We start from the raw sequence: 57,671 nt of genomic DNA, 5'->3' as shown, positions 1-57,671 counted from the left end.
CTTCTCGATGCAGTACGTGCGAAACGCCTGGGCCTTGGCGACGATGTCCTCGTCACCGGTGCGCCGCGCGGCCTCCAGGTACCAGTCGAACGCCGCGGTGGCGTGCGCGTGCCGCTCGAAGTGCAGCTCGGCGAACGGGCGGAACCCGGCCCGCATGGTCGCGAGGGTGAGGCCGGCGGCGGAGGCGATGAGGTCCTCGATCTCCGCCGCGGTCGGCTCGGGGGGCTCCACGACACGGATCGGCTCGCTCGCGGGGACGGTCCCGCGGATCGCGACGGGCTCCTCGGCGTCCGCGAAGTCGAGGCAGAGCGAGAGCCGTGCGGTGCCCGACGTGCTGCGCGCGGAGTGCGGGTCGGTCGAGTGGATCTTCCACACCTCGCCGCGGCGGATGTGGTACAGGATGTCGTTCTCGGAGTGCAGCGACTCCTCGCTGGTGCGCAGCGGGATCTGCAGCCGCGTGCCCGGCTTCGCCCACTCCAGGAAGTCCACGTGCGGGGCGATGATCCCCTCACGCAGGGCGAAGATGCGCACCCACTGCAGACGGTCCAGCGGGAAATGCCCGGTCACCAGGGACATGATGTTCGGCAGCTTCTTTCCCAGTTCGGTCAGGGAAAGGCTGCCCTCGTGGGGGCGGAAAGCGACGTCGGAATCGGCGCCGCTGCCGTTGGCCAGCACATGGGACGACCAGGACCCGAAGGTGAAGGTGTCGTATTCACCGCCGTACTCGTGCCCGTCCACGATGGACAATTCCGGGGCCAGGTCGTACGAATCGATGGGCAGTACCGCAAGCCGTTCCGACTTCAGCAAGGAAATCTCCTCCAGCTCATGATGGTCCGAGGCGCCCGGAAAACCACTGGGCGTTCCACCCGATCGTCACCATATTTCTTCCCGGTCGGGCAAGGCAACGACGGTGCGGAGCACGCGACGTGGCCGAACCGGACCGGTTCACCCGCCGCCGGAGCGCGCTTTGAGCGGCACCGGAAAGAGCACCGCCGAACGCTTCGGCCGGCACCGTGAAGAGCGCCGTGCTGTCCTGCCGACAGGACAGCGCACACCCGTCACGGCGGTCCGCGCGGTCATCTCTTGCCTGCCGTTTCCCCGGCCATCTACCGTGGCAGCGCGGTGACGTCGGGCACGCCATGTCATAGAGGCGATCCATCACTTTCGGGTCTGTCGGGTCGCTGCGTCGACCTTCCGGCAGCGGCATGGACGGGCATTCCCGTCCGACAGAGGAAGGAAAAGGCTGGAAATGGAATCTTCGCCGAAGGTGATCAACCAGCGGGACGGACAGGACGGGACGACGGAGAACGACACCGCGTCCCCCGGTGCGCCGGTCTCGCTCGTGGAGGAAGTCTCGGCACTGTGGGCGAAACACTTCGGCGACCGTGAAGTCGGTCCGCAGGACGACTTCTTCGTGCTCGGCGGCAATTCACTCACCGGAATCAAAATCATCGAGCAGGTCGCGAAGGACTACGGCGTCCAGCTCTCCGTGCGCGACTTCTACCTGGCGCAGACCCCCACCCGGGTCGCCGAGCTGATCGAGCAGGGGAGGAGCAGGACGTGAGGCTGACGCCCGGTCCCGCACGCGACGTCGACCTCGACACCCTCGACCTGTTCGACCTGGACCTGTACACCTCGGGCGATCCGCACCCTGTCTGGGACGTGATGCGGGCCAAGGCGCCGCTGCACCACCAAGTCCTGCCCGACGGCCGCGAGTTCTGGTCGGTGACCCGCCACGAGGACGTGTGCCGCGTGCTCGGCGACCACCGCGAGTTCACCTCCGAACGCGGCACGACACCCACCCACGTCGGGATCGACGACCCCGCCGCGGGCAAGCTCCTGACCTCCACCGACCCGCCCCGCCACACCGAGGTCCGCCGCCCCCTCGGCTCCAAGCTCACCGCCCGGGCGGTGAAGTCCTGGGAGGACTCGATCCGCGGCACCATCGTGCGCTTCCTGCAACCGGCCCTGGACGGCGAGACCTTCGACCTCGCCGAACAGGCGCTGCTCCTGCCCGCGATGGTCACCGGCCCGCTCCTGGGCATCCCCGCGAAGGACTGGGAAGAACTCGTCCAGCTCACCGCGATGGTGACCGCCCCCTCGGACCCGCACTTCATGGTCGGCCACGAGGCCGCCACACTGGCCATCTCCCACCACGAGCTGGTCAACTACGTCACCGAGTGGGTCAAGCGGCGCCGCACGGCGGGCGGCGAGGACGACACCCTGCTCGCCCACCTGATGAGCGTCAGCGCGGGCGGCGCACCGCTGAGCGACGAGGAGATCGCCCTCGACGGCTACAGCATCCTGCTGGGCGCCAACGTCACCACGCCGCACACCGTCTCGGGCACCGTGCAGGCCCTGATCGAACGGCCCGAACAGTTCGACAAGGCACAGGCCGACCCGACGCTCATCCCGAACCTGGTCGAGGAGGGACTGCGCTGGACCTCGGCCGCCTGCAACTTCATGCGCTACGCGGTCGACGACGTCCACATCGCCGGGGGCACCGTCCCGGCCCGCGCGGCCGTCGTCGCCTGGATCGGCTCCGCCAACCGGGACGCGTCCCTCTTCCCCGACCCGCACACCTTCGACATCACCCGCCAAAACGCCAAACGGCAGGTCGCGTTCGGGTTCGGACCGCACTTCTGCATCGGCGCGCCGCTGGCCCGGCTGACCCTGCGGATCTTCTTCGAGGAACTGCTGCAGCGGTCCGGACCGATCGAGCTCGCCGGCGAACCGCAGCACCTGCGGTCCTACTTCATCGCCGGGATGACCCACCTCCCCATCGTCGCGCAGAAACGAAAGACGCCATGACAACCGGCTCCGCCATCGCCCCGTCGCCGTGGTTCGTCCGGCCGCCCGCCGACCACCCGGCCCGGCTCTTCTGCTTCCCCTTCTCCGGATCGGGCGCCTCCGCCTTCAGCGCCTGGCCCGCCGCCCTGGAGGACATCGAGATCTGCCCGGTGCAGTTCCCCGGCCGCGAGAACCGGCTCGGCCACCCCCACTACGGCACCTACGAGAACCTCGCCGCCGACCTGGTCGAACCCCTCACCCCGCTGCTCGACCGGCCGTTCGCGTTCTTCGCGCACTGCGCGGGCGCCCTGCCCGCCTACGAGACCGTGCTCAGGCTCGCCGAGGCCCGACTGCCCACGCCCCACTGCCTGTTCGTCTCCGGCCAGCCCGCCCCGCACGACGCCTCCCGCGACCCGATGCTCACCATGACCGAGTCCGAACTGCGCGACGAGGTCGAGGCGTTCGTCCGCGGCCGGGGCATCGAACCGCGCCCCGACATGCTCGACCTGGGCCTCATGGTCCTGGCCCGCGACCACGCCGCCGCCAAGGAATACCGGCGCGAGACGCCCGTCGCGGTGGACTGCCCCATCGTCGTCCTGCACTGGCGCGACGACCAGGACGTGACCCTGGCCGACCTCCAGGGCTGGCGCCACTACGCCGACTCCGTCGAGTTCCGGGTCGTCGGCGGCGGCCACTACGACTTCATGAACGCGCCCGACGAACTGGCGCAGCTGCTCACCCGCTGGCTGTGAGCCCCCCGCCCCAGACCCGCAGCGCCCCACCGCCGCGCGTGCCCGCCCCACCGGCACACGCCCCCGCCGCAGCACCGCACGCCCCCGCCGCAGCACCGTTCGCTGCCGCCGTAGCGGCGCGCGGGCCCGCCGTACACCGAAGGAACCGGAAGGAACACTCATGAGTGGCGCAGCCACCGATATTGCCGTGATCGGGATGTCGTGCCGCTTCCCCGGTGTGCACGGCGTGGCCGAGTTCTGGGACCTGCTGCGCGAGGGACGGTCGACCATCGGCACCTTCCCCGCGCAGCGGGCCGCCGACGCACGCTCCGCCTACCGCTCCCACCCGGACGCCGCCACCCTGGACGCGGGCTCCTTCCTGGAGACGGTCGACGGCTTCGACGCCGCCTTCTTCGACATCCCGCCCGGGGAAGCCGCCGCCATGGACCCCGTGCAGCGCCTGGGCCTGGAGCTCGCCTGGGAGGCCGTCGAGGACGCCCGGCTGCCCGCCGCCGCCCTGGCCGGCCGCGAGATCGACGTCGTGGTCGGCGCCGCACCCTCCGGCTACGAACAGCTGCGCAAGCTGTCCGGCAGCGACCGCGACGACCGCTACGCCGCGCTCGGCTCCAGCGGCGCGCTGATCGCCAACCGGATCTCGCACCTGTTCGACGTGCGCGGCATGAGCCTGGCCGCGGACTCGGGCCAGTCCTCCTCCCTGGTGTCGCTGGCGCTTTCCTGCGAGCGGATCCGCGGCGGCGCGGTCGACATGGCGATCGCCGGCGGCGTGCACCTGATCGTCGACCCCGAGGCCGGAGCGGGCCTGGCCAACCTGGGCGCGCTCTCGCCCGACGGCCGCTGCTACCCCTTCGACGCCCGGGCCAACGGCTTCACCCGCGGCGAGGGCGGCGCGTTCGTCGTCCTCAAACGCCTCGACCTCGCCCTCGCCGACGGCGACCCCGTCCACGCGGTGGTGCGCGGCTGGGGCGTCAACAGCGGCGGCGCCACCTCCCGGATACCGGACCCCAGCCCCACCGGACAGGCCCAGGCCGTGCTCTCCGCCGTCCGCCGCGCGGGCATCGCCTTCGACGACGTCGACTACGTCGAGGCCCACGGCACCGGCACCCGGCTCGGCGACCCGGCCGAACTGGCGGGCCTGCGCGAGGTGTTCCGCGCCGGCGGCCGCAGCCGCCGCCTGGCCGTCGGCTCGGTGAAGGCCAACGTCGGCCACCTGGAGCCCGCCGCGGGCATCGTCGGCTTCGTCAAGGCCGCACTGTGCGTGGAACACGCCCACATGGTCCCCACCCCGGGCTTCACCACCCCCAACCCCGCCGTCCCCGCCTTCCACGACGACTTCGAGGTGCCGCGCACCGCACGGCCCTGGCCGGGCGGCGCCGCCCGGCCGCGCCGGGCCGGGGTGTCCTCCATCGGGATGGGCGGCACCAACGCCCACATCGTCCTCGAACAGGCCCCCGCCCCCCGGGCCGAGGCCCCCGCGACCGGCCGCAACACGGCCCCGGCGATCGCCACCAGGACGGTGCCCCTCGTGCTGTCGGCCCGCTCGCAGACGGCCCTGAACCGGCAGGCGGCGCTGCTGCACGACCTCGCCGCCGCCGACCCCGCGCTGCCGGCCGACACGATCGGGCACTCCCTGATCACGACCCGCTCGCTCTTCGAGCACCGCGCCGTCGTCCTCGCCGGGAACCGCGAGGAGATGCTGGCCGGCCTGGAGACGGTCGCGGCCGGCGGCACCGGCCCCCGGACCGTACGCGCCACCGCCACCGCGGTCACGGGCCCCGTCGTCTTCGTCTTCCCCGGCCAGGGCTCGCAGTGGCTGGGCATGGGCCGGCAGCTCTACGCCGAGTCCGAGGTGTTCGCCCGCTCCGTCGACGCCTGCGCCCAGGCCCTCGAACCGTGGCTCGACTGGTCCCTGCTGGACCTGATCGGCCAGGCGGACACGGCCCCTTCACTGGAGCACGGGGACGCCGTCGACGCCGTCATCCAGCCCGCCCTGTGGGCGATGATGGTCTCCCTCGCCGCCCTGTGGCGCTCCCTGGGAGTGGCCCCCGACGTGGTGGTGGGGCACTCCCAGGGCGAGATCGCCGCCGCCTGCGCGGCCGGCGCGCTCTCCCTCAAGGACGGGGCACGGATCGTCGCCCTGCGCAGCCGGGCCCTGACCGCGCTGGCCGGCCTGGGCGGCCTGCACGCCGTCGCCGCACCCCTGGCCCGGGTCGAGGAACTGCTGGAGGGCCGGACCGGACGGCTGTCGGTGGCCGCCGTCAACGGACCGGCCTCCGTGGTGATCGCCGGAGACCTCCCGGCCCTGGAGGAATTCACCGCCCGGGCCGGCCGGGACGGCATCCGGGTCCGCCCCATCAAGGTCAGGTACGCCTCCCACTCCCACCACGTCGAACGCATCCGCGACCAGGTCCTCGAAGCGGCCGCCGGGATCACCCCGCTGGAGACGGCGGTGGAGTTCCACTCCACCGTCACCGCCGCCCCCCTGGACACCCGCCGGCTCGACACCGCGTACTGGTACGACAACCTGCGCTCGACCGTCCGCTTCGGCGAGGTCGTCGAGAACCTGATGCGCGAACGCGGCGGCGTGTACGTGGAGATCAGCCCGCACCCCGTGCTCCAGGTGGCGATGGAGGAGGCCGCCGACGCGCTGGCCGCCCCGCCCCCGGTGGTGGGCACCCTCAGCCGGCACGACGGAAGCGCGGCCAAGGTCCTGGCGCAACTGGCCGAACTGCACGTACGCGGCCTGCCGGTGGACTGGCCGGCGGTGTCCACCCCCGCCCGGCCCGCCCGGATCGCCCTGCCCGCCTACCCCTTCCAGCGCCGGCGGCACTGGCTGACCGCGCCCGACACCCCCGCCGCGGCGGGGGACGGCCCGGGCGCGCGGACGGCGGGCCCCGACTCGCCGGCCGCGGCCCGCGCCCTGGTGTGCGCCCAGACGGCGGGTCTCCTCGCCGCCAAGGGCGTGGAGCTGACACCCGCCGATCTCCAGGCCCGGGCGGGCGAGACGTTCAAGACGTTGGGCTTCGACTCCTCGATGGCCCTGGAGCTGCGCAACCGGCTCAACGCGGCCGCCGCGGTACGGCTCCCGGCGACCGTCGCGTTCAGCCACCCCACCCCGCAGGCGCTCGCCGACCACCTCTTCTCCCTCCTGGAGCCGCCCGCCCCCCGGGCCGCGGAACCGGCGGCCGCCGGGCAGCCGCACGATCCGGCCCCGGACGACCGCAGCGACGACGATCTCTACGCCCTGATCGACCGCGGATACCTGTAGCCGCACCCGTATCTCGAATCAACCGTTGAGGGAGGCCCCTGGTGGAGGAAGTCGACAAGCTCCGCTCCTACTTGCGACGTGCGGTCGGTGACGCGCAGGAACTGCGCGAGCGGGTGCGCGAGCTGGAGGAGTCCGCGCGCGAGCCCATCGCCGTCGTGGGGGCCGGGTGTCGCTTCCCGGGCGGAGTGACATCCCCCGAACAGCTGTGGTCGGTCGTCTCCGGCGAGGTGGACGCCATGGGCGACTTCCCCCAGGACCGCGGCTGGGACCTGGACGCCCTCTACGACCCCGACCCCACGGCGCACGGCAGGACGTACACCCGCACCGGCGGCTTCCTGCCCCAACTCGCCGACTTCGACGCGGAGTTCTTCGGCATCAGCCCGCGCGAGGCACTGGCGATGGACCCGCAGCAGCGGCTGATGCTGGAGACCTCCTGGGAGGCCCTGGAGCGGGCGGGCATCGACCCGGCGACCCTGCGCGGCTCGGCGACCGGCGTGTTCACCGGCCTGTACGGCGTCGACTACGGCCCCCGGATCGGCGGCGGCGCCTCCGGCGAGGTCGAGGGCTTCCAGATCACCGGCACCTACCTCAGCGTGGCCTCGGGCCGCGTCGCCTACGTGCTGGGCCTTCAGGGCCCCGCCCTCTCGACCGACACCGCCTGCTCCGCCTCGCTCGTCGCCGTCCACCAGGCCGTACGGTCCCTGCGCTCCGGGGAGTGCACGCTGGCGCTGGCCGGCGGGGTCTCGACGCTGCCCACCCCGGGCATGTTCGTGGAACTCGCCCGGCAGCGGGGCCTGTCGGCCGACGGCCGGTGCAAGGCGTTCGCCGACGCGGCCGACGGCACCGGCTTCTCCGAGGGCGCGGGCGTCCTGGTCCTGGAACGGCTGTCCGACGCGCGCCGCAACGGCCACCGGATCTGGGCGGTGATCCGCGGCTCGGCGATCAACCAGGACGGCGCGTCCAACGGCCTGACCGCACCCAACACCCTGGCGCAGCGGCGGGTCATCCGGGCGGCCCTGGCCGACGCCGGGCTGTCGTCCGCCGACGTCGACGCGGTCGAGGCGCACGGCACCGGCACCCGGCTCGGCGACCCCATGGAGGCGGAGGCCCTGCTGGCCACCTACGGCCAAGGCCGCGACGGCCACGCGCCCCTGTGGCTGGGATCGCTGAAGTCGAACATCGGCCACACCCAGGCGGCCGCCGGCGTCGGCGGCCTCATCAAGATGATCATGGCGATGCGGCACGGCACGCTGCCCCGCACCCTGCACGTCGACCGCCCCTCCACCCACGTCGACTGGTCGACGGGCGCGGTGCAACTGCTGACCGAGGCCCGGGACTGGACCACACCGGACGGCCGGCCCCGGCGCGCGGGCGTCTCCTCCTTCGGCATCAGCGGCACCAACGCCCACCTGATCCTCGAACAGGCCCCCGCCCAAACCGCAGCCGCCCCGGCCGGCGACGACGCACCGCCCGCCACCGGCACACCGCGGACACTGCCGTGGGTGCTGTCGGCGCGCTCCGAGCAGGCACTGCGCGCGCAGGCCGGGCGGCTGCACGACAGCCTCGCCGCCAACCCCGCCGCCACGCCCGCGGGCGTGGGACGGGCACTGGTGACGACCCGGTCGCTGTTCGAGCACCGCCAGGTCGTCATCGGCGCCGGCCAGGACGAACTCCTGGCCCGCCTGGCCGCCGTCGCCGCCGGCCAGGAGAGCGCAGGCACGGTCTTCGGAACCGCGCGGCCGGTCGGCAAGACGGTCTTCGTCTTCCCCGGCCAGGGCGCCCAGTGGATCGCGATGGGCCGCGAACTCATGCAGGCCTCCCCGGTCTTCGCCGCCGAACTGCACGCCTGCGCCGAGGCACTGGAGCCGTGGATCTCCTGGTCGCTGATCGACACCGTGTGCGGCGGACCGGACTCGGCGGACCTGGAGGACATCGACGTCGTCCAGCCGGTGCTCTTCGCGGTGATGGTGGCGCTCGCCCAGGTGTGGCGCTCGCTGGGGGTGAGCCCGGACGTGGTCATCGGCCACTCCCAGGGCGAGATCGCCGCCGCCTACGTCGCCGGCGCCCTGACCCTGCAGGACGCCGCCAAGATCGTCGCCCTGCGCTCGCGCCTGCTGGCCACCGTCACCGGCCAGGGCAGCATGGCCGGCATCCTGCTGCCCGAGGAGCGCGTGCACGCACTCCTCGCGGGCCAGGAGTCCCGCATCGGCATCGCCGCCGTCAACGGCCCCGCCTCCACGACGGTCTCCGGCGAGAGCGAGGCGGTCGAGAAACTGGTCGCGGCCTGCCAGGCCGAAGGCGCCCGCGCCCGGCTGATCAAGTCCAGCGTCCCCGGCCACTCCCCGCTCATGGACCGCTTCGACGGCCGGCTCCAGCAGGAACTGGGCACCGTCACCCCCAGCGCCACACCGGTGGCGATCTACTCCACCGTCACCGGCGACCTCATCGACCCGCTCGAACTCGACACCGGCTACTGGTACCGCAACCTGCGCCGGCCGGTGCAGTTCGCCGCCGCCATGGGCCGCCTGCTCCAGGCGGAGCCCGACAGCGCCGTCATCGAACTCAGCCCGCACCCGCTGCTCGTGATGACCGTCCAGGAGATGCTCGACGCCACCCCCGGCGCCACCGGCTTCGTCGTCGGCTCACTGCGCCGCGACGAGGGCGGCCTGGACCGGCTCTACCGGTCCGCCGCCGAGGCCTTCGTCCTCGGCCTCACCGTCTCCTGGCAGACCGCCCTCGACGGCGCCCACGGCACGGACGGCACGGACGGCACGGAGGGTGCGGGGGTCGAGCTGCCCACGTACGCCTTCCAGCGCCGCCGCTACTGGCTCAACACCCCCGCCGAGACCACCGCCGCGAGCACCTGCGACCACCCGCTGCTCGACGCCGTGATCGACCTGCCCGCCGACGGCGGCGGGCACGGGGGAGTGGCGGGCAGCGGACGCCTGTCGCTGGAGCGCCACCCCTGGCTCGCCGACCACCTCGTCCACGGCGCCGTCCTGGTGCCCTTCGCGGCCCTGGCGGAACTGGCCCTGTGGGCCGCGCACGAGACGGGCCGCGACAGCGTCGACGAACTCACCCTGCACACCCCGCTGGTCCTCTCCCGCACCGCCGAACGCGAGATCCGCGTCGTCATCGACGCGGACGGCACCATCGGCGTCCACTCACGCGCCGACGGCCAGGACACCTGGACACGCAACGCCACCGGCACCGCCGGATCCGGCACCGCACCGGCCCCCGCCCAGGACCGCCTCACCGCATGGCCGCCCCCGGGCGCGACCGCCGTACCCCTCGACGACACCGCCCCGGCCGCCGCAGGCTTCGGCCTCGGACCCCTGCTGCGCGGCACCCGCGCACTGTGGCGCGCCGGCGACACCCTGTTCGCCGAGGTCGAACTGCCCGCCGCCGACGGCGCGGAGCAGAGCGGCTTCCGTATCCACCCGGCGCTGCTGACCACCGCGCTGCTCCCGGCCTGCCTGGGCACCGCAGCCGGCACCTGCGGGCCCGAGGGCGGGCTGCCCGTCCACTGCACCGGACTGCGCCTGACCGCCGGCCGGCCCACCGCCCTGCGCGTGCGGCTCGCCCCGGCGGGGCAGGACACGCTGTCGGTGACCCTCGCCGACGGCCACGGGACACCACTGGGCTCCATCGCCTCGCTGGGCCTGCGCCCGGTGGACGCCGGGGAACTGGCCGCGCTGGGCTTCGACCACCAGGACGCCCTGTTCCAGGTGGACTGGGCCCCCCTCACCGTCCCCGCCGCACAGCCGGCCGGCCCCCACCCGGTCCTGGGAGCCGCCCCGGGCCCGCATCCGGCAAACGGGCCCGCCTTCGCCGACCCCGCCGAACTCGCCGCGTCCGGCGCGCACATACCCCCCTTCGTCATCGCCCGCCTCGACGCAGACGACGACACCGGCGCCGACACCCCCGCCACCGCCGGACAGCGCCTGCACCGGGCGCTGCGCTGGAGCAAGGACTGGCTCGCCGACGAACGGTTCTCCGCCTCCCGCCTGGTCCTCGTGACACGGGACGCCTTCCACGACGACCACGTCCCCCACCCCGATCCCGCGGCGGCCGCGGTCTGGGGCTTCGTACGCACCGCGCAGACCGAGAACCCGCAGCGCTTCACCCTCCTCGACACCGACGGCCGGCCCGAGTCCCTCGCCCTGCTCCCGGCGGCCGCCGCCACCGCCGAACCCCAGATCAAGATCCGGGCCGGCCACGCGAGCACCCCCCACCTCGCCCACGCCGCCCCCGCACCCCGCGACCCGGCACCGGCCGCCCCGCTCGGCTCCGGCACCGTCCTGATCACCGGCGGCACCAGCGGCCTCGGCGCGCTCCTGGCCCGCCACCTGGTCCAGCGGCACGCCGTGCGCCGACTGGTGCTGACCAGCAGGCGCGGCCCGGCGGCCCCCGCGGCGGCGGCCCTGCGCGAGGAACTGACCGCGGCCGGCGCCCACGTCCGGATCGAGGCCTGCGACATCACCCGCCGCGACGCCGTCGCCGGCCTGATCGCCGCCGTACCGCCCGAGCACCCGCTGACAGCGGTGATCCACTGCGCGGGCGTCCTGGACGACGGCGTCGTCCAGGCCCTCACCGAGGACCGCCTCGACGCGGTCCTCGCACCCAAGACCCACGGCGCCTGGCACCTGCACGAACTGACCGGACACCTGGAGCTGTCCGCGTTCGTGCTGTTCTCCTCGATCGCCGGCGTGCTCGGCACACCCGGACAGGCCAACTACGCCGCGGCCAACGCCTTCCTCGACGGCCTCGCCCAGGCCCGCCGCGCCCGCGGACTGGCCGCGAACGCACTCGCCTGGGGCTTTTGGGCCGAACGCAGCGACATGAGCGCCGACATCAGCGAAGCCGACGTCCAGCGCCTGCAGGGCCGCGGCGTGCGCCCGCTGTCCTCGCAGGAGGGACTCGCGCTCTTCGACGCCGCCCTGGCCGCCGACCGGCCGGTGCTCGTGCCCGCGCTGCTGAACCTGCGGGCCGGCGCGGCCGCGCAGACCGACTCCCCGCTGCTGCGCACCCTCGCCCGAACCACCGCCGGACCCGGCGGACCGGCTAGTCCGCAGAACACCGACGTGCCGCTCGGACAGCAGCTCGGGTCACTGCCCGCCGACGAGGCGCAGAGCGTCCTGCTGGACGCCGTGCGGACCCAGACCGCCCTTGTCCTCGGACACGCCGACACCGGACGGGTCGCCCCCGCGGTGACGTTCAAGACCCTCGGCATCGACTCCCTCACCGCCCTGGAACTGCGCAACAGACTCGCGGCGGCCACCGGCCTGAAACTGCCCGCCACCCTCGTCTTCGACCACCCGACCCCCACCGCCGTCGCCCGCTTCCTGGGCACGCGCATCACCCCGGACCCCGGAGCCGCACAGCAGTCCCCGGCCGATCACCTGGTCAAGGAGATCGAGCACCTGGGCGCCCGGCTCGAGGACGCCTTCCGCACCCTCGCGGAAGCGGACCGGACCACGATTTCCACTCTGCTCGGCGCACTGCAGGGCCGAGTCCGGGCGATGGCCGGCGACGACGGGTCACCGGTCGCCATCGCCGACCAGATCGGTGCGGCCTCGGCGGGAGAACTCCTCGCGCTGCTGGACAAAGAGCTCGGCTAGGGGAAAGCGATGACACACGACAACAACGCCGAGGTTCTCGACTACCTCAAGCGCACCTCGATCGAACTGATCGAGACCCGCAAGCGCCTGCAGGAACTCACCGACGCCGCCGGCGAACCCATCGCCGTCGTCGGCGCCGCCTGCCGCTACCCGGGCGCGGTGACCTCCCCCGAAGACCTGTGGGAACTGGTACGCAACGGCACCGACGCCGTGGACGACTTCCCCGACGACCGCAACTGGGACCTGGACACCCTCTACCACCCCGACCCCGGCCACCCCGGCACCTGCTACACCCGCAAGGGCGGATTCCTCCACGACGCCGGCGACTTCGACGCCGACTTCTTCGGCATCAACCCGCGCGAGGCACTGTCCGCCGACCCCCAGCAGCGCCTGCTGCTGGAGACGTCCTGGGAATGCGTGGAACGCGCCGGCATCGACCCCGAGTCCCTGCGCGACAGCGACACCGGCGTGTTCGCCGGACTCGCCTACTTCGGCTACGGCAACCACTTCACCACCCCCGAGGCCATCGCCGGCTACGCACAGACCGGCTCCCTGCTCAGCGTGGCCTCCGGCCGCATCGCCTACGCGCTCGGCCTCCAGGGCCCGGCCCTGTCCACCGACACCGCCTGCTCCTCCTCGCTGGTCGCCGTCCACCAGGCGGTGCAGTCCCTGCGCCAGGGCGAATGCACCCTGGCCCTGGCCGGCGGGGTCACCGTCATGGCCATGCCGCAGGTGTTCCGCGAGATGTCCAAACAGCGGGGCCTGGCGGCCGACGGCCGCTGCAAGGCGTTCGCGGACGCCGCGGACGGCACCGGCTTCTCCGAGGGCGTCGGCATGCTCGTCCTGGAACGGCTCTCCGACGCGCGCCGCAACAAACGCCGGATCTGGGCGGTCATCCGCGGCACGGCGATCAACCAGGACGGCGCCTCCAACGGCCTGACCGCGCCCAGCGGCCCCGCCCAGCAGCGCGTGATCCGCGCCGCGCTCGCCAACGCCCGCCTGGCGAGCGGCGACATCGACGCGGTCGAGGCCCACGGCACCGGCACCACCCTCGGCGACCCCATCGAAGCCGGCGCCCTGCTGGCCACCTACGGCCAAGGCCGCGACGGCCTCCCGCCCCTGTGGCTCGGATCGCTGAAGTCCAACATCGGCCACACCCAGGCGGCCGCAGGCGTCGGCGGCCTCATCAAGATGATCATGGCGATGCGGCACGGCCTGCTCCCCCCGACCCTGCACGTCGACCGCCCCTCCACCCACATCGACTGGTCCGCCGGAGCCGTCGAACTGCTCACCCGGGCCCGGGACTGGACCACACCGGACGACCGGCCCCGGCGCGCGGGCGTCTCCGCGTTCGGAGTCAGCGGCACCAACGCGCACGTCATCCTCGAACAGGCACCGCCCGAGGAGGACGAGGAAGAGGACGAGCCGCCCCACTGCCAGGCCGGCCCCGTGCCCTGGACACTGTCGGCCCGCTCGGCACAGGCCCTGCGCGCCCAGGCCCGCAGCCTCCACGACCACGCCACCGCCCACCCCGGCCTGGACCTCCTCGACACTGGCCACGCACTGGTGACCGGCCGCACCGCCTTCGAACACCGGGCGGTCGTCCTCGGCCACGACCGGGGCGAACTGCTCACCGCCCTCGACGCGCTGAGCCAGGGCAAGGACAGCGCCGCCCTCGTACGCGGCACGGCCACCGGCGAAACGGGCGCCCCCGTCTACCTGTTCCCCGGCCAGGGCTCCCCCTGGGCAGGAGCGGCCCGCGAGCTGTACGACACCTACCCCGTCTTCGCGCGAAGCCTCGACGAGATCTGCGCCCGCTTCGACGCCCACCTGCCCCACCCGCTCAAGCCCGTCCTGCTCGCCGACGAACCCGAGGGCCGCGACCGCACCGACATCGCCCAGCCCGCCCTGTTCACCCTCCAGGTCAGCCTCTACCGCCTCCTCACCCGCTACGCCCCCGCACCGGCCCGGCTCATCGGCCACTCCGTCGGCGAGATCGCCGCCGCCCACGTCTCCGGCGTCCTCGACCTGGACACCGCCACCCGGCTCGTCGCCGCCCGCGGACGCACCATGCAGACCGTCACCGAACCCGGCGCCATGCTCGCCGTCCGCACCACCCCCACCCACCTGGACACCCTCCTGGGCGCCTACGACCGCGTCGGCGTCGCCGCCGTCAACGGCCCCGAGTCCGTCGTCGTCTCCGGCGCGCGCGAACAGGTCCACGCCCTGCGCGACCGGCTCGCCGCCGACGGCGTCTCGGCCAAGCTCCTCCCGGTCGCCCACGCCTTCCACTCCCCGCTCATGGACCCGGTCCTCGACGCGTTCGCGGCAGCGCTCGGCGACCTGCCCGCGGGCGAGATGACGATCCCGATCGTCTCCACCCGGCTGGGCCGCGAGGCCACGCTCCAGGAACTGACCTCCGCCCGCCACTGGGTCGACCACGTCCGCGACCCCGTCCGCTTCTGGGACGCGGTCCAAGACGCCCGCGCCGCCGGCGCGGGCGTCTTCGTCGAGGTCGGGCCCGGCGCCACCCTCACCGGCCTCACCAAGGACGCCCTCGCCGCCGAGAACATCCACGACACGCTCGTCGTCCCCGCCTCACGCCGCGACCGCACCGCACCCCAGGCACTGCTCGGCGCACTGGCCCACCTGCACGTCAACGGCACCCCGGTCGACCTGCGCGCCCTGTTCGGCCCGCGCCGCGGCGCGGACCTGCCGACCTACGCCTTCCAGCGACAGCGCTACTGGATGGACTTCCTCGCCGGGACACGGACCGCCGACGTCACCTCCGCCGGCCTCACCGCCCCCGCACACCCCCTGCTCGGCGCCCTGGTGGACCACCCCGGCACCGGCGAGCGGGTCTTCACCGACCTGTGGTCCCTGCGCACCCACGGCTGGCTGGGCGACCACACCGTCTTCGGCGCCGCCGTCGTCCCCGCGACCGCCTACCTGGACCTGGCCCTGTCCGCCGGCGCCCACGTCGGCTGCGCCCGGGTCGAGGAACTCACCCTGGCCGTCCCCCTGATCCTGCCCGAGAACGGCACCGTGGGGATCCGCGTCGTCGTCGGCGCCGCCGACGACAGCGGACGCCGCACCCTGGACGTGTACGCGCGAAGCGGCGACGACACCCCCGACGACACCCCCGACCAGGACGCCTGGACCCGCCACGCGAGCGGCGCCCTGACACCCGGCACCCCACCGGCTCCCGCCCCCGCACCCACCGCATGGCCACCGGCCGGGGCACGGCAGCTCGACATCAGCGGCCTCTACGACACGTTCACGGACGCCGGATTCGACTACGGCCCGCTCTTCCGAGGGCTGCGGGAGGTCTGGCGGCACGGCGACGACCTCTACGCCCTGGCCACCCTGCCCGACACCGCCGACCCCACCGCCCACGGCGCCTTCGCCCTGCACCCGGCCCTGCTCGACACCGTCCTGCACGCCTCCATCGCCGGCGGCGTCATCGAGGTGACCGGCGAGCAGGGCCGCATGCCCTTCGCCTGGGCCGGCGTGGACCTGAACGGCCCCTGCCCGCCGACCGTCCGGGTCCGCCTCACCCCGGCCGGCCAGGACACCGTGTCGCTGACCGTCGCCGACGAACACGGCCGCCCCGTCGCCTCCGTCACCACCCTCGCCTTCCGCCCCGCGAGCGCCGCACAGGTCCACTCCGCACGCGGCCGCCGGGCACAGCCGCTCCACGAGGTGCGCTGGCGCCCCCTGAAGGAGACCGGACACGCCGCCTACGACGGACGCTGGGCCGTCCTCGCCGCCCCCGACAGCCCGGCCGCCCGCCTCACCGCGCAGGACGGCAGCCCCGTCGCGCACCACACCTCGATGGACGAGGTCCTCACCGGCGAGGCACCCGACCACCTCCTGCTGTGCCCGCACGACACCGCCGCGACCGGGCAGGACCTGCTCGACGCCGTCGCCGGCACCGGCAAGCGGGTACTGGAACAGATCCAGCGCTTCCTCGCCGAAGACGCCCTCGCCGCCTCCACCCTGGTGGTGCTCACCCGCCTCGCCCTCGACACCGGCCGCGGCGAGAGCGTCGAGAGCCTGCCCGGCGCGTCCCTGTGGGGCCTGATCCGCTCCGCCCAGACCGAACACCCCGGCAGATTCAAGCTCGTCGACCTCGACGACACCGACACCTCCCGGGCCCGCCTGCCCGACGTCCTCGCCCTGCCCGAGGACCAACTCGCCCTGCGCGACGGCACGGTGCTGATCCCCCGGCTGGCCGCAGCCCAGGGCGCCGAGCACCGCATCGCGGCACCCCCGGCCGGCCCCCACCGCCTCGGCATCCCCGTCAAGGGCACACTCCAGAACCTGACCTGGGTCCCCTGCCCCGAGGCGGAAGCACCCCTGACATCAGGTCAGGTCCGTATCGCCGTACAGGCCGCCGGCCTCAACTTCCGCGACATCACCATCGCGCTGGGCCTGGTGGACCGCACCGCCATCGACGCCGGACTCGGCAGCGAGGGCTCCGGCACCGTCCTCGAAGTCGCCGACGACGTAAGCGAGTTCACGCCCGGCGACCGGGTCGCCGGCATCTTCTCCGGCGCCTTCGGCCGCACCGCCGTCGCCGACCACCGCCTGCTCCGGCCCGTCCCCGACGGCTGGAGCCACGCCCAGGCCGCCTCCGTGCCGTGCACCTTCCTCACCGCCTACCACGGCCTCTTCGAGGTGGCGAACCTCAAGAAGGGCCAGCGCGTCCTCATCCATGCCGCCGCCGGTGGCGTCGGCATGGCCGCGATCCAACTGGCCCGCCACGCGGGCGCCGAGATCTACGCCACCGCAAGCCCCGCCAAGTGGCCCGCCCTCAAAGCCCTCGGAATCGACGAAGCCCACCTGGCGTCCTCCCGCGACCTGGACTTCGCCGAGAAGTTCCGCCGCACCTCCGGCGGCCGCGGCGTCGACGTCGTCCTCAACTCCCTCGCACACGCCTTCGTCGACGCCTCCCTGACCCTGCTCCCGCACGGCGGGCACTTCGTCGAGATGGGCAAGACCGACATCCGCGACCCGCAGCGGATCGCCGCCGGCCACCCCGGAGTCGACTACCGGCCCTTCGACCTCTACGAGACCGGCCCCGACGCCCTGCAGAAGATGTTCCGGGCCGTCATGGACCTGTTCGACGACGGCCTGCTGCACCTGCCCCCGCTGTCGCTGCGGGACATCCGCGACGCCCGCGCGGTGTTCCGCGAGATGAGCCAGGGCCGCCACATCGGCAAGCTGGTCCTGGACGTCGGCGACGGCCTCGGCGGCGGCACCGTCCTGGTCACCGGCGGCACCGGGGGAGTGGGCTCGCTCCTGGCCCGCCACCTCGTCACCGGACACGGCGTACGCAGCCTGCTGCTCGCCAGCCGCAGCGGCCCCGCCGCCGACGGCGCCGCCGCCCTGGCCGCCGAACTCCAGGACGCCGGAGCGGCCGTCCAGGTCGCCGCCGTGGACATCGCGGACCGGGCCGCCCTGGCGGACCTGCTCGCCGGCCTGCCCGGCCGCCACCCGCTCACCGCCGTCGTGCACGCCGCGGGCGTCCTCGCCGACGGCACCGTCGAATCGCTGACCGCGCAGAGCATCGACCACGTCCTGGCCGCCAAGGCCGGCGGCGCGATCAACCTCCACGAACTCACCCGGGACCACCCGCTGTCGGCGTTCATCACCTGCTCCGCCCTCGCGGGCACCCTCGGCAACGCGGGACAGGCCAACTACGCCGCCGCCAACGCCTTCCTGGACGCCCTCGCCGCCCGCCGCACCGCCTCCGGCCTGCCCGGCACCTCACTGGCCTGGGGCTGGTGGGAACAGAGCAGCGGCATGACCGGCGAACTCGACACCGCCGACCTCTCCCGGCTGCGCCGCACCGGCATCACCCCCATGCCCACCCCCCAGGCCCTGGCCCTGTTCGACGCCGCCCGCGACACCGGCGCGGCAGCCCTCGTCCCGGCCCACCTGGACCTGCCCGTCCTGCGCGACAAGGACCCCGCCGAGGTGCCGCCGCTGCTGCGCGACCTCGTCGAGGGCCACCGCCCGCGCCGCACCACGACCGACACCGCCCAGGACAGCGGCCCGGCCCGGCTGGGAGACCGGCTCGCCGCACTGCCGGCCGCCGAAGCCCGGACGGCCGTCCTGGAATGGGTCCGCGACCAGGTCGCCGTCGTCTTCGGACACCCCTCCGGCGCGAGCGTCGACGTCGACGAGGCCTTCACCCGGCTCGGCTCCGACTCGCTGATCGCCGTCGAACTCTGCAACCGCCTCAACGCCTCCACCGGTCTTCGACTGCCGTCCACCATCGTCTTCAGCTACCCGACACCACGCGAACTGAGCGACCACATCAGCGACCTGCTGCGACCGCACACCGACACCGGACCGGCCCCGGCGGACCAGGACGCGGCGATCCGGGACGTGCTGCGCACCGTCTCCATCGACAGCCTGCGCAGCGCGGGCGTCCTCGACCTGATCCTGGCCTGCGCCACCCCCGCGACGGACGACACCGCCCCCGCGGCCGACGATCCGGCCGGCACGGACGGACTGTCGGACCTGGACCTCGAAGCACTGGTCGACCTGGCCCTGGAAGAGAAGTAGGAGAGTGGCTTGGCTTTCTCCCCTCTTGAAGGAGGGGATTCCTACGGCTCGCGCCGTGGGGGTTTCTGCTTCATCGCCGACTGCCCGCCCGGAGTGCTCCGTTGAGGTCTTACACCGGCTCCACAGACAGACGCCGTCAGCCCGACGGCCAGGATGTTCTTCGCCGCGTTCACGTCCCGGTCATGGGTCGTCCCGCATTGGCATGTCCAGGTTCGGACGTGCAGCGGCATCGCGCCCTGCAGGCTGCCGCAGGCGGAGCAGAGCTTGGAGGACGGGAACCAACGATCGATCGCGATCACCTCGCGGCCATACCAGGTGGCCTTGTACTCCAGCATGTTCCGGAATGCGCGCCATGCCGCGTCACTGATGGCGCCGGCCAGTTTCCGGTTCTTGACCATATTGCGGACGATGAGGTCCTCGACCACGATCGTTTGATTCTCACGAACGAGCCGAGTGGTGAGCTTGTGCAGGTGATCGCGTCTGCGGTCGGCGATGCGAGCGTGAATCCGGGCGACCTTCCGGCGAGCCTTGGCCCGGTTCGCGCCCTTGCCCCTGGCTTTGCGGGCGAGCTGCCTCTGAGCCCGGGCGAGCCGGGCACGGTCGAGCCGCTCGTGCCGGGGGTTGGCGATCTTCTCCCCGGTAGAGAGGACCACCAGGTGATCCAGTCCGACGTCGATGCCCACGGCCGCACTCGTGGCCGGCAGCGGCCCAAGGGACGGGTCCTGGCAGAGCAGGGACACGAACCAGCGGCCGGCCGCGTCCTGCGACACCGTCACCGTGGACGGAGACGCACCGACGGGGAGCGCACGGGACCACACGATGTCGAGCGGCTCCGCCATTTTCGCCAGGGTCAGCCTGCCGTCCCGGAACCGGAACGCGCTGGCGGTGTACTCCGCCGACTTCCGAGACCTCTTCCGCGATTTGAAGCGAGGATGTCGGGCCCGCTTGCCGAAGAAGTTGGTGAACGCCACCTGAAGGTGCCGCAGAGCCTGTTGGAGCGGCACCGAGGAAACATCGTTGAGGTAGGCGAATTGCTCGGTCTTCTTCCAGGCCGTCAACATCGCCGACGTCTGGTTGTAGCTCACCCGCTCCCGCCGCGTCCACGCCTCCGTACGCGCCGCAAGAGCCAGGTTGTAGACCTTCCGCACGCAGCCGAACGTGCGCGACAACTCGGCTGCCTGCGCATCGGTCGGACAGAAGCGGTACTTGAAGGCACGCTTCACGGGAGCGTTCTGCACGGCTCGGATACTACTGCCTCAACTTGTCATCCTCTATGTGCAATTGAGCATCGAAACCGTTCCGTCTCGGAGGCGAACCGGCATTCCTCGCCGTGCTCCGCAGAGGTTTCGTTTCGTCTCCTCCCCGCTCCGAAGGACGGGGTATCCACGAAAGGACTGCCATGAACGATTCCGCGGAACGCGCGGCGGACGGCGCGGACCGGGTCCAGCGGGCGCTCCGCACGCTCCTGGAGGAACGCGACCGGCTCCGCCAGGAGAACGACGCCCTCAAGGCCGGCCGCGGCGAGCCCGTCGCCGTGGTGGCCATGGCCTGCCGCTACCCGGGCGGCGTGACCACACCCGAGGACCTGTGGGACGTGGTCCGCGAGGGCCGCGACGTCATCGGCGACTTCCCCCAGGACCGCGGATGGCGCGACGTGTACGACCCGGACCCCGACGCCACCGGCCACGCCTACACCAACCAGGGCGGCTTCCTGGACGACGTCGCCGGCTGGGACGCCGGATTCTTCGGCACGAGCCCGCGCGAGGCACTGGCGGTCGACCCGCACCACCGCCTGCTGCTGGAGACCTCCTGGGAGGCCTTCGAACGCGCCGGCATCGTCCCCGCCGACGTCCGCGGCTCCGAGGTCGGCGTCTTCTCCGGAGTCAGCTCCTCCGAGTACGGATGGCGCTTCCTGGAGGGCGGCCAGAAGGACCTGGAGGGCTACCTGCTCTACGGCAGCGCCCTGAGCGTCGCCTCCGGCCGCGTGGCCTACGAACTCGGCCTGACCGGACCCGCGGTGTCGGTGGACACGGCGTGCTCCTCCTCGCTGGTCGCCCTCCACATGGCGGTGCAGTCCCTGCGCTCGGGGGAGTGCTCGCTGGCACTGGCCGGCGGGGCACTGGTGATGGCCACCCCCGCGATGTTCGTGGAGTTCTCCCGGCAGGCCGCCCTCTCGCCCGACGGCCGCTGCAAGGCCTTCGCGGACGGCGCCGACGGCACCGGCTGGGCCGAGGGTGTGGGCGTGCTGCTCCTGGAGCGGCTGTCCGACGCCCGCCGCAACAACCACCCGGTGCTGGCCGTCGTGCGCGGCAGCGCGGTCAACCAGGACGGCGCCAGCAACGGCCTGACCGCCCCCAACGGCCGCGCCCAGGAGAAGGTGATGCGCAAGGCCCTGGCGAACGCGGGCGTCACCCCCGACGAGGTCGACCTCGTCGAGGCCCACGGCACCGGAACCGTGCTCGGCGACCCCATCGAGGCCGGCGCGCTGCTGGCCACCTACGGCCGGGGCCGCGACCAGGAGCGGCCGCTGTGGCTGGGCTCCCTGAAGTCGAACCTCGGACACGCCCAGGCCGCCGCCGGGGTCGGCGGGGTCATCAAGACCGTGATGGCCCTGCGCCACGGCCACCTGCCCAAGACCCTCCACGTGAGCGAGCCCTCGCACCACGTGGACTGGTCCGCGGGCGCCGTCCGGATCCTCACCGAAGGGCGTACGTGGACGAAGCCGGACGGCCCCCGGCGGGCCGGGGTGTCCTCGTTCGGCGTCAGCGGCACCAACGCCCACATCGTCCTCGAAGAGGCCCCGCCCCAGGACCAGGACCAGGACCAAGGACAGGGACAGGGACAGGGCCAGGACGGCGAGCACGGCGAGCACGGCGGGCGGCGCGGTACGGACGCGGGCGTCGTCGGCGGCCTGGTGCCCTGGACGGTGTCGGGCAAGACCGCGCAGGCCCTCAGGCAACAGGCCGCCAAACTCCGCGACTTCGCCGCCGCCGGCACCGGCCCGGACCTCGCCGCGACCGGCTGGTCGCTGCTCTCGGACCGCTCACGCTTCGAGCACCGCGCGGTCGTACTGGGCCGCACCAAGGACGAACTCCTCGACGCGCTGGGCGCGTTGAGCCGGGGCGCCGAGTCCGCCGCGGTGGTCGAGGGCGCGGCCGGCGACCTCGGCGGCGTCGCCTTCATGTTCCCCGGCCAGGGCTCCCAGTGGGTCGGCATGGGCCGCGAACTGTACGCCGCCTTCCCGGTCTTCGCGCAGAGCATGGACGCCTGCGCGGCCGCCCTGGCCGAATGGACCGACTGGTCGCTGCTCGACGTCATCCGGGGAGTGCGGGGCGCGCCGGGCCTGGACCGGGTGGACGTCGTACAGCCGGCCCTGTTCTCCGTGATGGTGTCCATGGCCGCCCTGTGGCGGTCCTGGGGCGTCCGGCCGGCCGCGGTGGTGGGCCACAGCCAGGGCGAGATCGCCGCCGCCCATGTGTGTGGCGCGCTGTCCCTGCGGGACGCCACCAAGATCGTGGCGCTGCGCAGCAAGGCCCTGGTGGAACTGATCGGACACGGCGGGATGGCGTTCGTCGCCGAGTCCGAAACGGTGGTGCAGCAGCACCTGACCCCGTGGAACGACCGGATCGGTATCGCCGTCGTCAACGGGCCCCGCGCGGTCGTGGTGTCCGGAGAACCCGGCGCACTCGACGAATTCATCGAGAAGATGAAGGCCGACGGCTGCCAGGCCCAGCGCATCAAGGTCGATTACGCCTCGCATTCCCACCAGGTGGCCCGGGTACGCGACAAGGTGATCGGCGCCCTGTCCGACGTGAGCCCGACATCGTCGCAACTGCCTTTCTATTCCACCCTGTACGGCGAAATCATCGACACCGCGCGCCTGGACGCCGACTATTGGTACAACAACCTGCGCGAGAAGGTCCGCTTCGAGTCCTCCGTACGGCAGATGGCCGCGGACGGCCTGCGGGTGTTCGTCGAGATGAGCCCGCACCCCGTGCTGACCGTCCCCGTGCAGGAGATGGTCGAGGACCTGGACGACGCGCTGGTGCTGTCCTCCTCGCGGCGCGGCCAGGGCGAGGTGGAGGCCGTCCTCGCCTCACTGGCCGCGCTCCACGTCCGGGGCGGAAGCGTCGACTGGTCCGCCCTGTTCACCACCCGCCGGCGGGTCGACCTGCCGACCTACGCCTTCCAGCGGCAGCGGTACTGGCTCAGCTCCTCGCCCACCGCCGCCGTGACCGCGCAGGCGTCCCCCGAGCAACCCCCGCAGGCGGCCGACGACCAGCAGGTTCCGCTGCCCCAGCGGATCGTGGCCCTCGTCCCCGACGACGCCCAGGCCCTCGTCCTCGACCACGTCCTCGAACGCGTCGCCGTCGTGCTCGGCCACCCCTCCACCGAATCCATCGACCCCGACGGCGAGTTCACGAAGATCGGCTTCGACTCGATGCTGTCGGCCGACCTGAGCAAACGCCTGACCGCCTCCACCGGCCTGAAACTGCGCCCGAACGTGGTGCTGCGCCACCCCTCCCCACGGCTGATCGCCCGGCACATCGTCTCCTCGCTGGCCGAGCCCAACGCACGCTGACTGACCGGGCGATCCGACCGGGCGAATTCGACCGGGTCACGAGGGCGCGGCCCGCGCCCTCGTGACGTGCGCTGCCCGGAAATGTCCCGCCGCCTGAATGTCCCGCCGCCTGAATGTCCCGCCGGCGGGACACCGCAAGCCCAAAAGCGGCCCGTCCCGCCCCCGTACCAAGTTGTCTTGACCTGCCGATTCACCTTCCGTGAAGGTGGGGTGATCTGCGAATTCTGCGAATTCCTCCGATTTCCCGGACCTGTTTGCCAAGGGGTTGATCCGTGTGCGTGCATTCGCTGCTTCGTCCGCGCATAAAGGACTGTGGCTGGCGGAGGAAATGTCTGCCGACACACTGAACCACGCACTGACCATGTGGGACGTGGACGGTGAACTCGACGCGGCCGTCATGGAATCCGCGTTCCTGCACGTGCTGGACGAGGCCGAGGTCCTGCGCGTCACCTTCGCCGACGACGGCGACGGACTGCGCCTTTCGCCGCGCGAACGGGGGGACTGGCGGCCCTTCCTCCTCGACCTGTCCGCCGAGAACGACCCCGAGCAGGCGGCACGCGACGCGCTCGCCGACCTGATCCGCAAGCCGTTCGACCTCGGCCACGACCTGCTGTTCCGGATGGGCGTCATCACCCTCGCACCGGCCCGCTCCCTCGTGGTGATCGCCTACCACCACCTCGTCTCGGACGGGTTCGGCACCGGTGGCCTGCTCTCCAGGCGTCTCGCCGAGGTCTACACGGCGCTGGCGCACGGCGAGCAGGTCCCCGCCCTGCCGCACCCCTGGGACGCCGCCTCCTTCGCGGCCGAGGCGGCCGACTACCTCGCCTCCGACGCGTTCACCGAGGACACCGCGTTCTGGCGCGACTACCTCGCCGACGCGCCCGCCCCCGCGCGGATCCCGCGCGTCGCCCTGTCCGCCACCGAGCGCGCCGCGCTGTCCGAGCCGATGAGCGACGCCGACCGCTGGGGCGAACTGACCGAGCCCATCGGCATGGTCGGCCGCACCCTGACCGTCCCGCGCGCCGAGGCCGACGCGTGGACCTCGGCGGCGAAGGCCATGGGCGTGTTCACCTCCACGCTGCTGACCGCCGCCACCGCCGTGTTCCTGCGCCACCGCTGCGACCGCCCCGAGTTCCTGCTCTCCCTCGCCGTCGGCAACCGGGCCGGCGTCGCGAGCCGGACACCCGGCCTCGCCGTGAACGTCGTCCCCGTACGCGTGAAGGTCCCGCTGAACGCGACCTTCACCGACCTCGCCGACGCCATCGTCGACGAGACGTACGAGATCTCCGGCCACACCGCCTGCCACTACTCCGACATCCAGCGCGCGAGCCGGACCGCGCTGAGCGACCGCGGCAGCTTCGGCGCCGTCATGAACGTCGTCGAGTTCGTCGACCAGCTCCGCTTCGGCGGCCACCCGGCCCGCTACCTCGGCGGCACCACCGGCTCCTTCGACGAACTGTCCATCGGCGTCTACAGCGACGGCACCGCCGAAAGCGACCTGTACATCCGCCTCGACGCCCCCGCACGCCTCTACGACCGGGCGGAACTGCGCTTCATCGGCGAGGAGTTGATCGACCACATCCGCGCGGTCGTGGCCGACGGGGAACGCGGCGTCGGCGCGCTGGACGCGCTCACCGGCGCCGGGCGGGAGCGGGTGCTGACCGCGCCGAACGACACCGGCGCGGCTGCCCTTTCCGGACTGACGGTCCCTCACCTGTTCACCCGGCAGGCGCAGTCGACGCCCGAAGCCGTCGCCCTTCAGTCCGGTGACCTCACCCTCTCCTACCGGGAGCTGGACGAGCGCGCGAGCCGGCTGGCCGACGCGCTGCGCCGGCACGGCGTCGGGCCCGACACGGTCGTGGCGGTGGCACTGGAGAGGTCGGCGGACCTGGCCGTCGCCCTGCTCGGCGTGGTCAAGGCGGGCGGAGCCTACCTTCCCGTCGACCCGGCGCTGCCCGCGGCGCAGGCCAAGCTCGTGACCGGCGACGCCGCGGCACACGCCCTGCTCACCGACGCGGCGACCGCCCCGACCCTCTCGGCGGGCCTGGAGATCCCAGCCCTGATACTCGCCGACCTCACCACCACCGACGCCGCTGCTGCCGCACCGACCACCGCCACCGCCACCGCGGCACCGGCCACAGCTGATGCCGTACCGGCCGCCGATGGCGTACCGGTCACCGCTGCCGCATCGGCCGCCGCCGATGCCGTACCGGCCACCGCCGCCGCAGCGACTGCCACCGATGCCGCACCGGCCGCCGCTGCCGTACGGGCCGCCACCTCGCTCCCGCTCCCGTTCCCGCACCCCGACAACCTCGTGGCCGTCAGCCCCACGTCGGTGACCGGTGCCGTCACCGCGGCCGGTGTCACCCACCGCAACCTGGTGCGGCTCGTCCTGGACCGCGCATGGCAGGGCGCCGCCCGAGGCACCGTGCTGTGGCACACCCCCGCCACCTCCGACGCCCTCGCCCTCGAACTGTGGGCACCCCTGCTGGGCGGCGGCCGGGTGGTCGTGGCTCCCCGCGGCGAACTCGACGCCGACGCACTGACGCGGGCACCCGCGGAGCACGGCGTCACCGCCGTGTGGCTGCCCGCCGGCCGGTTCGCGGCGATCGCCGCCCGGCACCCCGCGTCCCTGGCCGGACTGCGCGAGGTGTTCACCGGCGGCGACCGCGTACCCGCGGCGGCCCTGCGCCGTATCCGACAGGCCTGCCCCGGGACGACCGTCGTCACCGGCCACGGCCCCACGGAAGCCGCCGGGTTCGCCGCCGCCGACCGTCTGACCGCGGACCGGCCCGAACCCCGGCCGGGCACCCTCGGCCGCCCCACCGACAACACCCGCCTCTACGTCCTGGGCCCGGGCCTGGCACCCGTCCCCGCCGGAGTCACCGGCGAGCTGTACGTGACCGGCTCCGGCGTGGCGCGCGGCTACCTCGGACGCCCCGGACCGACCGCGGAGCGCTTCGTGCCCTGCCCCTTCGGCTCGCCCGGCGCACTCATGTTCCGCACCGGCGACCGGGTGCGCTGGGGCGCCGACGGCCGGATCGAGCACGTCGCCGACGCGGGCGCCCAGGCCGACGTACGCGGTGCCGGTGTCGAGCCGGCCGAGGTGGAGGAGGTGCTGGCCGAACACCCCCAGCTCGCCCGGGCGGTCGTCGCCGTCAAACCGGACGGCACAGGACAGCGGCGCCTGGTGGCCTACGTCGTCCCGGTGCACGGCCGGGCCGTGTCCGCCGACGAACTGCGCGGCTTCGCCGCCCAGCGGCTCCCGGAGTCCGTGGTCCCCACCCTGTTCACCGTGCTGGAACACCTGCCGGTGACGGCGGGCGGCCGCCTCGACCGGGCGGCCCTGCCCGACCCCGTCACCGAGCCGGACACCTACCGCGCACCGCGCAACGACACCGAACGGATCCTGGCCAAGGCGTTCGCCGAGGTGCTGGAGCTGGACCGGGTCGGCATCGACGAGGACTTCTTCGACCTCGGCGGCAACTCGCTGCGCGCGATCCGGCTGGTCGGCCTGATCCGGGCGGAGCTCAAGCAGGAGGTGTCCATCCGCCGCCTGTTCGCGGCGCGCACCATCACCGGCCTGTCGGACATGTGGAAGGACCTCGGCCGCTCCAGCAGGCCGAGCCTGCGCAGGCGGACGAAGGAGGGCGCGGTCCTGTGACGCCGGGGGTCCTGTGACCCCGGGTCCTCCGACGCCGGGCCCGCCCCGGCCCGGTCAGCAGCGGTTCCGCACGGCGAAGGCGAAGGCATAGGAAGCCATGGACTCTTTGACACAGGCCCTGCTGTCCGGGGCCGGCCCGGACGAACTCGGGCGGCACGAACTCCCCTCGGCCTACGAGGCGGCGCACCTCCTGGCCGCGGACCTCGGCATGTTCGACGGCGTCGCGGACCGGGACGTCCGCAAGTCGCTGCACGTCGGGCAGGTCCCCATGCCGGACATCGCACCGGACGAGGTGGTCGTCGCCGTCATGGCGAGCTCCATCAACTACAACACCGTGTGGTCGGCGACGTTCGAACCGGTCCCCACCTTCGAGTTCCTCAAGCGCGGCGCCCGCCAGGGAGGTTGGGCCGCCCGGCACGAGCTGCCCCACCACGTGGTCGGCTCGGACGCCTCCGGCGTCGTCGTACGCGCCGGGGCGGGAGTGCGGCACTGGAAGACGGGCGACCACGTCGTCGTCAGCTGCGTCCAGGTCGACGAACAGGAACCGGCCACCCACGCCGACGCGATGCTCGGGCAGGGACAGAAGATCTGGGGCTACGAGACCAACTTCGGCGGCCTCGCCCACTACGCGGTGGTCCGCGCCAGCCAGCTCCTGCCCAAGCCGGCCCACCTGACCTGGGAGGAGTCGGCCGGGGTGCTGCTGACCGCGGCGACCTCCTACCGCATGCTGGTCGGCGACAACGGCGCCCGCATCAAACAGGGCGACATCGTCCTCATCTGGGGCGCCACCGGCGGCCTCGGCGCGTTCGCGGTGCAGATGGTCAAGAACGCCGGCGGAATCCCCATCGGCGTGGTCGGCTCCGAGCACAAGGCCGAGGCGCTGCGCCGCCTGGGCTGCGACGTGGTGATCAACCGCAACGACATCGGCATGGGCGGCGACGACGCGCCCACCCCCGAACGCACCATCGAGCTGGGCAAGCGGCTCGGACGGGAGATCCGCCGGCAGGTCGGCGAGGACCCGCACGTCGTGTTCGACTACGTCGGCCGCGCCACGTTCGGGATCTCGGTGTTCGTCGTCCGCAAGGGCGGCACCGTCGTCACCTGCGGCTCCAGCACCGGCTACGACCACCACTTCGACAACCGCTACCTGTGGATGAACCTCAAGAAGATCGTCGGCTCTCACGCCGCGAACCTCCAGGAACAGGCGGAGTGCAACCGGCTCTTCCAGCTCGGACACCTCGCGCCGATCCTCTCCGAGGTCTACCCGCTGGCGGAGGTGGGGGAGGCCGCACGGCTGGTCCAGCAGAACAGGCACACCGGCAAGGTCGGCGTGCTCTGCCTGGCCCCCGAGCAAGGCCTCGGCGTCACCGACCCCGCCCTGCGCGCGAAGATCGGCCCCCAGCGCCTCAACCCGCTGCGCCCGGGCGCAGCCGACCACACCGAGGTGTCCTGACGTGACTCCGCCCAAGCGTGATCGCGTGGGCTTCCTGTGCTCGTGGCTAGGCCACGTCGCAGAGGGCCAGCCCGGCCCTGTTGAGGACGTTCGTCGCGGCGACGTGGTCCGCGTTCGCTGCGAATCCGCATGCCATGCATACAAAGTTCGCTTGGGTGACGCGGTTCTCCTTCGCGGTGTGCCCACAGGACGGGCAGATGCGGGAGGTGTTGCGGGGGTCCACGGCGATAACTCTGCGACCGGCGCTTTCAGCCTTGTTGGCGAGGACCGTGAGGAACACCCCCCAACCGGCGTCGAGGATCGATCGATTCAGGCCCGCTTTGGCGGCGGCGCTGTTGGGGAGGAAAGAACCTGGCCGTTCGGGATCAGGCTTGGGCTTCGGGGTAAGGGTCATACCCGCCGTGTTAAGCCGCTCGTGCGCGATCACGTCGTAATCCCGAACGAGGGCGAGCGCGACCTTGTGGGCATGGTCCAGGCGCTGGCGGCGAATTGCGGCGTAGATGCGAGCGACCCTGCGAGCGGCGGCTCGGTGCTTTTTGCTGCGCTGCCGGGTCCGCTGGGGGAACCTCGCGAGTTGCCGCTGAGCCTCTACGAGTTCGTCCGAAGCCGCTTTGAGGAAACGCGGGTTAGCGATGTGTTCGCCGTCGGACGTGGTCAGGAAGTGCTCGACACCCATATCAATGCCGATCGCTACGCTGGTGCCTGGCAACGGTTCCGTGGGCAGTTGGTCGCAAGCCAGGACGACGTACCAGCGGCTGCCTTCCCGCTTGACACTGATCGTCTTGATGCGACCCCTCACGGGGCGGTGCTGGTGGACTCGGATATGGCCGATGCCTTGGAGACGGACGCGGGTCTGCGGATGCTGCGGGGTGGAGTCCCAGCGGCAGCCGTCGCCATCCTTGGGGAAGACCACCGTGTCGAAGCGCCCGACACCCTGGAACCTGGGGTATCCGGGGGTGTCGCCCGCCCTCACACGCTGAAAGAACGCGGCGAACGCCTTGTCCAGGCGACGCAGGGTGGCCTGCTGAGAGGAGAACGACCAGCGGCCCTGCCGCTCGGGGTCAAACGCCCTGATCTCCTTCAGCTGCGCAGACTGCTCGCCATAACGCACGGTTGTCTTCGAGACGTGCCGATAGGCATCCCGGCGCTCCTGCAGAGCGCCGTTGTACAGCGAGCAGTGATCCCGAAGCATCCCGCCAAGCGCAACGGTCTGACGGGCCGTAGGCCGCAGGAGGAACTTGTACGCGTGGATCACGAGCCATCCCCCTTCCGCCTCTTCGACGGGCGACCCCAACGGTTGTTGACGTCCCAACCCATGGTGGCCGCCGACGCAGCGCCGGACATCGGTTCCCACACTGCTTGGTGTCCGAGATCATCCACGTCGTTCGGAAGCTGGCGATCCTTCCCGGCTAGAGCCCCATACCTACGTTACAGGCGCGGCACTTTTAGTGCGGCAGGAAGGCGGTACAGGTGAACTGCAGAGTTCTGCCAGCCCAGTTGAGTTCAGAGGATCCCGCCGAAGCCGTTGCCTCCCCCGTCAAAGCGGGGCGTCCCCTGGCCAGGCCATGATGGGCATCGGCATACTCTCCACCGGCTCCTACCTGCCCAAGCTGGAGGTCGGCAACGAGGAGGTCGCCGAACGCGTCGGCGTCACCGCGGAGTGGATCGAACGAAAGACACAGATCAAATCCCGGCGCTACGCCGCCGATCACGAGGCGACCTCCGACCTGGCCATCAAGGCCGCCGAACGCGCCCTGGAACAGGCAGGTCTGGGCCCCGAGCAGATCGACCACATCATCGTCTCCACCTCCACCGGGGACTTCCCGCAGCCGCCCACCGCCCACCTGGTCCAGCACGGCCTGGGCGCCTACGGCGCGGCCTGCTTCGACGTCAACGTCGTGTGCAGCGGCTTCGTCTACGCCCTGGCGCTGGCCCACAGCCTGGTGACCGTCAACCCGGCCGCCCGCATCCTGGTCATCGGCGCGGACGTCTACTCCCGGATCCTGGACTTCACCGACCGCCGCACGGCGATCCTGTTCGCCGACGGCGCCGGCGCCGCGGTCGTCGGGACGGTCCCCGACCCGTACGGGATCATCGCCACCGACCTGGCCGGCCGCGGCGACGCCCACCACCTGATCCGCGTCGAGGCCGGCGGCAGCCGCAGACCCGCCTCGGCTGCGACCGTCGCCGAGGGCGCCCACTACTTCAAGATGGACGGCCGCGGCGTACGGGACTTCGTCGCCGAGCACGTCCCGCCCGCGCTGATCGCCCTCACCGACAGGGCCGGCGTCGACATCGGCGCGGTCGACCACTTCGTACCCCACCAGGCCAACGGCGTGATGCTCGGCGAGGTCGTCGAGCGCACCGGACTCGGCGCCGCACAGACCCACCGCACGCTCACCAGATACGGCAACGTCGGCAGCGCCTCCGTACCGGTCGCCCTGGACGAGGCCCACCGCACCGGCGCCCTCAGGACGGGCGACCTGGTCCTGCTCGCCGGCTTCGGCGGCGGCATGTCGATCGGAGCAACACTTCTGAACTGGGGGACCCAGCCATGACCTTGTCCACACACCAGGCCGGTACCGGCATCGAGCGGGTCGGCGTAGCCGGCAGCGGCATCATGGGCACCGGCATCGCCGAACTGTGCGCCAGGACCGGACTGGACGTGAAGGTCGCCGTGTTCTCCGAGACCTCACTGCACAGCGCGCCGCAACGGCTGGCCGCAGCCCTGGAGCGGGGCGTGGCCAGGGGCCGGCTGACCGAGGAGGAACGCGACGCGGCCCTGGCCCGGGTGACGTTCACCCGCGACCTCGCCGACCTCGCGGACCGGCAGCTGGTGATCGAGGCGGTCAAGGAGGACGAGCAGCTCAAACTGGAGCTGTTCGCCACCCTCGACAAGATTGTCGAGGACCCGGACGCGATCCTGGCGACCAACACCTCCTCCCTCCCCGTCGTACGGCTCGCCGCCGCGACCCGCCGCCCCGGCCAGGTCCTGGGCATCCACTTCTTCAACCCGGTGCCCGCCTTGCCGCTCGTCGAGCTCGTCTCCTCGGTCCTGACCGACGAGGCGGTCACCGAGCGGGCCCTGGCCTTCGTCCGCGACACCCTGGGCAAGAAACCCATCGCCTCCCCGGACCGGGCCGGCTTCCTCGTCAACGCCCTGCTGTTCCCCTACCTGCTGTCCGCGATCCGCATGGTCGAGTCGGGCCTGGCGAGCGCCGAGGTCGTCGACCAGGGCATGGAACAGGGCTGCGCCCACCCGATGGGCCCGCTGCGGCTCGCCGACCTCATCGGCCTGGACACCACCGTCTCCATCGCCCAGGCCATGTACGAGGAGTTCAAGGAGCCCCTGTACGCCCCGCCACCGCTGCTGCTGCGCATGGTCGAGGGCGGCCTGCTGGGCAAGAAGTCCGGCCGCGGCTTCCATGTCTACGCCTGAACGAGGGGCGCAACCGGATCAGCTCGTGAACGCCGGCTTCAAGGTGTCCTGGCACCACTGGCGGAAGCTCGTGGCGGTGGCGGAGCCCGCATCACGCGGTTCGGCGTCGTAGATCCCGTCGTTCTGCGCCTTGACCATGTCCGCCATGTCCTGCGCCAGCGCCGGGCTCGCACCGTGCTGCACCATCCGGGCCTGGAAGTCCGCGATCGGAACCTGCTGGTAGCGCACCGTGCGGCCCACGGTGTCGGAAATGACCTCGGCCATGGCGTCGGGGGTCAGGTCGTCGGGACCGGTCAGGGGAACGCGGGCCTGCCCGCTCCAGGAGGTGTCCAGCAGGAGCGCCGCAGCGGCAGCGGCGGCATCACGGGTGGCGATGGTCGGCAGCGGCCGGTCCGCAGTGTTCGCCAGGGAGAACGTTCCCTGCTCTCCCATCGGCTGGACCTGGCGGAGCAGGTTCTCCATGAAGAACGGCAGGGCCAGTGCCCGGTAGGGCGCGCCGGTGCCCTCGATCAGCTCGTCCATCGCCAGCGCGCCCGACAGAAGCCCGGCCTCGCCCTCGTACCCTCGGCCCAGGGAGGTGACGCCCACCACCCGCACACCCCGGCTCGCGGCCGCCTGCGCGGCGGACCGGGTGAACTCCAGGTAGTGGCGCCTGGCGCTGCCGGCATCGTGGAAACCGGCCGGGGGCACGAGCCAGAACATCCGGTCGGCGCCGTCGAGCGCCTTCGTGATCGTGTCGGGGTCGGCGTGGGAGCCCTGCACCACCTCGGCGTTCGCGTGCACGTGCCCGGGCAGCCGGGAGGGGTCGCGGACGATGACGCGGACCGCCTCTCCACTGTCCAGGACGCGGTCCAGGACCTGCCGCCCGACGTCTCCGGTCGGCGTAGTGATGACGATCATGAGTACCTCCGTGAAAGACGGTCGACGGCGCCACCCGCAGGAGGTGTCGCCGGATGTCTTCGAGTGAACCCGGCGCGACAGCGCAGGTGAAGGACCGGCTCGGTCACCATCGATACCCTGACGATATGAATGACCTTGAGGTGCGGCAGCTCCGGTACTTCGTGGCGGTCGCGGAGGAACTGCACTTCGGACGCGCCGCCGGACGGCTGGGCATGGCACAGCCCCCGCTGTCCCGCGCGATCCGGGACCTCGAACGGCAACTCGGCGTGACGCTGTTCGAGCGCACCACCCGGCAGGTGAGACTCACCGCCGCCGGGGACGTCCTGCTGCGCGAGGCCAGGACCGCCCTGGAAGCGGTCACCGCCGCCGCCCACCGGGCCCGGCAGGCGGGCAGCACGTCGCCCCGGCTGCGGATCGCGCTCAAGGCCGACGTCGACGGCGGCCTGCTGCCCCAGATCCTTGATGCCTACGGTACCGACGACGCGGCCCTGCCGCCCGAGCTGGTCCTCGGGGGGTTCGGCAAGCAGCCGCAGGCACTTCGTGACGGTCTCGCCGACGTGGCACTCGTGCTGTGCCCCTTCGACGACCGCGGCCTGGACAGCGAGCCGCTGCTGACCGAGCCGGCCCTGGTCGCCCTGGCCGCCGCCGATCCCCTCGCCGCCCGGACCCGGCTGTGCCTGGCCGACCTGGCGGGCCGGGAACTCCCCGGCGGAGCCCCGGCCGACCACGGCCCCTCCGCCGAGCACAGGTCCGGGGCGGGGCGGCCCGCCTCCAACCTGTCGGAGATCTTCAGCCTCGTCGAGACCGGCAGCGTCGTGTTCTTCTCGCCCGCCTCGGTGGCCCGGCGCTACCCGCGACCCGAGATCGCCTACCGCCCGGTCAGCGACCTGCCGGACTCCACGCTGGCCGTCGCCTGGCCCCAGGACGCACGCTCACCCGCCGTCGCCGCCTTCGTACGCGCCGCCTGCGCGGTCGCGGCAGCTGCACCCGCACAGGCGGAACCCCCTGTGCGCAGCACGGCCGGCTGAACCTCGCCGCCGCCGTCGGCAGCCGGTGTCCTGTGCCTAGGACACGGCGGCCCGTGTGAGCAGGCCCTCGGTGACGGCGGTGGCGACCTTCTCGAGCTGGTCGAAGAGGTAGAAGTGGCCGCCGGGGAACACCTCCACCCGGAAGTCGCCGGTGGTGTGCTCGCGCCAGGTGTGGGCGTCCTGGACCGTCGCGATCGGGTCGCTGTCCCCGATCAGCGCGGTCACCGGGGCCGTGAGCGGTCCGCCGCCCGACGGTCCGCGGTAGGTGCCCAGGATGCGGTAGTCGGCCCGCAGCGCCGGCAGCACCAGCTCCAGGATGTCGGGGTCCTCCAGCATGGACTGGTCGGTGCCGCCCAGCCGGCGCACCTCGGCCAGCATGTCGGCGTCGTCGTAGAGGTCGTAGGCGCTGTCGCGCAGGTCCGGGCCGCCCCGGCCGGAGAAGAACACCCGCTGCGGGGCGGGCAGTCGACGCTCGGCGAGCCGGCGGGCCGTCTCGAACGCCACCAGCGAGCCCATGCTGTGCCCGAACAGCGCGTACGGCCGCCCGTCCGCGGCCAGTTCACGGGCCAGCTCCTCGGTCACCGCCTCCGCCAGCGGGCCGAGGTCCGTGAACGGCTCCTCGCGGTAGCGGTCCTGGCGGCCCGGATACTGCACGGACACCACGTCGACGTTCGGGTGCAGAACGCGCGCCAGGTCCTTGAACGCCGTCGCGGAGCCTCCCGCGTGCGGGAAGCACACGAGGATCGGTCCGTCGGCGGCCGTCGTGGTGAAGCGTCGCAACCACGTGCTGTTCACGGTCGGTGTGTTCCCTTCGTGGGGTCGTCACGGCCGGGCCTCGCCGGAAGGCGCGCGCGCCGGCCGTTCGTTGTCGGCAAGGGGCCGGTCAGCCCGTGAGGGCCGGGCCGAACCAGGTCGCGAGGGCGGCCCTGAGCGCGGCGGTGTCGGGCACCGTGCCCGCGGCGGCCGCCCAGGCGACATGGCCGTCGGGGCGGATGAGGACCGCGGCCGGTGCGGGGATCTCGCCGAGGGCCGGGACGATCCATGGCTCGTCCTCGCCGTGCGCCTCGACGACGTCCACGCGGTCGGCCCAGCCCGCGGCGACGGCCGCTGTCCCGGCGCCGCCGGACAGGTCGAGCAGGACCGGGCGGGCGGCGTGCAGCAGCTCGTGGACCCGGGTGGCGCCGTCGGGCGCCTTCAGGTCGGCGTCGGGGACCCGGCGGCCGGTCAGCGGGTGGTCGCCGTCGAGGGGATAGCGGATGTCCAGGGCCGTCAGCAGATGACGCAGGTACTGGTTGACCTCGTCGAACACCATCAGGGAGCCGAATATCTCGCGCAGCGCGTCCGTCTGCGGCCCGGGACGCACCAGGGCCGACTGCGCCCGCGTGTTGTGCAGCACCCGCTCCCCGACGGGGTGCCGCTCGGCGTGGTAGGTGTCCAGCAGGCTCTCCGGCGCCCGGCCGCGCACCACCGAGGCGAGCTTCCAGCCGAGGTTGACCGCGTCCTGCACGCCCATGTTCAGTCCCTGCCCGCCGGCCGGGAAGTGGATGTGCGCCGCGTCGCCCGCGAGCAGCACCCGCCCCTCGCGGTACCGGTCGGCCTGCCGCGCCGCGTCGTTGAACCGGGAGATCCAGCGGGGGTTGCGCATGCCGAAGTCGGTGCCCGCGACCCGGATCAGGGACGCGCGCAGCCCCTCGAACGTCACGCTCTCCTCGCGGTCCGCGACCCGGTCGAACTCCGAGGTGATCACCCGGTGCCAGCCCGGCTCGAACGCGATCGCCGACCAGTCCCCGCGCGCGGTGCGCCGCACCCACACGTAGTCCTCGGGCAGATCGGGGAGTTCGACGTCACCGATCAGTGCCGTCATCGTCGCCTCGGTGCCGGGGAAGCCGATGCCCGCCAGCTTGCGCACCGTGCTGCGCCCGCCGTCGCAGCCCACCAGATAGCGGGCGCGCAGCGCCGTGGGCGCCTGCTGCGTCCCGCCGGTCTCCACCGTCACTCCGGTCTCGTCCTGGCGGATGCCGCTCACCTCGCACGCGCGGTGCACCCGCACGCCGAGTTCGAGGGCCCACTCCTCCAGCAGCCGCTCGATGGCGGACTGCAGGATCATCAGCGGGTAGGGGTGGCGCGACTCCGACTCGTCGAAGTCGAGGTAGAGGCCGGAGAAGTGGCCCACCGGCTGCAGCTCGCCCTCCGCCAGGAAACGGTCCAGGACGCCGCGCTGGTCCAGCACCTCCAGGGTGCGCGAATGGACCCCGCCGGCCCGCGACTCGCCCGAGCGCTGCGCGAGCCGCTCGACCACGATCACCTCGGCGCCCGCCAGCCGCAGTTCGCAGGCGAGCATCAGGCCCGTGGGCCCGGCGCCCGCGATCACCACATCCGTGTCCGTGCCGGTGTGTCCCACGTGTGCCCCCGTTCCGCCGTGCCCGTCACGGCATTGGATGACTCCCACGCTCACGCACGCGGGGGAGTGGGTTCAAGGCAACTCGGCACCGGGGCGCTGCTGTTCACGGTCCGGCTTGCCGTGTCCCGCCGGCCGGCCCCTGGTGTCCCGCCGGCGGGACACCAGGCGGTGCGTGAACAGGTCCGGCTCCGCCGGAGGGTTCTCCGGCGGAGCCGGGGTCGTGCGGCGGCAGGAGCGGTGCCGGGCCGGGTCCGTGTCAGGCGGCGTCGAGAGCCGCGGTGATCTTCTTCGCGGTCGCGGCGAGGGTGGGGCCGGGCTCGCCCTTGGAGGTACGGGCGGACGCCTCGACGGCGACGAGGACGGTGCTGCGGAAGTTGTCGGCCTCCTCGGGGTCCTGCTTCCTCAGCAGCTGCACGGCGGCGGTCAGGGCGGGCAGGACACGGTCGGCGATCTCGGCCGCGGACTTGCCGCTCATGTCCCCGACCGCGGACTTCTCCGCCAGGACGTGGCCGACCAGGCCGGTGCCGGTGGTCAGGGCGATGCTGCCCTGGGTGGCCACCTTGTGCGGGGAGTCGGCGCCGGCGGCCGCGGCCATCAGCGTCACGGCCCCGTAGGCGGCGGTGCGCAGGGTGAGCTTGTCCTGGTCGTTGAGGGTGATCGACATGGTGGGGGGCTCCTTCGTGTCGTACGCCGTGCCCGGCGTCGCTCCGATTGCGTGGCCCCACTGTGGCACACGTATGGTGTCAGAGCGAGCCATTAGTGGCGCCAATATGCGCCACGGGGTGGCGTGTGCTCGTAAAGCAGCAGCTCGGACGGTGCGACCCGGCGTCAAAGCGACCGGATCTCGACGGTGCCACCGCCCTCACCGCCCGCCTCGCCACCGCCGGAACCCGGCCGCTTCGACCGCACCGACCCCCGCGGCCCCTTCCGGCGTGGACAGGCAGGAGGCCCGCCGGAGCCCTCGGGGGATTGTGGGGACGCCGGCGGGCCCTTCGGTGCTCCAAGAAGGCTCTTGACCGTCCGCATCGGAGCTCACGACCTTGAGCGTCGCACGCCGCACTCGAGGCGGCCTCGAGCGCCGCCGGAGGCCCGGCGTGTCCACAGCGGTCGTCGTCCAGTACTCCAACCGGCTTCAAGTGCCCAGGCGGAAGCTGGCCGTCGGCCCGTCGCACGGACGGCTGATCACGACGGCCGGGAAGGGGAACCATGACCGCCCTGGACGACACACCGGTCGGGCAGCGGCGCGGCACGGTCGCCGAACTCGCGGCCGTACGCGCCGAGATGCGCCGAGGACCCAGCGACAAGGCAACCCGGGCGCAGCACGCCAAGGGCAAGCTCACCGCCCGCGAACGGCTCCGACTCCTCTTCGACGACGGCCGGTTCACCGAGGTCGAAGGGCTGCGCCGGCACCGGGCGAGCGGCTTCGGCCTGGAGGACAAACGCCCCTTGACCGACGGCGTCGTCACCGTCTGGGGCCGGGTCTTCGGCCGGGTCGTCTTCGCCTACGCCCACGACTTCCGCATCTTCGGAGGCTCCCTCGGCGAGGCGCACGCCGAGAAGATCCACAAGATCATGGACATGGCCGCCACGGCCGGCGCCCCGATCGTGGGCCTGTGCGACGGCGCCGGGGCGCGCATCCAGGAAGGGGTGACCGCGCTCGCCGGCTACGGCGGCATCTTCCAGCGCAACGTCCGCAACTCCGGGGTCATCCCGCAGATCAGCGTGATGCTGGGCCCCTGTGCGGGCGGCGCGGCCTACTCCCCGGCCCTGACCGACTTCGTGTTCATGGTGCGCGGCACCGCACAGATGTTCATCACCGGCCCCGACGTCGTACAGGCCGTCACCGGGGAGAGGATCAGCCACGACGAACTCGGCGGCGCCGACGCCCACACCACCCTGTCCGGAGTCGCCCACTTCGCCTACGACGACGAGGAGAGCTGCCTCGCCGACGTCCGCTACCTGCTGTCCTTCCTGCCGGCCAACAACCGTGAACAGCCGCCCTCCGAGCCCGCCGCCGACCGGCCCGACCGGCTCACCCCGGCCCTGCGCGACCTGGTGCCCTCCGAGGAGAAACGCGCCTACGACATGCGCGAGGTCATCGAGGAGTTCATCGACGCCGGCGACCTCTTCGAGGTGCACGAGGCATGGGCGCCCAACGTCGTGTGCGCGCTGGCCCGGCTGGACGGCCACGCGGTCGGCATCGTCGCCAACCAGCCCGCGGCCCTCGCCGGAGTCCTCGACATCAAGGGCAGCGAGAAGGCGGCCCGCTTCGTGCAGATGTGCGACGCCTTCAACATCCCGCTCGTGACACTGGTCGACGTGCCCGGCTTCCTGCCCGGCGTCGGCCAGGAACACGGCGGCATCATCCGGCACGGCGCGAAACTCCTCTACGCCTACTGCAACGCGACCGTCCCCCGCATCCAGCTCATCCTGCGCAAGGCCTACGGCGGCGCCTACATCGTCATGGACTCCCGCTCCATCGGCTCGGACCTGTCCCTGGCCTGGCCCGGCAACGAGATCGCGGTGATGGGCGCGGAAGGCGCCGCGGGCGTCGTCTTCCGGCGCGAGATCGCGGCCGCCGACGACCCCGAGACCGCCCGCGCACAGCACATCAAGGAGTACCGGGAACAGCTCATGCACCCCTACCACGCCGCCGAACGCGGCCTGGTGGACGACGTCATCGACCCCGCCGAGACCCGCGTCAGACTCATCGACGCCCTCGCCGTCCTGCGCACCAAATACGTGCAGCAGCCCTCCCGCAAGCACGGCAACCAGCCCCAGTGACACCCCGGCCGGGCCCCCTCGCCGCCCCTGTGCCCATCCTCGACCGGGAAGCGAGCGCGAGGGGTCATAGATGGACGGTGCAGCCGGTCATCCGGTGGACCGAGATCCCGAACAGGAGATGGTCGCCATGAGTATCAGCGAGAGCGAACGCACCGGGAACGTCCCCGGCGAACTCGGCGATCTCTTCCACGTCTTCGACACGACGCTGCGCGACGGCGCGCAGCGCGAGGGCATCAACCTCACCGTGGCGGACAAGCTGGCCATCGCGCGGCACCTGGACGACTTCGGGGTGGGCTTCATCGAGGGCGGCTGGCCCGGCGCCAACCCCCGCGACACCGAGTTCTTCGCCCGCGCGCGCGACGAACTCGACCTCCGGCACGCGCGGCTCGTCGCCTTCGGCGCCACCCGCAGGGCCGGCGCCAGAGCGAGCGAGGACCTCCAGGTCAAAGCGCTCCTGGACTCGGGTGCCCCGGTGATCACGCTGGTCGCCAAGGCGCACGACCGGCACGTGGAACTGGCGCTGCGCACCACGCTGGAGGAGAACCTGGAGATGGTCCGCGACACCGTCTCCCACCTGGTGGCACAGGGCCGGCGGGTGTTCGTGGACTGCGAGCACTTCTTCGACGGCTACCGCGCCAATCCCCACTACGCCAAAGCGGTCGTGCGGGCCGCGCACGAGGCGGGCGCCTGCGTGGTCGTGCTGTGCGACACCAACGGCGGCATGCTCCCCGCCCAGGTCCAGGCGATCGTGCAGACGGTCCTGGCCGACACCGGCGCCCGGCTCGGCATCCACGCCCAGGACGACACCGGCTGCGCGGTCGCCAACACCCTGGCCGCCGTCGACGCGGGCGCCACCCACGTGCAGTGCACCGCGAACGGCTACGGCGAACGGGTCGGCAACGCCAACCTCTTCCCCGTCGTCGCCGCGCTGGAACTCAAGTACGCCAGGAAGGTCCTGCCCGAGGGCAGGCTCCGCGAGACCACCCGCATCTCCCACGCCATCGCCGAGGTCGTCAACCTCACCCCCTCCACCCACCAGCCCTACGTCGGCGTCTCCGCCTTCGCGCACAAGGCGGGCCTGCACGCCTCCGCCATCAAGGTCGACCCGGACCTCTACCAGCACATCGACCCCGAGCAGGTCGGCAACACCATGCGCATGCTCGTCTCCGACATGGCCGGTCGCGCCTCCATCGAACTCAAGGGCAAGGAACTGGGCATCGACCTCGGCGGCGACCGCGAACTGATCGGCCGGGTCGTCGAACGCGTCAAGGAACGCGAACTGCGGGGCTACACCTACGAAGCCGCCGACGCGTCCTTCGAACTCCTGCTGCGCGCCGAGGTGCAGGGCAGACCGCTGCGCTACTTCGAGGTCGAGTCCTGGCGGGCCATCCTGGAGGACCGCCCCGACGGCAGCCACGCCAACGAGGTCACGGTGAAGCTGTGGGCCAAGGGCGAGCGGATCGTCGCCGCCGCCGAGGGCAACGGCCCGGTCAACGCCCTGGACCGCGCCCTGCGCGTGGGCCTGGAGCAGATCTACCCGCAGCTCGCCCGCCTCGGCGTGGTCGACTACAAGGGCCGCATCCTGGAGGCCAGGCACGGCACGGAGTCCACGACCCGGGTCCTGATCTCCATGACGGACGGCCGCTACGAGTGGTCCACCGTGGGCGTCGCCGAGAACGTCATCGCCGCGTCCTGGGCCGCGCTGGAGGACGCCTACACCTACGGCCTGCTGCGGGCGGGCGTCGAACCCGTCGACTGACACCCGGGCCGGCGGGGCGGGCCCCCGAACTCCCGCCCGCCGCACCGCACTTGACGCCCACGCACGGCCGGCCGTACGCATGGTGCCACGATGCCCCGGACGGCCCTTCCCGTTCCCGCAGCTGAAGGGCCCACGGAAGGGGCCCGCCCCTCCCGGAAATGCCCGTCGCTTGTATGTGGTGCCAAGGTGATGCGATTATGGCGCCATGGATCTCACGCCGTATGTCGACACCCTCCGCCGGGAACTCGCGGTGGCCGCCGAGGCCGGCGGCAAGGAAGCGGGCGAGCTGGCCGAGCGGCTCACCGCCCCGCTGGAGTCGGCGACCCGGCTGGTCATGCTCAACGTCCTGTCCGCCGCCATGGACGAGATCACCCGTGAACTCGCGCCCGGCTCGGTCGACGTCCGGCTGCGCGGCCTGGACCCCGACTTCGTGGTGACGCTGCCCCCCGCCGACAACGGCGCCGCCGCGGAACCGGCCGAGCCCGCCGACTCCTTCAGGACCCCGGCCCCGGCCGACGGCGACGAGGGCGGCACCGCCCGCGTCAACCTGCGGCTGCCCGCCCACCTCAAGGCACGCGCCGAGGAGGCGGCGAGCCGCGAGGGCCTGTCGGTCAACGCATGGCTGGTACGCGCCGTGTCGGCCGCCGTCGACGGCGGCACCCGGGTCCGCGCCCCCGAACGCGCCCGCTCCGCCGGACAGAGCTTCACCGGCTGGGTGCGCTGACCGCCCCCGACCACCCGCTCACACCACGTCCCACCCGCGGGGACACCCTGAAGACCCGGAGGACGGGGCAGCCATGCCTACTTTCGACACCCCCGAAGCGATCGAGGCCACGGCACGCGTGGACGCCGGTTCCATCCGGTTCACCGCCTCCGAGCGCACCGACACCGTCGTCGAGGTCCGCCCCCGCGACCCGGGCAAGAGCGTGGACACACGGACCGTCGAGCAGACCGAGGTCGGATACGCCCGCGGCGCCCTGACGATCCGCACGCCCCGGTCCAGCCCGTTCGGCCGCACCGGCACCGTCGACGTGAGCGTCGAACTGCCCACGGGCTCGCGCATCGACGTGAGCGGGGCCTGGACCCAGGTGCTCGGCGAGGGCCGGCTCGGCGAGGTCCGCGTGAAGACCTCCTCCGGCGACACCCGCTTCGAGGCCACCGGCCCGCTCCACCTGACCGCCTCGCACGGCTCGATCACCGTCGAGCGGGTCGAGGGCAAGGCCGAGATCACCACCAGCACCGGCAGCCTGCGCCTCGGCCTGATCGACGGCCCCGCCGTCCTGAAGAACTCCCACGGCAGCACGACCGTCGACGGCGTCGCCGGCGAACTGCGGGTGAGCAACGCCAACGGCGACATCGAGATCCGGCGCGCCGCCGACTCGGTCACCGCCACCACCGCCCACGGCACCATCCGCGTGGACGAAGTGACCCGCGGCACGGTCCAGTTGGAGACCGCCCACGGCGCTATCGAGATCGGCGTGCGCGAGGGTACGGCCGCCTGGCTCGACGTCAGCGCGGGCTCCGGCCAGGTGCACAACACCCTCACCGCCGCCAAGACCCCGGACCGCACAGAGGAAACCGTCACGATCCGCGCCCGCACCCGCCACGGCAACATCCACGTCAGCCGCGCCCGCCCCTGAACGGGGCCGCCCTGAACAGGGCCCCGCCCGGCCGCGAGGACGGTACCCGGGCGGGGCAGGGGCGGGAGCGGGGGCTCAGAGCGTGAACTTGACCGCTTCGAGCCAGCGGTCGTTCTCCAGGGCGCCGCCGAACACGTAGCCGGGGCGGGCGTCGGCGCAGCCCTGCGCGCCCCAGTCGAAACCGTGGACCTTGGCGCTCTGGCAGATCCGCCCGCTGCCGATGTTGATGGCGAAACCCGACATGACGGGGGCGCTCTTCTTCGTGCCGCCGATGTAGTTGTCCCTGCCGTCGGCGATCACCGCGGTCCACTGCGGTTCCCACCTGCCCCGGCCGTCGGACGACGCGGGATCGTGGACGAAGGCGTTCGCGGCCGAACCGCCCCCGCCGGACACCGCGATGTTCAGCGCCTTGATCGGGCTGTTCCGGCCCGAGGTGCCGGCCATCGTGCCGTCGCACACGGGCTTCTGCCAGCCCTGCCCGGAGACGTAGGCGCGATAGCAGATGTGCCGTCCCGAGGGATCGTTGCGGGCGAGCCGTTTCACGGCGGTGGCGGCGGTGTCCTGCGCCGGCCGCGCGGTCACCGTGGCCCGCGGCGGCCTGGCGGTCACCGTGACGACGGCCCCGGCGCCCTTCCCCCCGCCCTTCGTAGCGCCGGACCCCTTGGAGCCCTTCTTCGGGCCCTTCGACTCCTTCGGCCCGGCCGAGGTGGACGCCGAGGAACCGGGCGGGACGCTCACCGTCGCGGTGGAGCCAGGCCCCGACCGCTCGGCCCGCGGGCTCGTGCTCGGCTCGCCGGTCGAGCGGGCCGCTTCCGTACGGCGCCCGCCGTCGTCCTGCCCGCCGCTGCCCAGCATCGCCAGCGGCACGATGACGAGGGCGGCCGCGACGAGGGCCACCGGCCCGACGACCAGCGGCCGGTGCAGCAGGCCCGGACCCTCGTACTCGTCGTCCGACTGACGCGCCCCGGACCGGCGGACCAGCGGGGGAGCGGGCCGGACGACGGGGGACCGGCCGGCGGAGGCCCCGAAGCCCTCGGACGCGGCGAACCCCGGACCCTCGCTATCAGCATCAGCATCAGCATCAGCATCAGCATCAGCATCAGCATCAGCATCAGCGTCCCGGTCCACGTCCGCGTCCGGGCTCAGGTCCGCGTCCGCGTGCGAGCCCGGGTCCGGGTCCGGGGCAGGGGGCGGGGGCAGGGTCCGGGACTCCCGCAGGCGCTGCTGCTCCAGCGTGTACGCCTCCATGTCGAAGCCGTCGTCGTCCTCGTCCCCGTCGTCCCCGTCGTCCCCGTCGTCCTCGTCCGCGTAGTCCGCGTCCCCGTCGTACGCGAGGTCGTCCTCCCCGTCCTCGCCGATGGCCGGCTCCCCACCGGTGGCGGGCTCCTCGCTGGTGACCGGCTCCCCGCCGGGGGACGGCTCCCCGGTGACGACCGGCTCCTCGCCGGCCGGCTGGGCCGCCGGTTCCTCCCGCTGGTCCACGAGCGTGCTCGAACCGTCCGGGGCCACCTCGACGGACGCCACATACCCCGCCGAGGGGTCCGAGATCGTGGCGGTCACGGTGGTGCCGCGGTCCCGCGCGTACCCGTGCAGCGCGTCGAGGATCGCGGCGTCGACCGTCACCCCGTCCACCGGCGGTACGGGCTCGCCGTCGATGACGGCCGAACCGTCACCGGCGATGACCACCGTGAAGGCGGGGACGGTCTCGCCGGGGGCGTCCTCCGGGGTCGGTCCGGGTGTCTGTTCGCCCCGGCTCATCGGGGCACCTTGGCGGACAGCCCTGGCTTCAGGCGGGGGAGGCAGCGAAGCCTCTGCGGAGCAGGACAGGGAAAGCCGGTTCGCCTTCTGGGTGGGACGGTGTTGTCAGTGGCAGTCAGTACGTTGGCCACGTGTATCTGAGGTATTCCTTCCGGATCGAGCCGACGCCGGGTCAGTGCATTGCGCTGGCCCGTACGTTCGGCTGCGCCCGAGTGGTCTACAACGATGCCCTGGCCGCCAGGAAGTCCGCCTATACGGTGGACAAGTCGCGTATTGCGACGGGTGTTCTGGCGCGACGGGTGATCACGGAGGCGAAGCGGACGCCCGAGCGGGCGTGGCTGGCCGATGTGTCCGTGGATGCTTTGCAGTCCTCCCTGCGGGATTTGGATGCGGCGTATGAGAACTTTTTCGCGTCGGTGTCGGGGAAGCGGCGTAGTCGCCGTGTAGGCCTGCCCCGGTTCAAGTCGAAGCGGGAGATGCGGCAGTCGGTCCGGTTCTCGAAGAACGGGTTCAGGCTGCGGGACAACGGTCGCTTGAATCTCGCGAAGATCGGTGATGTGCGGGTGCGCTGGTCGCGCCCGCTGCCGTCGGCGCCGTCGTCGGTGACCGTGATCAAGGATCCGTCGGGACGGTACTTCGCGAGCTTCGTCGTCCAGGTCGAGTCCGAACCGCTCGTGCCCGTCACAGCTGAGGTCGGCATTGACCTCGGCCTGACCCACTACGCCGTTCTCTCCGACGGCAAGGTGATCGACAATCCGCGCTTCCTGCGCCGCGCCGAGCGGAGGCTGAGGAAGGCGCAGCAGGCTCTGAGCCGCAAGGCGAAGGGATCCGCGAACCGGGCCAAGGCCCGCATCCGCGTCGCCCGTGCTCACGCCCGGGTGGCCGACGCGCGCAGAAACTGGTGCCACCAGAGTGCTTCGAGGCTGGTCCGCGACAACCAAGCGGTCTATCTCGAAGACCTGGCGGTCTCTGGCCTCGCGCGCACCCGGATGGCCAAGTCCGTCCACGATGCCGCGTGGGGCATGTTCCGCCGCGTGCTGGAGGACAAGGCCGCCCGAGTCGGCCGTCACGTCGGTGTCGTCTCTCGCTGGCTGCCGTCGTCCCAGACGTGTTCCGTGTGCTGGGCGGTGGGCGGGAAGAAGCCGCTGCAGGTACGAACCTGGCGGTGCAGCGGTTGCGGTACTGGGCATGATCGTGACCTCAATGCGTCGCGCGTGATCCTCGCCGCCGGACAGGCGGAGAGGCTAAACGCCCCTGGAGGGCCGGTCAGTCCTGGTGCGGAAAAACCGCTCCAGGCACGGCCCGTTGAATGGGGAACCCACTCGAAGCCCCAACCGGTGACAACCGGCAGGCAGGCGGGAATCCCTCTCCTTTAGGGAAGGGAGGATGTCAAGGCGCTTCCTTCCTGACGCGCTCCGCCGTGTGCGTGCCGGCCGGGCCCGTCGCGTCGGGTCCTCGTAGCGCAACGGGCGGCGCCGGGGAACGGTTCAAATCCCGGACGAACCGATACGGAAGCGGAAGGGACGTGTGGCCCCTTACACACCCCCAACACCCCTAAGCGGAAAGGGGTGTTCAGTAGAGTGCGGAGAGTGAACGGCTACGAGGGATCCGTGCGTTTCGCCGTGCTGGGGCCGGTCCGGGCCTGGCGTGGGGAGCACGAGGTGGACGTCGGTGCCCCGCAGCAGCGGGCGGTGCTGGCGGCGCTGCTCCTGCGGCGGGGACGCCCCGTCATGCTCGGCGAACTCCTCGACGCGGTCTGGGGCGAGGAGCCGCCGGCGGCCGCCGTGTCCGTCGTACGGACCTATGTGTCGCGGCTGCGCAAGGGACTGGAACCGGAACGGGACGCCACCGCCGCTCCCTGCGTGATCGTCTCCGTCGGCGACGGATACGCGCTCCGGATTGCCGAAGGCGCCCTGGATCTGGGGGTGTTCGAGCGGCGGGTCGCCGAGGCCAGGAAGCTGCGCGCCGCCGGTGATCCGTCCGCGGCGGCGGACCTGCTGCGCGCCGCGCTCGGCGGCTGGCAGGGGACGGCGCTGGCGGGAGTGCCGGGACCGCTCGCCGAGTCCGAGGGTTCCCGGCTGGCCGAGCAGCGGCTGACCGCACTGGAGCTGCGGCTGGACGTCGACGTGGAACTCGGACGCCACGGCGAGGTGATCGCCGAACTGGTCTCCCTGGCAGGGAAGTTCCCGCTGCGCGAGGGACTGTGCCGGCTCCTCATGCTGGCCCTGTACCGGTCCGGGCGGCAGGTCGAGGCGCTGGCCGCCTACCGGGGAACGCGCGGCACCCTGGTGGCCGAGCTGGGCGTCGAACCCGGCGCGGCGCTGAAGGACCTGCACGAACGCATCCTGGCCGCCGACCCGTCCCTGGACATCGGTCCCCCCTCGGGCATCGGATCGTCCTCGGGCATCTGGTCGCCCTCGGGCATCGGGCCGCACGCGGTCCCCGGCCCTGCCCCGGACAGCGGTCCCTCTCCGGACGGCGGGCCCTCTTCCGAGCCGGGATCCTCATCGGCGCCGCGGCCGGCCGAACCCCGGACGCCCGCAACGGAGTCGTCCGCACGGCCGGTCCCGCCGGGCGGCACGCAGGCGGCGATCCCCGCCCAACTGCCAGCAGAATTGCCGACGTTCGTCGGCCGTGAGGCGGAACTCGATCGCGTACGAGCCCTGCTGCCCGGCGTGGACGAGGCTCCGGCCGCCGTGGTGATCAGCGCGATCGGCGGCATGGCCGGCATCGGCAAGACCACCCTGGCCGTGCACTGGGCCCACGAGATGACCGGCCGCTTCCCCGACGGACAGCTCTACGTCAACCTGCGCGGCTTCGACCCGACCGGCGTGGTGATGGCACCGGACGACGCCATCCGCACTTTCCTCGACGCCCTCGGCGTCCCCCCGATGCGGATCCCCGCCGGCCTCGACGCCCAGGCGGCGCTCTACCGCAGCCTGCTCGCCCAGCGCCGGATCCTCGTTCTGCTCGACAACGCCCGCGACACCGAGCAGGTCCGCCCGCTGCTGCCCGGCTCCCCGGGCTGCCTGGTCATCGTCACCAGCCGCAACCAGCTCACCGGTCTGGTCGCCGCGGAGGGCGCGTACCCGCTGACCCTGGACCAGCTCACCCCCGCCGAGTCCTACGACCTGCTGGCGCGCCGCCTCGGCACCGGCCGTCCTGCGGCCGAACCTCGGGCGGTCGACGAGATCATCACGCGGTGCGCCCGGCTGCCGCTGGCACTGTCCATCGTGGCCGCCCACGCCGCCGCGCACCCCGCCTTCCCGCTCAGCGCCATCGTCGACGAACTGCGCGAGAGCCACGGCAGCCTGGACGCCTTCACCGGCGGCGACGACATCACCACGGACGTACGGGCCGTCTTCTCCTGGTCGTACAGGGCGCTGTCCGCCCCGGCCGCCCGTCTGTTCCACCTGCTGAGCCTGCATTCCGGGCCCGACATCTCCGCGCCGGCCGCGGCCGCGCTCGCCGGGCTGCCGACGCGCGAGGCCCGCGGCCTGCTCGTCGAGCTGACCCGGGCCCATCTGCTCACCGAGCACTTCCCGGGCCGCTACACCCTGCACGACCTGCTGCGCGTGTACGCCGCCGAACGTGTCCAGGCCGAGGAGAGCCCGCGCGAGCGGGACCTGGCCCTGGAACGGCTGCTCTCCTGGTACCTGCACACCGCGGACGCCGCCTACCCGCACATCACCCCGCGCCGCCGCCCGATCCCTCTCGGCCCGCCGCCCGCGCTGTGCCGGCCGCTGGAGTTCACGACGTACGACGAGGCGCTCGGCTGGTGCGAGAAGGAGCGGGGCAACCTGGTCAGCGCGGTGCACACGGCCGCCGCGTCGGGGCAGCCCGGCATCGCCTGGCGGCTGCCCGCCGTCCTGTGGGGGTTCTTCTACCTCCGCAGCCACATGCACGACTGGCTCGACACCGCCCGGGTGGGGCTCGCCGCCGCCCGCGCCGCCGGTGACCGCCGGGGCGAGGCCCAGGGGCTCGCGGACATGGGGGCCGCCCTGCGCAGCTCGGGCCGGCTCGACGAGACGATCGACCATCTGCGTCAGGCGATGGTCGCCTACCGCGATCTCGGGGACCGTGACGGCAGAGGCGCGGCCGTGTCCAACCTGGGCGACGCCTATCTGCAGTCCGGGCAGCTCGCCAAGGCCGTCGAGTATACCCGCCGGGGGCTGGTCATCGAGCGGGCCATCGGCGGTGCCTGGGGCGAGGGGATCTCCCTGTGCAACCTGGGCGACGCCTACCAGCGGCAGGGCCGGTTCGAGGAGGCCGTCGACTGCCTGGAGCGGGCCCTGGCCGTCCTGCGCGCGGGCGGCAACCGGTGGGTCGAAGGGGTCACCCTCGACATCCTGGGCACCGCCCACCGCCGTCTGGGGCGTCACGGCGCCGCCGTCGAGTACCACCTCCAGGCGCTCAAGACCCACCGGGACATCGGCAACCGCTGGGGAGAGGGCCACACCCTGGGCAACCTCGGGGACGTCCATCTGGACGCCGACGAACCGCAGGCCGCGCGCGAGGCCTGGCGCCAAGCCCTGGCGATCTTCGTGGAGTTCGACCATCCGGACGCCGAGAAGGTACGCGAACGGCTCGGCCGCCTGGGCGAGCACCCGCCCGGCACCCCGCCCGGCGCGCACGCCCAGGAGGCCGCCGAGCCGGAGCGCAACGCCTGACATACGTCTCCTTCGGTGCCTTCGGGTCCCCCCGCACAACGGGTCACGGGGAAGGACGGTTCAACCGGGTGTCAGGTGTGCCGCGCCGAGCGCGGGGCGGATGTGTTCGGCGCGGCGGGCGGCGGCCTGAAGGTCCCGGACCGGGAGGGGGCGTTGGGACTTCTCGGGGCCGGGGACCGGGAGAAGAGACCGAGCGAATCGTTCAGGGCCTGGTGACCGTCACCGCTGATCGGGGACGCCACGGGGGCCGAACCGAGCGGCGGGGACGCCGGGACGGCCCGGCTCAGCAGGGGTGAGACGGTCGCGGCCTGGCCCGGCAGCGGGGAGAGCGGGGCTGCCGGGTCCAGCAGCGGCGACACCGGGGCCGCCCGGCCCGGCAGGTCGAGGAGCGAGGGAGCGGGAGACAAGGTGCCACGCTCCATCCGGACGTCGTGCTCGGACCGCTCGCCCCGTTCGGACCGTTCGACCCGTGGGGCACGTTCGGCCGCGAGGAAGCCCTGCCCGTCGACGAAGCTCTCCGCGCGGGGACTCCAGGTGGCCGCGGTGGTCCGCTCCGCCAGGCTGACGCGCTCGGCCTCCTCGAAGCCGTGCCCGTCGGTCATCTCGTCCGGTCCGGGGGCCCCGAAGCCGCTCCCGGACGACGGCGGGACGGTGGTCGCCGGCACGCCACGGTTCTGCGCGGGGCGCTCCCACCGCGACCGCGCGGGCTCGCCCTGCCGTCGTTCCTCCGGCTCGCTTCCCGGGGAGACTGCAGCCCCGGGCGCCTCGCGCACCAGCTCCCTCTCGTAGGCGTTGGTGGCGCAGCGCGCGACGAGCGGCATGCTCTCGGGAGACTTCTCGAACGCCTTCCGGTACTTCCTGTTGTTCCTCACCAGATCCAGGACCGCGTCCTCGAAGGCCTCGCGCTCGTGCGCGGGCAGCCGAAGGAGGCGTTGTTCGAGGAGCGCCAGGCCCGCAGGCACGGGACCCCCCGGACCGAGGGAGCCGTCGGGCCGTCCGACGCCCTGCCCGCTTCCCGGGACACCATGTCCGTCGCCCTGCCCGATCCCTTGGCCGACCCCTTGGCGGGTCTCCTGCCCGCCGCCCTGTCCGCCGCCGGGCGCGGGGCCTGCGCCGCCCGGCGCCGGGCGCGATCCGCCGGTGAAGGTCCGCAACAGCCGCCGCAGTTCGGCGACCAACTGCGCCCAGATGCCGTCCGCGTCGGCGGGACCCGTCCCGCCGCGCCCCCGGTTCCGCAGGGCGTACTCGGCCCTGAGCAGGTCGCGCGCCGACCTGGAGTGCGGGCCGCCCTTGGTCAGCCGCGCCCGGTTCCGCGGGGCCACGCCGTCCACCGCCACGCTCAGGCCCCGCGCAGTTCGAACCCGCTCGGCAGCGGCAGAAGGCCCGGAGGCAGCGGGGCGTCGGGGAACCAGCGGGCGCCGCCGGCCGGACGCGGCGGGTCCTGACGGTCGTAGGAGCCGTTCGCGAGAGGCGTGGCCCGGCGCCGCTTCAGCAAGCCCTGCGCCGCGAACCGCCGTGCGTGGACAGCGGACATGCGCGTACCTCCGAACTTCTCGGTCGTGCGGCGTCGGCCGGGTGCCGACACGGCTTCGGGAAGCACAACGGGCGCCGGGCACAAGGCAGTTCAATGACGGACCACGGCGATCGAACCCCGGTGATACACCCCGTCGTGTCCGCGTGCCCGCACCGAACCCCCTACTTCTTCGACGGCCCGCCGGGCTTCTTGCGGTACTGGTCGCCCCTGACCCATGCCGCGAGGCCCCCGCCTTGGGCTGCTTGGCCTGCCGGGGCTCCTTGCCCTTCGTTCCCGACGACGACGTGCTCTGCACTGGGGCCTCGGACGGCGGGCTGGGGTTCCTGGGAACCTGCGCCAGCGGGGCCCCGAAGTCCGAGGACGCCGAACCGGTGCTCGGCGTGCGCTCCTGCGCGTTCGTGGTGTACGAGGGGTTGAACGACCCGGTGTCCCGGACGGGCGACGGAGGCTGGAAGAACGAATCGCTCTCGACGGGGGATTCGCTTTGCTGCCTTCGCGGCCTGCCGTGCCGGATAGTACGGCTCCGTCTTGCTCCACAGGTACTTCTTGCTCAGCGTCTCCTGTGCCTTCGCGTCCCGCATCTTCTCGAAGTTCTTCTCCCTCCTGTTCTCCCGCCACCAGGACGCCGGGACGTGCAGGGTCTTGATCCGGTCGAACTCGGCGATCAGGTTCCTCGCCGCGTCACCGGACCAGTTCGCGTTCGGGTGTTTCCCTCGTTGAGCCATGTGCCTTTCTGGTAAAGCTGGTTGATCTGACATCGTGAGCGCTAACCCCTCCCTTTGGAGAAGAGTTAGCTCATCCTCGTGCCGGAGCCGCGCAGCGGCGGAGTTCTCTGTGTTGTCTGTGGCCCTCGCTAACATGAGCACCTCAGTTGGAGGGGGTGTTTCTATGCTGTCCGGTCGCAGGTACCGGCTCGAGCTGACGGCTGAACAGGCTGGGCAGTGTCGGGAGTTCGCGGACGTCTGCCGGTCGGTGTGGAATACGGGCCTCGAACAGCGTCGGGAATACCGGCGGCGCGGGGCGTGGATGAACTACGTGCCGCAGGCCGCCGAACTGGCCGACGCCAAGCGCGAGCATTCGTGGCTGAAGGCGGCTCCGTCTCATGTGCTTCAGCAGACCCTTCGCGACCTCGATAAGGCGTGCCGGGATCACGGCACGTTCAAGGTCCGGTGGCGGTCGAAGGCCCGTTGGGCACCGTCGTTCCGGTTTCCTTCCGGGAACCTCATCACCGTGGAGCGTCTGGGCCGCAAGTGGGGACGGGCGAAGCTCCCAAAGCTGGGATGGGTCCGGTTCCGCTGGTCGCGCCCTCTCGGTGGTGAGATCCGCTCCGCGACCGTGTCCCGGAAGAGCGCGCACTGGTTCGTGTCATTCCTCGTGGACGACGGCGCGGCCACCCCGGAGCAGCACGCCATGCCGAACACAGCCGTCGGTATCGACCGGGGCGTGAAAGTCGCAGCCGTCACCTCAGATGGCGACTTCCACGACCGCGAGTTCATCACGGCCGGTGAGTCGGTCCGGTACCGGCGTCTGCAACAGCGCCTCGCCCGGTCCAAGCGCGGCAGCTCCAGCCGGCACAAGACGATCACCGCCATCAACGCGATCATGGGACGCGTCACCGACCGGCGCGGCGACTTTTGCGCGCAGACCGCCAGCCGTGTCGTCCAGAAGAACGCCCTGGTCGTCCTCGAAGACCTGCGGATCAAGAACATGTCGGCGTCGGCGTCCGGCACGATCACCGATCCCGGCCGCCAGGTCGCGCTAAAACGCGGTCTGAACCGGGCCATACTCGACAAGGGCTGGCATCGCCTCGAACTCTCCCTCACCAACGCCGCACGGTACACGGGCACACGCGTGGTGAAGGTCAATCCCGCGTACACGTCGCAGCGGTGCTCCGCTTGCGGCTTCGTCACCGAAGGAAACCGAGAGAGCCAATCGGTCTTCGTGTGCAAAGCCACAGGCTGCGGACACACCGCGCACGCCGACGTCAACGCGGCCATCAACATCAAACACGCGGGCGGACAGCCCGTGTCAGCCTGTGGAGACCTCGGCATCAGCCGGTCAGCGAAGCAGGAACCTGTAAGCCGGGCGACCGGCCGAACCCCCTTATAGGGGAATCCCCCTCCTCAGCAGGGAGAGGAAGTCAAGTAGCCGTCGAAGGCCCCTACGAACGCCCTGTCGTGGTGCAGGCCGTACTTCTTGAGCTCCTTCCGCATCTCCGCTTCGTCGGACCGGAACTTCGTTTCGTCGAAAAGCGCCATCGTGAGGTCCTCCTCGCCGGTGGCGAGTGACTGCCGTTCACTCGCTGTCGGACCGCCGTGCCGACCGGTCGCTCCCGGACCGCCCCGACGACCGTGAAAGCTGCAACGGACACCGTGTCCGGACGGTTCAACCGCGCACCGGACGGACGATCCGCCGGATCCGTGAACCCCCTGCGGCGCACGTGCGTTGTGATGCCCGGACGGGACCTCGGCCGCGTTCCGCTTCCGCGGCCCGTCGACCACCGTCGGGCGCGGCTTTGGCCGCGCGACAGGAAGGAGCGCCATGACCGTCCAGACGTCCGATGCCGAACAGGCCACCGCCGCGCCGAAGTTCATCCTCTACCTGGAGGCACCGGAGTACGGCCGGGCGCTGCGGCAGCTGACCCTGTGGGTGCACCACGTGCTGCTCCCGGTCTACGGCAGGGAGGTCACGGCCATGGCTCCGTGGTGCTCACGCTGGTGGGAACACCCCGAGGCGGTCGCCCAGTTGCACGGGCTGTGGCTCGCCTGGGGGGAGCTGAGCGACACCGGCTCCGAGGCCGGTCTGAGCGGTCCGGCGGGCTGGCACCGGGACTATCTGGCGCCGATCATGCAGAACCTGCGGGACCCGTCGGGAGTGTTCGCGGGCTGCAAGCCCGGCTCGCACCGTGCCAAGGAGGTTCCCGCCGTCGACGCCGTCGACCCGTTCGGGCCGCCGCCCGGGCCGCCGTCGGACCAGGACTGAGCGGACGCCGTTCACGGTCGTCCCGGCGCCCCGACGGGCGAGGGGCGGACCACGCCGGTCCGCCCCTCGCCCTGCCGTCCCGCCCCCGCCCGGCCCGGTTCCGGGCCTCAGGCGTCCGGGCGGACCACCCCCAGGATCTCCATCGACGCGGCCGGGGAGACGTAGACCCAGCGGCCCGGCCGGGGAGCCTGGATGATCTTGCCGTCGCCGATGTAGAGGGCGACATGGCTGGCGTCGGCGAAGTAGATGATGAGGTCGCCGGGCCGCATGTCCTCGATCGGGACGCGCTTCAGCCGCCGCCACTGCTCCTCGGAGGTACGGGGGATGACGTGGCCGGCGTGCAGCCAGGCCTGTGAGGTCAGGCCGGAGCAGTCGTAGGAGTCGGGGCCCTCCGCCCCCCACACGTAGGGCTTGCCGAGCTGGCGGGTGGCGAACTCGATCGCCTTCTTCCCGGCCGGGGTCGCCTCGGTGCCGACCCGGTCGAGGATGCCCGAGCCCACCCACTTCGCCTGGGCGTCGTCGGCCTCCTTCTTCTCCAGCGCGGCGATCCGCTCGATCTCCTTCTTCTCCAGCCGCGACTCCAGCTTCTTCGCGTCCTCGATGTGCCGCTCGACCGTCCGGCGCTGGGTGTCCTTGGTACGGCGGGACTCCCGCAGGCTCTTCAGGACCTCGGTGGCGTCGTCGGTGCGTTTCTCCAGGTCCTCGCGGGTGGCGGTCAGGGCGGTCAGCACCCCCTGGGTCGCCTGCTGCGCCTGCCGGGCCAAGGAGGCGTTGTCGAGGGCGTGTTCGGGGTTGTCGGAGAGGGCGAACTGCATCTCGGCGGGCAGGCTGTCGCCCCGGTACTGGGCGCGGGCCGCCGCCCCCGCCAGGGAGGTGAGGCGGCCCAGCCGCGTCTCGGCCGCCTCGATCCGCGACCGGAGCGTGCGGACGCGTTTCTCCTGCGCGGTCACCTTCTCGTCGGCGGCGTCGTACTTGTTCGTGGCGACCTCCGCGTCGTGGTACAGCCGCTCGAGCTCGGCGCGTACCTCGGCGAGGGTGCCGGGCCGGGCGGGATCGGCCCCGGCCGGCGGCGGCGGTGCCGTCGCGGCCAGGGCGAGGGCCAGGGTGACGGTCGCCGCCGTCCGGTGGCCGTGCGCGCGCAGAGTCCGTCTCATCTGTGCCGAAGCTCCTTCCAAGGGCGTCGTATGCGGGGTGCGGGGCGGGGGTCGCTCCCACAACGGGGCGGCGGCGTCCGGTGGTTCAAAGCGCGGGTATGAACCGGTGGGACGCGCGCCCCGTTGTGCGTCCAGGTGCGGTTCGCGGACGAAGGGATCGGTATGGGCGCGGAGTTGGTGCTGCTGGCGCTGTGCACGGGGTCCGGCCTCGGATTCCTGGCGCTGGCGACACGGTCGGCGCTGGCGGCCCTGCGGCTGTCCCTGCGCGGACTGCGCGTCATGGGCCAGGTCAGGCCCCGGGATGCCTCGGACCGGCGCTGGGGCGGGCTCGTGGTGTTCTGCGACCATCTGGGGCGCGGACTCGTCCTCGACCCGGGATGGCGGGGGCCGCTGTGCGGGCTGCCGCCGGTCGGCGCCAGCGTGCCCGTCGTCTACACACGCAACCGGCCCGCCACGGCCCGGTTGTGGACGCTGCGCTACCTGCTGGCACCTTCGTTCGGCTGGTTCCTGTCCTCGACCCTGGCGTTCGGCACCGGTGTCGTGGTCTCGTCGTGAGCGGCCGGGAGGCCGAGCCGGGCGGCGGGACCGTGCCGGGCGGCCGGGAGGCCGAGTCGGGCGGCGGGACCGTGCTGGGCGGCCGCGAGGCCGAGTCGGGCGGTGGTGCCTCGGACGGTGGGCCGGCCGGTGGCGCCGCGGCGGCCGGCCGGGGGAGCGGACCCTCCAGCAGCACCGGACGAGGCGGCCCGGACAGTGAACCGTCCCGCGCTACCGCGGGGGGCGGCCGGGTCGGTGAGGCGGGCGGCGGCGGCCCGTTGGACGGCCGGGACGGCGGTGCGCGGGGCGGCCGGGTCGGTGAGGCGGGTGACGGCGGGCCGTGGGACGGCCGGGGCGGCGGTGCGCGGGGCGGCCGGGTCGGTGAGGCGGGTGACGGCGGCCCGTTGGACGGCCGGGACGGCGGTGCGCGGGGCGGTCGGGTCGGTGAGGTCGATGTGCTGCGCGGGTTCGCCCTGTTCGGCATCCTGCTCGTCAACGCCCAGCTCATGGCGGGCCCTTACACCTCCTTCGGCGGCGGGCCCGCGGCCTCGGCCGCGGACCGGGCGGCTGCCTGGGCCGTGACCGCGACCACCACCGCCTACCAGCTCTTCTCCTTCCTCCTCGGCTACAGCTTCGTCCTCGACCGGCGAGCCGCCCGGCCCGCCGAATCCGCCGCCGCACTCCGCCATCTGCGGCGCACGGCAGGCCTGTTCGGCCTCGGCCTGGCACACGCCGTACTGCTCTACCCCGGCGACATCCTGACGACGTACGCCGCTCTCGGGCTGATCCTGTACGCCCTGCGCGACCTCACCCCCCGCACCGCCGTGCGCCTCGCGGCTGTTCTGGTGGCGGGCCTGGCCGTCCTGCTGCTCGGGTACGGGCTGCTCACCGTCGCCCTCACCGAACCGCTCACCCCGGCCCGGTACGCGCCCCAAGTCGCGGACACCGTCGCCGCCTACCGCGGCGGCCCCCTGTCGGTGATCGGCGCGCACCTGCGCGAACTGCCCTCGGCGCTCGGCGCCAACCTGATGTACGCCCCGGACATGCTGGCCGCGTTCCTGGCCGGACTCGCGGCGGCCGGGACCGGGCTGCTGGAGCGGCGTGGCCGGGACCGGGTATGGCTGCGGCAGACCCTCCTGCGGTGGCTGCCGCTGGGCCTGGCGGGCGGCGTGGTCACCGCCTGCTGCGCGAACGGGCCCCTGGACAGCCGGTGGTTCCTGGTCGGGCACGCGGTGTCGCTGCTGACCGCGCCGGCCCTCACCGCGTCGTACGCCTGCGCGGTGCTCCTGCTGGCCGGCGCCGTCCGCCCGGCGGCGGCCGTGCTCGCCGCCGCCGGGCGCATGGCGCTCAGCCACTACCTCACCCAGTCGCTCGTCCTGGCCTGCGTGTTCACCGGATACGGGTTCGGGCTCTACGACCGGGTCGGCACGGCCGTCGTCCTCGCGGGCTGCGTCCTGCTGTACGGCGCCCAACTGGCCCTCGGCGCACATCTGATGAGCCGCTTCCGCTACGGGCCCGCCGAACTGCTGCTGCGCACGGTCACGCTGGCGCGACGTCCCGGCCGGCCTCCGGCTTGCTCAGCGTCACCCCCGGCAGCGCGCGCCCGGCCGCCCGCTCGGTGATCGCAGCCGTCTCCGCCTTCGCCGCCGCCGAGATGGCCCCGGCCCCGGGCTCCTTGTACCAGGGGCGCAGCCGGATCAGGGCGGGCCTGACGCCGGTCGCCAGGAGCAGCGCGGTGCCCTTGGGCAGGGCGCGGATCCGGTCGGGCGGCAGGACGGCCTCCTGGCGGTAGGAGTACGAGCGTGACGTGCCGTCCTTGCTGCGCGAGACGCTCGGGGTGCGCACGTCGTGCTGGCCGACGAGGGTGGAGATCTTCTGGACGAAGTCGGCGTCGTCCAGACCCGCGCCCAGGAGCTTGATGGTCGCCGCGCTCCACAGCGCGTCCATGCCGACCTCGCCCCACACCCGGGCACCCTGGCGATAACTCTGCAGCAGCGTGACGACGTTGATGCCGCGCGAGCCGAAGTGCGAGTACAGGTCGGGGAGATCGGAGATGCGGCACACGTTCGCCGCCTCGTCGAGCACCGCGGTCAGCGGCGGGTCCAGGCGTCCGCCCATCCGCTCGGCGGCCACGACACCGGCCCGCATCGTCGCGTCCGCGAGCCCTGCGATGACACCGGCCGCCGAACCGCCGCCGTCCTTGGACAGCAGGTAGAGCGTGTCGTGGCCGAGGACGTGCCGGTCGGGGCGGAACTCGGGAAGGCCGGGGTCGGGGGTGACCCAGGCGAGGATCTCGGGGTCCAGGAGGCAGGAGACGGTCTGCCGGGCGGTCTCGTAGATGCCGTCGCGGGTCTCCACCGCGCCGCGCACCGTGCCCTGCAACTG

Annotated in this window: 33 protein-coding genes and 3 pseudogenes (2 of these 36 running past the window's edge); 22 read left to right on the top strand and 14 right to left on the bottom strand. The window is 72.6% G+C overall.

Features of this window, described 5'->3' with window-relative positions; genetic code table 11:
• Positions 1 to 807, bottom strand: the 5' portion of a protein-coding gene (locus tag ACFYYF_RS29915; RefSeq protein WP_388780645.1) for a putative nonproteinogenic amino acid hydroxylase. It extends 30 nt beyond the left edge of the window; the window shows 807 of its 837 coding nt (coding positions 1–807); it begins with the start codon at positions 805 to 807; its stop codon lies beyond the left edge, outside the window.
• A gap of 442 nt (positions 808 to 1,249) precedes the next feature.
• Here ACFYYF_RS29915 and ACFYYF_RS29910 point away from each other — a divergent pair, with 442 nt between their 5' ends.
• From ACFYYF_RS29910 to ACFYYF_RS29885, 6 genes and pseudogenes are all read left to right on the top strand, one after another.
• The gene (locus ACFYYF_RS29910; RefSeq protein ID WP_388780644.1) at positions 1,250 to 1,564 is read left to right on the top strand and encodes a phosphopantetheine-binding protein; all 315 of its coding nucleotides are present in this window, start codon (positions 1,250 to 1,252) and stop codon (positions 1,562 to 1,564) included.
• Positions 1,561 to 2,811 carry a cytochrome P450 gene (locus tag ACFYYF_RS29905; RefSeq protein WP_388780643.1) on the top strand — a complete coding sequence of 417 codons (1,251 nt, stop codon included), beginning with the start codon at positions 1,561 to 1,563 and terminating at the stop codon, positions 2,809 to 2,811. The genes ACFYYF_RS29910 and ACFYYF_RS29905 overlap by 4 nt, the downstream gene beginning before the upstream one ends.
• Positions 2,808 to 3,542 (top strand): thioesterase II family protein, encoded by a 735-nt coding sequence (locus ACFYYF_RS29900; RefSeq protein WP_388780642.1) that lies wholly within the window; start codon positions 2,808 to 2,810, stop codon positions 3,540 to 3,542. Before ACFYYF_RS29905 ends, ACFYYF_RS29900 begins: the two co-directional genes overlap by 4 nt.
• A 160-nt stretch (positions 3,543 to 3,702) precedes the next feature.
• On the top strand, positions 3,703 to 6,807 hold the full coding sequence (locus tag ACFYYF_RS29895; RefSeq protein ID WP_388780641.1) for a type I polyketide synthase: 3,105 nt from the start codon (positions 3,703 to 3,705) through the stop codon (positions 6,805 to 6,807).
• Positions 6,808 to 6,890: 83 nt separating this feature from the next.
• Positions 6,891 to 12,428 (top strand): annotated as a pseudogene (locus tag ACFYYF_RS29890) (type I polyketide synthase); the annotation flags it as partial.
• Between the two features lie 111 nt (positions 12,429 to 12,539).
• Positions 12,540 to 19,004 (top strand): annotated as a pseudogene (locus ACFYYF_RS29885) (type I polyketide synthase); the annotation flags it as partial.
• A 41-nt stretch (positions 19,005 to 19,045) separates the two neighbouring features.
• On the opposite strand, the gene ACFYYF_RS29880 reads toward ACFYYF_RS29885, so the two are convergent.
• Positions 19,046 to 20,242, bottom strand: coding sequence for an RNA-guided endonuclease InsQ/TnpB family protein (locus ACFYYF_RS29880; RefSeq protein ID WP_388780640.1), 1,197 nt, complete (start codon positions 20,240 to 20,242; stop codon positions 19,046 to 19,048).
• 161 nt (positions 20,243 to 20,403) lie between these two features.
• Between ACFYYF_RS29880 and ACFYYF_RS29875 the strand changes: the two are divergent.
• The 3 genes and pseudogenes from ACFYYF_RS29875 to ccrA form a co-directional block, all read left to right on the top strand.
• A pseudogene (locus tag ACFYYF_RS29875) lies at positions 20,404 to 23,586 on the top strand (type I polyketide synthase); the annotation flags it as partial.
• A gap of 274 nt (positions 23,587 to 23,860) precedes the next feature.
• Positions 23,861 to 27,250 (top strand): AMP-binding protein, encoded by a 3,390-nt coding sequence (locus ACFYYF_RS29870; protein WP_388780639.1) that lies wholly within the window; start codon positions 23,861 to 23,863, stop codon positions 27,248 to 27,250.
• A 97-nt stretch (positions 27,251 to 27,347) separates the two neighbouring features.
• Positions 27,348 to 28,703 (top strand): crotonyl-CoA carboxylase/reductase, encoded by a 1,356-nt coding sequence (gene ccrA, locus ACFYYF_RS29865; protein ID WP_388780638.1) that lies wholly within the window; start codon positions 27,348 to 27,350, stop codon positions 28,701 to 28,703.
• A gap of 46 nt (positions 28,704 to 28,749) precedes the next feature.
• On the opposite strand, the gene ACFYYF_RS29860 is transcribed toward ccrA, so the two are convergent.
• Entirely contained in the window at positions 28,750 to 29,958 is a 1,209-nt protein-coding gene (locus ACFYYF_RS29860) for an RNA-guided endonuclease InsQ/TnpB family protein (protein WP_388780637.1), read from the bottom strand.
• Positions 29,959 to 30,271: 313 nt separating this feature from the next.
• On the opposite strand from ACFYYF_RS29860, the gene ACFYYF_RS29855 reads away from it, so the two are divergent.
• Entirely contained in the window at positions 30,272 to 31,261 is a 990-nt protein-coding gene (locus ACFYYF_RS29855; RefSeq protein WP_388780691.1) for a 3-oxoacyl-ACP synthase III family protein, read from the top strand.
• Entirely contained in the window at positions 31,258 to 32,142 is an 885-nt protein-coding gene (locus ACFYYF_RS29850) for a 3-hydroxybutyryl-CoA dehydrogenase (protein ID WP_388780636.1), read from the top strand. The genes ACFYYF_RS29855 and ACFYYF_RS29850 overlap by 4 nt, the downstream gene beginning before the upstream one ends.
• Before the next feature lie 18 nt (positions 32,143 to 32,160).
• Here ACFYYF_RS29850 and ACFYYF_RS29845 read toward each other — a convergent pair whose 3' ends face one another.
• Positions 32,161 to 33,042, bottom strand: a complete 882-nt coding sequence (locus ACFYYF_RS29845; RefSeq protein ID WP_388780635.1) for an NAD(P)H-binding protein — start codon at positions 33,040 to 33,042, stop codon at positions 32,161 to 32,163.
• Positions 33,043 to 33,167: 125 nt separating this feature from the next.
• Here ACFYYF_RS29845 and ACFYYF_RS29840 point away from each other — a divergent pair, with 125 nt between their 5' ends.
• On the top strand, positions 33,168 to 34,070 hold the full coding sequence (locus ACFYYF_RS29840; protein WP_388780634.1) for a LysR family transcriptional regulator: 903 nt from the start codon (positions 33,168 to 33,170) through the stop codon (positions 34,068 to 34,070).
• 36 nt (positions 34,071 to 34,106) lie between these two features.
• Here ACFYYF_RS29840 and ACFYYF_RS29835 read toward each other — a convergent pair whose 3' ends face one another.
• The 3 genes from ACFYYF_RS29835 to ACFYYF_RS29825 all read right to left on the bottom strand — a co-directional run bounded on the left by ACFYYF_RS29835 (position 34,107) and on the right by ACFYYF_RS29825 (position 37,135).
• The gene (locus ACFYYF_RS29835) at positions 34,107 to 34,865 is read right to left on the bottom strand and encodes a thioesterase II family protein (protein ID WP_388780633.1); all 759 of its coding nucleotides are present in this window, start codon (positions 34,863 to 34,865) and stop codon (positions 34,107 to 34,109) included.
• 88 nt (positions 34,866 to 34,953) lie between these two features.
• Positions 34,954 to 36,471 carry an FAD-dependent monooxygenase gene (locus tag ACFYYF_RS29830; RefSeq protein ID WP_388780632.1) on the bottom strand — a complete coding sequence of 506 codons (1,518 nt, stop codon included), beginning with the start codon at positions 36,469 to 36,471 and terminating at the stop codon, positions 34,954 to 34,956.
• Between the two features lie 256 nt (positions 36,472 to 36,727).
• Complete coding sequence (locus ACFYYF_RS29825; RefSeq protein ID WP_361684608.1) at positions 36,728 to 37,135, bottom strand: hypothetical protein; 408 nt, start codon at positions 37,133 to 37,135, stop codon at positions 36,728 to 36,730.
• A 542-nt stretch (positions 37,136 to 37,677) separates the two neighbouring features.
• Between ACFYYF_RS29825 and ACFYYF_RS29820 the strand changes: the two genes are divergently transcribed.
• From ACFYYF_RS29820 to ACFYYF_RS29805, 4 genes are all read left to right on the top strand, one after another.
• The gene (locus ACFYYF_RS29820) at positions 37,678 to 39,255 is read left to right on the top strand and encodes an acyl-CoA carboxylase subunit beta (protein ID WP_388780631.1); all 1,578 of its coding nucleotides are present in this window, start codon (positions 37,678 to 37,680) and stop codon (positions 39,253 to 39,255) included.
• A 127-nt stretch (positions 39,256 to 39,382) separates the two neighbouring features.
• Positions 39,383 to 41,014: a citramalate synthase gene (cimA, locus tag ACFYYF_RS29815; RefSeq protein ID WP_388780630.1), complete on the top strand. Its 1,632-nt coding sequence runs from the start codon at positions 39,383 to 39,385 to the stop codon at positions 41,012 to 41,014.
• 205 nt (positions 41,015 to 41,219) lie between these two features.
• Positions 41,220 to 41,738, top strand: coding sequence for a hypothetical protein (locus tag ACFYYF_RS29810; RefSeq protein WP_388780629.1), 519 nt, complete (start codon positions 41,220 to 41,222; stop codon positions 41,736 to 41,738).
• Positions 41,739 to 41,811: 73 nt separating this feature from the next.
• Positions 41,812 to 42,654 (top strand): DUF4097 domain-containing protein, encoded by an 843-nt coding sequence (locus ACFYYF_RS29805; protein ID WP_388780628.1) that lies wholly within the window; start codon positions 41,812 to 41,814, stop codon positions 42,652 to 42,654.
• Positions 42,655 to 42,729: 75 nt separating this feature from the next.
• Here the strand turns inward: ACFYYF_RS29805 and ACFYYF_RS29800 are convergent, their stop codons facing one another.
• Complete coding sequence (locus tag ACFYYF_RS29800; RefSeq protein ID WP_388780627.1) at positions 42,730 to 44,412, bottom strand: hypothetical protein; 1,683 nt, start codon at positions 44,410 to 44,412, stop codon at positions 42,730 to 42,732.
• A 131-nt stretch (positions 44,413 to 44,543) separates the two neighbouring features.
• Between ACFYYF_RS29800 and ACFYYF_RS29795 the strand changes: the two genes are divergently transcribed.
• Both ACFYYF_RS29795 and ACFYYF_RS29790 read left to right on the top strand, forming a co-directional pair.
• Complete coding sequence (locus ACFYYF_RS29795) at positions 44,544 to 45,788, top strand: RNA-guided endonuclease InsQ/TnpB family protein (protein ID WP_388780626.1); 1,245 nt, start codon at positions 44,544 to 44,546, stop codon at positions 45,786 to 45,788.
• 213 nt (positions 45,789 to 46,001) lie between these two features.
• Positions 46,002 to 49,082, top strand: a complete 3,081-nt coding sequence (locus ACFYYF_RS29790) for a BTAD domain-containing putative transcriptional regulator (RefSeq protein ID WP_388780625.1) — start codon at positions 46,002 to 46,004, stop codon at positions 49,080 to 49,082.
• Positions 49,083 to 49,153: 71 nt separating this feature from the next.
• Here the strand turns inward: ACFYYF_RS29790 and ACFYYF_RS29785 are convergent, their stop codons facing one another.
• The 3 genes from ACFYYF_RS29785 to ACFYYF_RS29775 all read right to left on the bottom strand — a co-directional run bounded on the left by ACFYYF_RS29785 (position 49,154) and on the right by ACFYYF_RS29775 (position 51,476).
• A complete protein-coding gene (locus ACFYYF_RS29785; protein ID WP_388780624.1) occupies positions 49,154 to 50,404 on the bottom strand; it encodes a hypothetical protein in 1,251 nt (416 codons plus the stop codon).
• Between the two features lie 17 nt (positions 50,405 to 50,421).
• Positions 50,422 to 50,616: a hypothetical protein gene (locus tag ACFYYF_RS29780; protein ID WP_388780623.1), complete on the bottom strand. Its 195-nt coding sequence runs from the start codon at positions 50,614 to 50,616 to the stop codon at positions 50,422 to 50,424.
• A gap of 161 nt (positions 50,617 to 50,777) precedes the next feature.
• Entirely contained in the window at positions 50,778 to 51,476 is a 699-nt protein-coding gene (locus tag ACFYYF_RS29775; protein WP_388780622.1) for a hypothetical protein, read from the bottom strand.
• A 28-nt stretch (positions 51,477 to 51,504) separates the two neighbouring features.
• On the opposite strand from ACFYYF_RS29775, the gene ACFYYF_RS29770 reads away from it, so the two are divergent.
• Positions 51,505 to 52,725 (top strand): RNA-guided endonuclease InsQ/TnpB family protein, encoded by a 1,221-nt coding sequence (locus ACFYYF_RS29770; protein ID WP_388780621.1) that lies wholly within the window; start codon positions 51,505 to 51,507, stop codon positions 52,723 to 52,725.
• A gap of 14 nt (positions 52,726 to 52,739) precedes the next feature.
• On the opposite strand, the gene ACFYYF_RS29765 is transcribed toward ACFYYF_RS29770, so the two are convergent.
• Positions 52,740 to 52,874 carry a hypothetical protein gene (locus ACFYYF_RS29765; protein ID WP_388780620.1) on the bottom strand — a complete coding sequence of 45 codons (135 nt, stop codon included), beginning with the start codon at positions 52,872 to 52,874 and terminating at the stop codon, positions 52,740 to 52,742.
• A gap of 283 nt (positions 52,875 to 53,157) precedes the next feature.
• Between ACFYYF_RS29765 and ACFYYF_RS29760 the strand changes: the two genes are divergently transcribed.
• Positions 53,158 to 53,598 (top strand): DUF4913 domain-containing protein, encoded by a 441-nt coding sequence (locus ACFYYF_RS29760; RefSeq protein ID WP_388780619.1) that lies wholly within the window; start codon positions 53,158 to 53,160, stop codon positions 53,596 to 53,598.
• A gap of 107 nt (positions 53,599 to 53,705) precedes the next feature.
• Here ACFYYF_RS29760 and ACFYYF_RS29755 read toward each other — a convergent pair whose 3' ends face one another.
• Complete coding sequence (locus ACFYYF_RS29755) at positions 53,706 to 54,752, bottom strand: NlpC/P60 family protein (RefSeq protein ID WP_388780618.1); 1,047 nt, start codon at positions 54,750 to 54,752, stop codon at positions 53,706 to 53,708.
• Between the two features lie 162 nt (positions 54,753 to 54,914).
• Between ACFYYF_RS29755 and ACFYYF_RS29750 the strand changes: the two genes are divergently transcribed.
• Together ACFYYF_RS29750 and ACFYYF_RS29745 are read left to right on the top strand one after the other, a co-directional pair.
• Positions 54,915 to 55,307, top strand: coding sequence for a hypothetical protein (locus ACFYYF_RS29750; RefSeq protein WP_388780617.1), 393 nt, complete (start codon positions 54,915 to 54,917; stop codon positions 55,305 to 55,307).
• Positions 55,304 to 56,908, top strand: a complete 1,605-nt coding sequence (locus tag ACFYYF_RS29745) for a DUF418 domain-containing protein (RefSeq protein ID WP_388780616.1) — start codon at positions 55,304 to 55,306, stop codon at positions 56,906 to 56,908. The genes ACFYYF_RS29750 and ACFYYF_RS29745 overlap by 4 nt, the downstream gene beginning before the upstream one ends.
• On the opposite strand, the gene ACFYYF_RS29740 is transcribed toward ACFYYF_RS29745, so the two are convergent.
• On the bottom strand, positions 56,826 to 57,671 hold the 3' end of the coding sequence (locus ACFYYF_RS29740; protein ID WP_388780615.1) for a type IV secretory system conjugative DNA transfer family protein. Its footprint extends 951 nt past the window's final position; the window shows 846 of its 1,797 coding nt (coding positions 952–1,797); its start codon lies off the right edge, out of view; its stop codon occupies positions 56,826 to 56,828. The two genes, ACFYYF_RS29745 and ACFYYF_RS29740, sit on opposite strands and share 83 nt — an antisense overlap.

It is taken from the genome of Streptomyces sp. NPDC001914 (assembly GCF_042891215.1).
In the GTDB taxonomy this organism is placed as follows: Bacteria; Actinomycetota; Actinomycetes; order Streptomycetales; family Streptomycetaceae; genus Streptomyces.
Note: the sequence above shows the minus strand (reverse complement) of the source record. Positions and strands in the feature narration are given on the sequence as shown.

What these genes read in the sequence shown, in the direction of transcription:
- ACFYYF_RS29910 (WP_388780644.1), top strand. Translation starts at nt 1,250, where the DNA reads ATGGAATCTTCGCCGAAGGTGATCAACCAGCGGGACGGACAGGACGGG.
- ACFYYF_RS29900 (WP_388780642.1), top strand. Translation starts at nt 2,808, where the DNA reads ATGACAACCGGCTCCGCCATCGCCCCGTCGCCGTGGTTCGTCCGGCCG.
- ACFYYF_RS29895 (WP_388780641.1), top strand. Translation starts at nt 3,703, where the DNA reads ATGAGTGGCGCAGCCACCGATATTGCCGTGATCGGGATGTCGTGCCGC.
- ccrA (WP_388780638.1), top strand. Translation starts at nt 27,348, where the DNA reads ATGGACTCTTTGACACAGGCCCTGCTGTCCGGGGCCGGCCCGGACGAA.
- ACFYYF_RS29855 (WP_388780691.1), top strand. Translation starts at nt 30,272, where the DNA reads ATGGGCATCGGCATACTCTCCACCGGCTCCTACCTGCCCAAGCTGGAG.
- ACFYYF_RS29850 (WP_388780636.1), top strand. Translation starts at nt 31,258, where the DNA reads ATGACCTTGTCCACACACCAGGCCGGTACCGGCATCGAGCGGGTCGGC.
- ACFYYF_RS29845 (WP_388780635.1), bottom strand. Translation starts at nt 33,042, where the DNA reads ATGATCGTCATCACTACGCCGACCGGAGACGTCGGGCGGCAGGTCCTG.
- ACFYYF_RS29840 (WP_388780634.1), top strand. Translation starts at nt 33,168, where the DNA reads ATGAATGACCTTGAGGTGCGGCAGCTCCGGTACTTCGTGGCGGTCGCG.
- ACFYYF_RS29825 (WP_361684608.1), bottom strand. Translation starts at nt 37,135, where the DNA reads ATGTCGATCACCCTCAACGACCAGGACAAGCTCACCCTGCGCACCGCC.
- ACFYYF_RS29820 (WP_388780631.1), top strand. Translation starts at nt 37,678, where the DNA reads ATGACCGCCCTGGACGACACACCGGTCGGGCAGCGGCGCGGCACGGTC.
- cimA (WP_388780630.1), top strand. Translation starts at nt 39,383, where the DNA reads ATGAGTATCAGCGAGAGCGAACGCACCGGGAACGTCCCCGGCGAACTC.
- ACFYYF_RS29810 (WP_388780629.1), top strand. Translation starts at nt 41,220, where the DNA reads ATGGATCTCACGCCGTATGTCGACACCCTCCGCCGGGAACTCGCGGTG.
- ACFYYF_RS29805 (WP_388780628.1), top strand. Translation starts at nt 41,812, where the DNA reads ATGCCTACTTTCGACACCCCCGAAGCGATCGAGGCCACGGCACGCGTG.
- ACFYYF_RS29800 (WP_388780627.1), bottom strand. Translation starts at nt 44,412, where the DNA reads ATGAGCCGGGGCGAACAGACACCCGGACCGACCCCGGAGGACGCCCCC.
- ACFYYF_RS29780 (WP_388780623.1), bottom strand. Translation starts at nt 50,616, where the DNA reads ATGTCCGCTGTCCACGCACGGCGGTTCGCGGCGCAGGGCTTGCTGAAG.
- ACFYYF_RS29775 (WP_388780622.1), bottom strand. Translation starts at nt 51,476, where the DNA reads ATGTTAGCGAGGGCCACAGACAACACAGAGAACTCCGCCGCTGCGCGG.
- ACFYYF_RS29770 (WP_388780621.1), top strand. Translation starts at nt 51,505, where the DNA reads ATGCTGTCCGGTCGCAGGTACCGGCTCGAGCTGACGGCTGAACAGGCT.
- ACFYYF_RS29765 (WP_388780620.1), bottom strand. Translation starts at nt 52,874, where the DNA reads ATGGCGCTTTTCGACGAAACGAAGTTCCGGTCCGACGAAGCGGAGATG.
- ACFYYF_RS29760 (WP_388780619.1), top strand. Translation starts at nt 53,158, where the DNA reads ATGACCGTCCAGACGTCCGATGCCGAACAGGCCACCGCCGCGCCGAAG.
- ACFYYF_RS29755 (WP_388780618.1), bottom strand. Translation starts at nt 54,752, where the DNA reads ATGAGACGGACTCTGCGCGCGCACGGCCACCGGACGGCGGCGACCGTC.
- ACFYYF_RS29750 (WP_388780617.1), top strand. Translation starts at nt 54,915, where the DNA reads ATGGGCGCGGAGTTGGTGCTGCTGGCGCTGTGCACGGGGTCCGGCCTC.